This window comes from Armatimonas rosea (genome assembly GCF_014202505.1).
Classification (GTDB): Bacteria; Armatimonadota; Armatimonadia; order Armatimonadales; family Armatimonadaceae; genus Armatimonas; species Armatimonas rosea.
This window is the reverse complement of record NZ_JACHGW010000001.1, coordinates 1524207-1579540: the sequence shown is the minus strand read 5'-3', so window position 1 is coordinate 1579540 and position 55334 is coordinate 1524207. Positions and strand designations below refer to the sequence as shown.

Annotated in this window: 56 protein-coding genes and 2 tRNA genes (2 of these 58 cut by a window edge); 33 read left to right on the top strand and 25 right to left on the bottom strand. The window is 62.6% G+C overall.

Annotated features, from left to right (window positions below):
* Window positions 1-1283, top strand: partial view of a GxGYxYP domain-containing protein gene (locus HNQ39_RS07345; RefSeq protein WP_184193292.1) — the 3' portion only. It extends 1045 nt beyond the left edge of the window; the window shows 1283 of its 2328 coding nt (coding positions 1046-2328); its start codon lies beyond the left edge, outside the window; it ends in the stop codon at window positions 1281-1283.
* A 145-nt stretch (window positions 1284-1428) separates the two neighbouring features.
* On the opposite strand, the gene HNQ39_RS07340 is transcribed toward HNQ39_RS07345, so the two are convergent.
* Window positions 1429-2166, bottom strand: coding sequence for a hypothetical protein (locus HNQ39_RS07340; RefSeq protein WP_184193291.1), 738 nt, complete (start codon window positions 2164-2166; stop codon window positions 1429-1431).
* A gap of 24 nt (window positions 2167-2190) precedes the next feature.
* On the opposite strand from HNQ39_RS07340, the gene HNQ39_RS07335 reads away from it, so the two are divergent.
* Genes HNQ39_RS07335 through HNQ39_RS07310 form a run of 6 tightly spaced genes read left to right on the top strand, consistent with a single transcriptional unit; the run spans window position 2191 to window position 5218 of the window.
* Window positions 2191-2601 (top strand): hypothetical protein, encoded by a 411-nt coding sequence (locus tag HNQ39_RS07335; protein WP_184193290.1) that lies wholly within the window; start codon window positions 2191-2193, stop codon window positions 2599-2601.
* 37 nt (window positions 2602-2638) lie between these two features.
* Entirely contained in the window at window positions 2639-3085 is a 447-nt protein-coding gene (locus HNQ39_RS07330) for a DUF6932 family protein (RefSeq protein ID WP_184193289.1), read from the top strand.
* Window positions 3082-3294, top strand: coding sequence for a hypothetical protein (locus HNQ39_RS07325; RefSeq protein WP_184193288.1), 213 nt, complete (start codon window positions 3082-3084; stop codon window positions 3292-3294). The genes HNQ39_RS07330 and HNQ39_RS07325 overlap by 4 nt, the downstream gene beginning before the upstream one ends.
* 3 nt (window positions 3295-3297) lie before the next feature.
* Entirely contained in the window at window positions 3298-4029 is a 732-nt protein-coding gene (locus HNQ39_RS07320; protein ID WP_184193287.1) for an SDR family NAD(P)-dependent oxidoreductase, read from the top strand.
* Window positions 4030-4038: 9 nt separating this feature from the next.
* Window positions 4039-4851: a sugar isomerase domain-containing protein gene (locus tag HNQ39_RS07315; RefSeq protein ID WP_221289864.1), complete on the top strand. Its 813-nt coding sequence runs from the start codon at window positions 4039-4041 to the stop codon at window positions 4849-4851.
* A complete protein-coding gene (locus HNQ39_RS07310) occupies window positions 4826-5218 on the top strand; it encodes a hypothetical protein (RefSeq protein ID WP_184193286.1) in 393 nt (130 codons plus the stop codon). Before HNQ39_RS07315 ends, HNQ39_RS07310 begins: the two co-directional genes overlap by 26 nt.
* A 112-nt stretch (window positions 5219-5330) precedes the next feature.
* Here the strand turns inward: HNQ39_RS07310 and HNQ39_RS07305 are convergent, their stop codons facing one another.
* Both HNQ39_RS07305 and HNQ39_RS07300 read right to left on the bottom strand, forming a co-directional pair.
* Window positions 5331-6689, bottom strand: coding sequence for a sulfatase family protein (locus tag HNQ39_RS07305; protein WP_184193285.1), 1359 nt, complete (start codon window positions 6687-6689; stop codon window positions 5331-5333).
* Window positions 6689-7063: a methylglyoxal synthase gene (locus tag HNQ39_RS07300; RefSeq protein WP_184193284.1), complete on the bottom strand. Its 375-nt coding sequence runs from the start codon at window positions 7061-7063 to the stop codon at window positions 6689-6691. The genes HNQ39_RS07305 and HNQ39_RS07300 overlap by 1 nt, the downstream gene beginning before the upstream one ends.
* 41 nt (window positions 7064-7104) lie before the next feature.
* On the opposite strand from HNQ39_RS07300, the gene HNQ39_RS07295 reads away from it, so the two are divergent.
* Entirely contained in the window at window positions 7105-7704 is a 600-nt protein-coding gene (locus tag HNQ39_RS07295) for a hypothetical protein (protein ID WP_184193283.1), read from the top strand.
* On the opposite strand, the gene HNQ39_RS07290 is transcribed toward HNQ39_RS07295, so the two are convergent.
* A complete protein-coding gene (locus tag HNQ39_RS07290; RefSeq protein ID WP_184193282.1) occupies window positions 7701-8534 on the bottom strand; it encodes a phytanoyl-CoA dioxygenase family protein in 834 nt (277 codons plus the stop codon). The two genes, HNQ39_RS07295 and HNQ39_RS07290, sit on opposite strands and share 4 nt — an antisense overlap.
* Window positions 8535-8564: 30 nt before the next feature.
* On the opposite strand from HNQ39_RS07290, the gene HNQ39_RS07285 reads away from it, so the two are divergent.
* Both HNQ39_RS07285 and HNQ39_RS07280 read left to right on the top strand, forming a co-directional pair.
* Window positions 8565-9392 carry a sugar phosphate isomerase/epimerase family protein gene (locus HNQ39_RS07285; RefSeq protein WP_184193281.1) on the top strand — a complete coding sequence of 276 codons (828 nt, stop codon included), beginning with the start codon at window positions 8565-8567 and terminating at the stop codon, window positions 9390-9392.
* Between the two features lie 186 nt (window positions 9393-9578).
* Window positions 9579-12182, top strand: coding sequence for a bifunctional YncE family protein/alkaline phosphatase family protein (locus HNQ39_RS07280; protein WP_184193280.1), 2604 nt, complete (start codon window positions 9579-9581; stop codon window positions 12180-12182).
* Window positions 12183-12303: 121 nt separating this feature from the next.
* Here the strand turns inward: HNQ39_RS07280 and HNQ39_RS07275 are convergent, their stop codons facing one another.
* The gene (locus tag HNQ39_RS07275; protein ID WP_184193279.1) at window positions 12304-14757 is read right to left on the bottom strand and encodes a tetratricopeptide repeat protein; all 2454 of its coding nucleotides are present in this window, start codon (window positions 14755-14757) and stop codon (window positions 12304-12306) included.
* A gap of 59 nt (window positions 14758-14816) precedes the next feature.
* On the bottom strand, window positions 14817-16541 hold the full coding sequence (locus HNQ39_RS07270; RefSeq protein WP_184193278.1) for a tetratricopeptide repeat protein: 1725 nt from the start codon (window positions 16539-16541) through the stop codon (window positions 14817-14819).
* A 103-nt stretch (window positions 16542-16644) separates the two neighbouring features.
* On the opposite strand from HNQ39_RS07270, the gene HNQ39_RS07265 reads away from it, so the two are divergent.
* From HNQ39_RS07265 to HNQ39_RS07255, 3 genes are read left to right on the top strand one after another with little or no spacing between them, the layout of a single operon-like run.
* Window positions 16645-17550: a diacylglycerol/lipid kinase family protein gene (locus HNQ39_RS07265; protein ID WP_184193277.1), complete on the top strand. Its 906-nt coding sequence runs from the start codon at window positions 16645-16647 to the stop codon at window positions 17548-17550.
* The gene (locus HNQ39_RS07260; protein ID WP_184193276.1) at window positions 17547-18290 is read left to right on the top strand and encodes an NTP transferase domain-containing protein; all 744 of its coding nucleotides are present in this window, start codon (window positions 17547-17549) and stop codon (window positions 18288-18290) included. Before HNQ39_RS07265 ends, HNQ39_RS07260 begins: the two co-directional genes overlap by 4 nt.
* Window positions 18287-19327, top strand: coding sequence for a phosphatidate cytidylyltransferase (locus HNQ39_RS07255; protein ID WP_184193275.1), 1041 nt, complete (start codon window positions 18287-18289; stop codon window positions 19325-19327). The genes HNQ39_RS07260 and HNQ39_RS07255 overlap by 4 nt, the downstream gene beginning before the upstream one ends.
* Before the next feature lie 3 nt (window positions 19328-19330).
* On the opposite strand, the gene HNQ39_RS07250 is transcribed toward HNQ39_RS07255, so the two are convergent.
* Window positions 19331-21757 carry a sensor domain-containing diguanylate cyclase/phosphohydrolase gene (locus tag HNQ39_RS07250; protein ID WP_184193274.1) on the bottom strand — a complete coding sequence of 809 codons (2427 nt, stop codon included), beginning with the start codon at window positions 21755-21757 and terminating at the stop codon, window positions 19331-19333.
* A 93-nt stretch (window positions 21758-21850) separates the two neighbouring features.
* On the opposite strand from HNQ39_RS07250, the gene HNQ39_RS07245 reads away from it, so the two are divergent.
* Window positions 21851-23743 carry a right-handed parallel beta-helix repeat-containing protein gene (locus HNQ39_RS07245; RefSeq protein ID WP_184193273.1) on the top strand — a complete coding sequence of 631 codons (1893 nt, stop codon included), beginning with the start codon at window positions 21851-21853 and terminating at the stop codon, window positions 23741-23743.
* 132 nt (window positions 23744-23875) lie between these two features.
* On the opposite strand, the gene HNQ39_RS07240 is transcribed toward HNQ39_RS07245, so the two are convergent.
* From HNQ39_RS07240 to HNQ39_RS07225, 4 genes are all read right to left on the bottom strand, one after another.
* On the bottom strand, window positions 23876-24280 hold the full coding sequence (locus HNQ39_RS07240) for a hypothetical protein (protein WP_184193272.1): 405 nt from the start codon (window positions 24278-24280) through the stop codon (window positions 23876-23878).
* A gap of 19 nt (window positions 24281-24299) precedes the next feature.
* The gene (locus HNQ39_RS07235) at window positions 24300-24551 is read right to left on the bottom strand and encodes a hypothetical protein (protein WP_184193271.1); all 252 of its coding nucleotides are present in this window, start codon (window positions 24549-24551) and stop codon (window positions 24300-24302) included.
* 195 nt (window positions 24552-24746) lie between these two features.
* On the bottom strand, window positions 24747-24977 hold the full coding sequence (locus tag HNQ39_RS07230; protein WP_184193270.1) for a hypothetical protein: 231 nt from the start codon (window positions 24975-24977) through the stop codon (window positions 24747-24749).
* 15 nt (window positions 24978-24992) lie between these two features.
* Window positions 24993-25841 carry a 2-oxo acid dehydrogenase subunit E2 gene (locus HNQ39_RS07225; protein WP_184193269.1) on the bottom strand — a complete coding sequence of 283 codons (849 nt, stop codon included), beginning with the start codon at window positions 25839-25841 and terminating at the stop codon, window positions 24993-24995.
* A gap of 90 nt (window positions 25842-25931) precedes the next feature.
* On the opposite strand from HNQ39_RS07225, the gene HNQ39_RS07220 reads away from it, so the two are divergent.
* From HNQ39_RS07220 to HNQ39_RS07200, 5 genes are read left to right on the top strand one after another with little or no spacing between them, the layout of a single operon-like run.
* A complete protein-coding gene (locus HNQ39_RS07220) occupies window positions 25932-26756 on the top strand; it encodes a HEAT repeat domain-containing protein (RefSeq protein ID WP_184193268.1) in 825 nt (274 codons plus the stop codon).
* A 20-nt stretch (window positions 26757-26776) separates the two neighbouring features.
* Entirely contained in the window at window positions 26777-27385 is a 609-nt protein-coding gene (locus HNQ39_RS07215) for a PH domain-containing protein (RefSeq protein ID WP_184193267.1), read from the top strand.
* Window positions 27357-28046 (top strand): DUF4258 domain-containing protein, encoded by a 690-nt coding sequence (locus HNQ39_RS07210; RefSeq protein WP_184193266.1) that lies wholly within the window; start codon window positions 27357-27359, stop codon window positions 28044-28046. The genes HNQ39_RS07215 and HNQ39_RS07210 overlap by 29 nt, the downstream gene beginning before the upstream one ends.
* Before the next feature lie 6 nt (window positions 28047-28052).
* Entirely contained in the window at window positions 28053-28310 is a 258-nt protein-coding gene (locus HNQ39_RS07205) for an SIR2 family protein (protein ID WP_184193265.1), read from the top strand.
* A 1-nt stretch (window position 28311) separates the two neighbouring features.
* Window positions 28312-29466: a hypothetical protein gene (locus tag HNQ39_RS07200; RefSeq protein ID WP_184193264.1), complete on the top strand. Its 1155-nt coding sequence runs from the start codon at window positions 28312-28314 to the stop codon at window positions 29464-29466.
* Between the two features lie 156 nt (window positions 29467-29622).
* Here HNQ39_RS07200 and HNQ39_RS07195 read toward each other — a convergent pair whose 3' ends face one another.
* On the bottom strand, window positions 29623-30756 hold the full coding sequence (locus tag HNQ39_RS07195; protein WP_184193263.1) for a trans-sulfuration enzyme family protein: 1134 nt from the start codon (window positions 30754-30756) through the stop codon (window positions 29623-29625).
* A gap of 186 nt (window positions 30757-30942) precedes the next feature.
* Complete coding sequence (gene tnpA / locus HNQ39_RS07190) at window positions 30943-31374, bottom strand: IS200/IS605 family transposase (protein WP_184193262.1); 432 nt, start codon at window positions 31372-31374, stop codon at window positions 30943-30945.
* A gap of 228 nt (window positions 31375-31602) precedes the next feature.
* On the opposite strand from tnpA, the gene HNQ39_RS07185 reads away from it, so the two are divergent.
* Window positions 31603-32022, top strand: a complete 420-nt coding sequence (locus HNQ39_RS07185; protein ID WP_184193261.1) for a hypothetical protein — start codon at window positions 31603-31605, stop codon at window positions 32020-32022.
* Window positions 32023-32025: 3 nt separating this feature from the next.
* On the opposite strand, the gene HNQ39_RS07180 is transcribed toward HNQ39_RS07185, so the two are convergent.
* On the bottom strand, window positions 32026-32442 hold the full coding sequence (locus tag HNQ39_RS07180) for a hypothetical protein (RefSeq protein ID WP_184193260.1): 417 nt from the start codon (window positions 32440-32442) through the stop codon (window positions 32026-32028).
* A gap of 367 nt (window positions 32443-32809) precedes the next feature.
* Between HNQ39_RS07180 and HNQ39_RS07175 the strand changes: the two genes are divergently transcribed.
* The 5 genes from HNQ39_RS07175 to HNQ39_RS07155 all read left to right on the top strand — a co-directional run bounded on the left by HNQ39_RS07175 (window position 32810) and on the right by HNQ39_RS07155 (window position 37862).
* Complete coding sequence (locus HNQ39_RS07175) at window positions 32810-33901, top strand: SPFH domain-containing protein (protein ID WP_184193259.1); 1092 nt, start codon at window positions 32810-32812, stop codon at window positions 33899-33901.
* Between the two features lie 91 nt (window positions 33902-33992).
* A complete protein-coding gene (locus HNQ39_RS07170; protein ID WP_184193258.1) occupies window positions 33993-35096 on the top strand; it encodes a TFIIB-type zinc ribbon-containing protein in 1104 nt (367 codons plus the stop codon).
* Window positions 35097-35326: 230 nt separating this feature from the next.
* Window positions 35327-36463, top strand: a complete 1137-nt coding sequence (locus HNQ39_RS07165; RefSeq protein ID WP_184193257.1) for a phosphopentomutase — start codon at window positions 35327-35329, stop codon at window positions 36461-36463.
* Between the two features lie 17 nt (window positions 36464-36480).
* Window positions 36481-37476 (top strand): DNA/RNA non-specific endonuclease, encoded by a 996-nt coding sequence (locus HNQ39_RS07160; RefSeq protein ID WP_184193256.1) that lies wholly within the window; start codon window positions 36481-36483, stop codon window positions 37474-37476.
* Window positions 37473-37862, top strand: a complete 390-nt coding sequence (locus HNQ39_RS07155) for a nuclease A inhibitor family protein (protein WP_184193255.1) — start codon at window positions 37473-37475, stop codon at window positions 37860-37862. Before HNQ39_RS07160 ends, HNQ39_RS07155 begins: the two co-directional genes overlap by 4 nt.
* Here the strand turns inward: HNQ39_RS07155 and HNQ39_RS07150 are convergent.
* Window positions 37859-38848 (bottom strand): Gfo/Idh/MocA family protein, encoded by a 990-nt coding sequence (locus tag HNQ39_RS07150; RefSeq protein WP_184193254.1) that lies wholly within the window; start codon window positions 38846-38848, stop codon window positions 37859-37861. The two genes, HNQ39_RS07155 and HNQ39_RS07150, sit on opposite strands and share 4 nt — an antisense overlap.
* Before the next feature lie 338 nt (window positions 38849-39186).
* Here HNQ39_RS07150 and HNQ39_RS07145 point away from each other — a divergent pair, with 338 nt between their 5' ends.
* The 6 genes from HNQ39_RS07145 to HNQ39_RS07120 all read left to right on the top strand — a co-directional run bounded on the left by HNQ39_RS07145 (window position 39187) and on the right by HNQ39_RS07120 (window position 44810).
* On the top strand, window positions 39187-40473 hold the full coding sequence (locus tag HNQ39_RS07145; protein ID WP_184193253.1) for an MFS transporter: 1287 nt from the start codon (window positions 39187-39189) through the stop codon (window positions 40471-40473).
* A 63-nt stretch (window positions 40474-40536) separates the two neighbouring features.
* A complete protein-coding gene (locus HNQ39_RS07140; protein WP_184193252.1) occupies window positions 40537-40884 on the top strand; it encodes a hypothetical protein in 348 nt (115 codons plus the stop codon).
* A gap of 46 nt (window positions 40885-40930) precedes the next feature.
* Window positions 40931-41080, top strand: coding sequence for a hypothetical protein (locus tag HNQ39_RS07135; protein ID WP_184193251.1), 150 nt, complete (start codon window positions 40931-40933; stop codon window positions 41078-41080).
* Window positions 41077-42813 carry a cation:proton antiporter gene (locus HNQ39_RS07130; RefSeq protein ID WP_184193250.1) on the top strand — a complete coding sequence of 579 codons (1737 nt, stop codon included), beginning with the start codon at window positions 41077-41079 and terminating at the stop codon, window positions 42811-42813. The genes HNQ39_RS07135 and HNQ39_RS07130 overlap by 4 nt, the downstream gene beginning before the upstream one ends.
* Window positions 42814-42835: 22 nt before the next feature.
* Window positions 42836-43855, top strand: coding sequence for an FIG domain-containing protein (locus HNQ39_RS07125; RefSeq protein ID WP_184193249.1), 1020 nt, complete (start codon window positions 42836-42838; stop codon window positions 43853-43855).
* A complete protein-coding gene (locus tag HNQ39_RS07120) occupies window positions 43839-44810 on the top strand; it encodes a sugar phosphate nucleotidyltransferase (protein WP_221289854.1) in 972 nt (323 codons plus the stop codon). The genes HNQ39_RS07125 and HNQ39_RS07120 overlap by 17 nt, the downstream gene beginning before the upstream one ends.
* 126 nt (window positions 44811-44936) lie before the next feature.
* On the opposite strand, the gene clpX is transcribed toward HNQ39_RS07120, so the two are convergent.
* The 8 genes from clpX to HNQ39_RS07080 form a co-directional block, all read right to left on the bottom strand.
* Window positions 44937-46193, bottom strand: a complete 1257-nt coding sequence (gene clpX / locus HNQ39_RS07115; RefSeq protein ID WP_184193248.1) for an ATP-dependent Clp protease ATP-binding subunit ClpX — start codon at window positions 46191-46193, stop codon at window positions 44937-44939.
* Window positions 46194-46263: 70 nt separating this feature from the next.
* Window positions 46264-46854 (bottom strand): ATP-dependent Clp protease proteolytic subunit, encoded by a 591-nt coding sequence (locus HNQ39_RS07110; protein WP_184193247.1) that lies wholly within the window; start codon window positions 46852-46854, stop codon window positions 46264-46266.
* A gap of 47 nt (window positions 46855-46901) precedes the next feature.
* A complete protein-coding gene (gene tig, locus HNQ39_RS07105; RefSeq protein ID WP_184193246.1) occupies window positions 46902-48428 on the bottom strand; it encodes a trigger factor in 1527 nt (508 codons plus the stop codon).
* 110 nt (window positions 48429-48538) lie between these two features.
* A tRNA-Gly gene (locus tag HNQ39_RS07100) sits at window positions 48539-48610 on the bottom strand.
* A gap of 23 nt (window positions 48611-48633) precedes the next feature.
* Window positions 48634-48714: transfer RNA gene (locus tag HNQ39_RS07095), tRNA-Leu, on the bottom strand.
* A gap of 61 nt (window positions 48715-48775) precedes the next feature.
* Window positions 48776-49684, bottom strand: coding sequence for a tetratricopeptide repeat protein (locus HNQ39_RS07090; protein WP_184193245.1), 909 nt, complete (start codon window positions 49682-49684; stop codon window positions 48776-48778).
* Window positions 49685-49686: 2 nt separating this feature from the next.
* Window positions 49687-50469: an ABC transporter permease gene (locus HNQ39_RS07085; protein ID WP_184193244.1), complete on the bottom strand. Its 783-nt coding sequence runs from the start codon at window positions 50467-50469 to the stop codon at window positions 49687-49689.
* Window positions 50470-50496: 27 nt separating this feature from the next.
* The gene (locus HNQ39_RS07080; RefSeq protein WP_184193243.1) at window positions 50497-51570 is read right to left on the bottom strand and encodes a TolB family protein; all 1074 of its coding nucleotides are present in this window, start codon (window positions 51568-51570) and stop codon (window positions 50497-50499) included.
* Between the two features lie 418 nt (window positions 51571-51988).
* Here HNQ39_RS07080 and HNQ39_RS07075 point away from each other — a divergent pair, with 418 nt between their 5' ends.
* Window positions 51989-52651, top strand: a complete 663-nt coding sequence (locus HNQ39_RS07075) for a PEP-CTERM sorting domain-containing protein (RefSeq protein ID WP_184193242.1) — start codon at window positions 51989-51991, stop codon at window positions 52649-52651.
* A gap of 56 nt (window positions 52652-52707) precedes the next feature.
* Here HNQ39_RS07075 and HNQ39_RS07070 read toward each other — a convergent pair whose 3' ends face one another.
* A complete protein-coding gene (locus HNQ39_RS07070) occupies window positions 52708-53745 on the bottom strand; it encodes a Gfo/Idh/MocA family protein (RefSeq protein ID WP_184193241.1) in 1038 nt (345 codons plus the stop codon).
* Between the two features lie 51 nt (window positions 53746-53796).
* Between HNQ39_RS07070 and HNQ39_RS07065 the strand changes: the two genes are divergently transcribed.
* On the top strand, window positions 53797-55104 hold the full coding sequence (locus HNQ39_RS07065; protein ID WP_184193240.1) for a Gfo/Idh/MocA family protein: 1308 nt from the start codon (window positions 53797-53799) through the stop codon (window positions 55102-55104).
* Between the two features lie 75 nt (window positions 55105-55179).
* On the opposite strand, the gene HNQ39_RS07060 is transcribed toward HNQ39_RS07065, so the two are convergent.
* Window positions 55180-55334, bottom strand: the 3' portion of a protein-coding gene (locus tag HNQ39_RS07060; RefSeq protein ID WP_184193239.1) for a metallophosphoesterase. 718 nt of this gene lie beyond the right edge of the window; 155 of the gene's 873 nt are visible here — the last part of the coding sequence; its start codon lies beyond the right edge, outside the window — the gene reads right to left on this strand; its stop codon occupies window positions 55180-55182.

Genomic DNA, 55334 nt, shown 5'->3' with positions numbered 1-55334 from the left:
CCTTCAAGAACGAGTACCGCGGTGCCGTGGTCTGTGATCCCAAGGTCTACGCGTCACCGTGCGTGGCGGTGACTCTGGCCGGCCAAGAGAGCCTGCTGGTCTGCAAGACGCCCGCGCTGGCGAAGCGCCACAAGCTCGCGATCAAGACCGACCTGCGGGGGAAGTTTGCCAATAACGCCGCCGCCCTGCGCTTTATTCGCACCAAGCTCATCGCCAAGCAAGACCCGTATCTCACCTGTAGCCTCGATCCCGTGCGCTTCGACCAGGGCGGGCTGGACCATCTGATCGCGTCGAAGGCGTCGGTGTTCTGGATCACCGGCCCGAAGGCGGCGCACCTCCCGGGCGCGGACATGGCGGCGGAGCTGGAGGAGCTGCGGGCCTATCTCGCCAAGCTCCCGCTCGGGGCCGTGGTGCGCGGGTTCTGGTGGCACGGCGATGGGATGGGGCTGCAAGAAGACGATGGCGTGGCGCTGGGGAGCCGCTTTGGCAAGATCACGCTGGTGAGCGACCTCATCACCAATCTCTCGGTCCACAGCGGTGTCCCGGCGGCCACGCTCAAGCAGAAGCCACGCCCCGCGCCGCCCAAGTTCGACCCGACCAAGGTCTATGTCTGCTTCACCATGAGCGACGGCGACAACCTCTGCACCTGGCGCGGCTACTTCCGGCGCTACTTCGAGGACCCTATGCGCGGCCAGATTCCGGTCGGCTGGGGCATGGGGCCAACCCTGATCGACCTCGCCCCCACCTGGGCACGCTGGTACTACGAGCACGCCACGGAGAACGATGAGTTTATCTGCGATGTCTCGGGGGTCGCCTATATCTACCCACCGTCGTGGGGCACGGCACTGAGAGACCGCGACGCCGCCTTCCGCTACTTCTACGGCCGCACCCAGGAGTACATGGCGAAGATGGACATGAACACCGTCCGCCTGATGGATGTCGATACCGCCGATATCGCCAAAGTCGGGCCGCTTCTCCCCCAAACCACCTACCTCATGCCCGACTACGGCCACGCAGGAGTGACAAACTACCACGAGCTAACCTACACCCTCCCCACCGGCCAGAGTGTCTTCCGCGCCGCCACCAGCGGCAGCGGCCCGGAGCACTTCGCTAAGCAAATCCGGGAGCGTGCGGGTCAAAACCGCCCCGCGTTTATCAATGCCTTCATTTGGAACTGGGGCTCCAAGCTCGGGGATCTGAAGAAAACCCTAGAAATCCTCGGCGACGACTTTGTCGCGGTCACTCCCTCACAGCTCCAGGCGCTCTACAAACAATCCGGGTAGCCAAGACGGAGATCGTGAGGCTATGGGGCCTTCGGCACCATGGACGGTAAACGTCCGGCTGTAGGGCCTTCGGCCGCCTCCTCGTTCCTCGTCGGTACACGTTTTTACCGCCGAAGGCGCGGCGGAACGCCCCATTGCCCCACGTTTATCGTGCGGGAGACGAGAACAAATTCCCACGGAGTGCTTTCCCAAACACTTGCGGTGTCACCGTGAGAAGCTCATCGAGCGATAGCTCAAAGAGATCACCATTCTCCCAAGAGACCAATTCCCACGCTGGAGAGTCATCCTCCCATTGCGGCTTGATAATCTCCAGCGCATTCCCACTTGATGTGGCAATATAAGGCCATCGCGCTTCGTGCCAGCAGATCGTAAACTCGGAGCGCACCGGCCAGTCGTCAAGAGCTTCGAGACACAGCCAGAGCCTCTCTTCGACGCGGTAGAAGCCAAGAAAGTACTCATCATCGTCAAAAGCCACCAGCGCGTCGGCAGTCAGGCGTGCTTCATGGATCGTGCCCTTCTGTAGCGCAAGACGCGCATCGCTTAATGTTCGTTCGCGCGGGGGTCGCCAAGCAGTTCGCATCTCCTCCCGCTCCACTTCCCGCAGCTCCCAGGCGTGCCGCCGCTGAGGGTAGCCCCACCATAAAAACACAAGACTGAGCAGGATAACCAGGCACCAAAAGTGCAGTCGTGTGGGGTCTTGCGCCAACACGATCAAAGCAAAGAGAAGCAGTGCTGTCACACGCAGGTGAACCGTTCGCGGATGCCTCGCCCCAGGTCGGCGCTTCGGAGGTTCCGCAAGCTCCTGCTCCAGGTGAGCCACAAGGTCTTGAAGCGTATCCCGCTCATCATCGGTGAAGGGACGCTCAAAGTGCTCAATTGCCACGGCTTATTGTACACTGAACCAGCCATGCCAATTTTGGAGAAACTAACCTACTGGCCGAGCGAGAGTGCTTGGTTGGCACGTTTGGAGGCAAGCGACCTCGGGATCGCTCCTGATCCGACGCTCTGCTTTCCCCTAGAAATCGAGCTCCCTGGCACGCCCGAGGACTTTGATTCCACTCACCTCCCTTTTGTGGAGCTGGCTCTGCCACAGCTTCATGCGCTCCTTGAGACGGCCACACGCTATATCGCGGCGTTTGTACGGGAGCCACAAGAAGATTACTGTCTGGAAGGACTCTACTTTGGCGATTCCCCAGGCAAGATGGAGCTACTTCTGAGTTACAACGACGATAGATATGGGCAGTGGCGAGTTCGCTTTCAATATGTCAAGCAACGGAAGAACTTCCTGCCTTTCTATTTTTCCCGTGAGCAAATCTGAGCGAAGCGAACAGCGGCGGTGCGATATAATTTTCGCGATGGCACTCCCTGATTTTCGTGACGATGGCTGGCTCCCAGAAGGACATCATGCCATCACCTGGGACGAGTTGTGCCAAACATTTGGCGGTGAGCCCGGAACACAACGACAACAAATTCTTGAGCGCTTACTCCTCTGGCGAGACCGGGCACGCGGCCATGGTTTGAGAGGTCGCCTGTTGCTTGATGGGAGCTTTATCTCCACGAAGCTCAATCCTGGTGATTTCGATGCAATCTTCATTGGAGCAGAAGGTATCGAGGAAATCTTGGTTCAGAATCAAGAGGCCCAGCTGCTCCTCAACTACCAGGTATGCAAAGAGCTCTACAAAGCTGACCTTCTCTTTTTCTCCGAAGCCGCCCTACGCAAGTTCCCAGAGTTCTGCCGCCTAGATGGCTTCGATTTCAACAAAGATAAGAAACCGAAAGGACTAGTGGAACTAACCCTATGATTGAGACAAAAGACCAACTTGAGATCGCCCTGAACCAAATTGCGAGCTTTAAGGGTATGCAGGAGGCCATGCGCCGCCACCTCGCTGAGACCCAACCGGCTTTGATCCCCCTCGCCGCAGAGGGCTATGATAAGCAGCTTGGCCAGCTTCAAGCTGATGTCTGTGACTATCTGCTTCGTCAACGGCAGCAACACCCTAAAGCCGCGTAGCGCATGAACCTTCTCATTACGGGCGCGACGGGGATTGCGGCGGCGACGGTGCGGCTGGCAACGGCGGCGGGGCATAAAGTTTTTGTGACGAGCCTGCACGCCGACGACTGCGCGGCGCTCGGGGTGCCGTATTTTGCGGCGGACTTGACCGACTCCGCACAGGCGACGGCGGCGGTGGCGGCGGCGGTGGCGGAGCTGGGGAGCCTGGATGGCGTGTTCTGCGTGGTCGGTGGGTCGGGGCGGCGGTTTGGGGATGGGCCGCTGGACGCCTGCACCGACGAGGGCTGGCGGCAGACGTTCGCGCTGAACTTGGACACAACTTTCTTTATCGCCCGCGCCGCGCTCACGCAGTTTCTGGCGCAGGGAACGGGAGGGAGTTTGGTGCTGACGGGGTCGGTGCTGGCGACACACCCAGAGCCGGGGAAGTTTGCGACCCATGCCTACGCGGCGAGTAAGGGCGCGATCTTGAGTCTGGTGACGACACTCGCTTCCTACTACGCGCCGCAGAAGATTCGGGTGAACGCGGTCGCGCCGGGGCTGGTGCGCACGCCCATGAGCCAGCGCGCCCAGGGTGATGCCGAGATTCTAGCGCTCATGAAGACCAAGCAGCCCCTCGCCGAGGATCTGCTCGATGCCGACGAGCTCGCCAAGGCCGCACTGTTCTTGCTGAGCGAGAGCGCCGCGCAGATCACCGGGCAGACCCTCACGGTAGACGGCGGCTGGTCTGTATCGTAGAATGAGGGCGTGAGTAGTAGTCCAACCCTTTCGTATCTAGAAGCCTGTCGCCAGATGGTGGAGACAGTCGCGGCGCAGGAAGCGGCGATGCAGCAAGCGGCGGCGCTGTTTGCCGCCACGATCCTGACCGGGCGCATGGTCCATGTCTTTGGCTCCGGGCATAGCCGCATGATGGTCGAGGAGATGTGGCCACGCTACGGCTCCTACCCCGGCTGGAATCCCTTAGTCGAGCTCTCACTGAGCTTCCATAACCTCGTCGTGGGCGCCAATGGCCAGCGTCAGGCGATGTTCCTGGAGAATGTCTCGGGGCTGGCGGAACAGATCCTGCGTAACTTTGATCTCAAACCCACCGACTCCGCGCTGATTATCTCGTCGTCGGGGTGTAGCCTAGTGCCGGTGGAGCTTGCCGAGATTTTCCAGAGCCGGGGGATTCCCGTGGTGGCGATTGTCTCGAAAGTCCACGCGGAGGCATCGGCGAGCAAGCGCAGCGATGGGAAGAAGCTGATGGACTTCGCCGAGATTGTCCTCGACACGGGCGCACCGATTGGCGATGCGATAGTGCAGATTCCGGGGATGGAGATGAAGGTCGCGCCGGGCTCCACCGTGGGCGGGGCGATGCTGGTGAACTGCATGAAGGCGGAGACGGCGAAGCTGCTGACGGAAGCCGGAAAGCCGCCTTTGGCCCTAGCCGGAGCGGTGGCGGTGGGCTCCGCCCGGAGCGTGGAGATTTTTCAAGCGGCGTACGACGAGCACGCGCACCGACTGGCGCGGCTCTTTGAGTCGGTAGGAGGAAACGATGGCACAGGAGGACGACCGGCGTAAACATCTGGAGATGATCCAGGCGGTGATTGCGCGGCTGGCGAACAACGGATTTCTGATCAAAGGCTGGGCGGTGACTCTGACGATAGGGGTCGCCGTGTTTGCCCATAAGCGCGACACGCCGCTTGTCTACCTGGTTGCCCTCGTTCCGATCCTAGTGTTCTGGTGCCTCGATGCCACGTTTCTCTACCACGAGCGCCGCTACCACCGCCTCTACCACAGGGCCAGTATCCGTCGCGCCAAGCTCTTTCGCATGACCCCCCACCCCGAGCTAGACAAGGCGGGCTTCTGGATCGCGCACCTGTTTAAACCGACGATCTGGCCGGTCTATCTTGTCTTGCTGCTGGTTCTTCTTTTTGTCGGGCGGTAAAATACCCGCCTCGGATTGGGGGAGCGTCCCGGGGACGCGCAAAGCCCCTAAATTTGTGCGTCCCCGGGACGCTCCTTACTTTCTGCCGGGTATTTTAATGCCCGGCGCCCGGTCAAGGATGCCAGAGCTTGCTATCGTTGAAGAAATCCGGGGTCTTGGCGGCGAGCTCCCGCCCATCGCGGCCGGGCTGGGTGTACTTAGCAAAAAACGCGTCCAAGCGCTCCCGTAGCTCCACAATCGTGGCGGCGTTTTTAGGGTCACCGAGGACATTTTTCGTCTCCCGCGGATCGCGCTCCAAGTCGTAGAGCTCATCGCCGGTTGCTTGGGGGGCGTACCGCACGACCAGCTTCCACTTGGGCGTGCGAATCATTCGCGCGGTTCCGTACTCACAAAAGCTCGCATCGCCCCACTTGCTATCGACGGCGTTTCCCAGCAAGCCAAGATAGCTATGCCCCGGCCCATCGTAGCCCGGCGCGGGAGCGCCTGCGGCCGCCAGCACCGTCTGAAAAAGATCGCAGTGGCTGGCCGGGGCCGCACTCACCGTCCCCGCCGCGATCTGACCGGGCCAGCGCAGGACACAAGGAACCTGGATGCTCTCGTCGTAGAAGTTTGGCGGCTGGGTGGCGTTACCCTTAAAGTAGAGCCCGTGGTGCCCGTTCATGTGCCCATGGTCGCCCGTGTAGACCACCAGTGTGTTGTCCAGCTCCCCGATTCCATCCAGATAGTCTAAAACCAGCCCCACTTGCTCGTCGATCATTTCTACGGCGGCGTAGTACTGCTCCAGCCGGCGCCGGTGCTCTTTCGCATCGGGGAGCTTCCCCGGCACCCGCGCCGCGTTCCCGAGATACTTCTCCTTGGGAATGTCCGAAAAACTGTCTTTTGCATGGCTCTCGACCAGCCGCTCCGGGTGCATCGTAAACGGCGAGTGCGTATCCACATGCCCAATAAAGCAAAAGAACGGCCGGTTTTTATCGCGCTTTTCCAAGAACTCCAGCGCCTTTTTGGTCACAAACGGCGCCCGGTGACCATTGTGCTCCACGGGGACACCGTTGTGCGTAAACTTACAGACTCCCTTGTGCGGGTACTGCTCTTTATTCTCCCCGAGGTAGTCGTCGAAGCCCGGCTGCTTCTCCCAGCTCGCGCCGCAGTGCCACTTTCCAAAGTGACCTGTCTGGTAGCCCGCTGCTTTGAGCCGCTCTGCCAGATTGACCTCGCCCTGCAAGCGAATGGTCGGGCGGGTTGGCTCTTGAATCCAGTCGTGAATCCCGTGCTGCGATGGCATGCGCCCCGTCCAAAAGCTCGCACGCGCCGGCGAGCAGACCGGCCCCGGCGTGTAGGCATGGGTCATCCGTGCCCCGGTGCGGGCCAAAAAATCCATCGCGGGCGTGTGCAGCTCTTTGTTGCCCGCACAGCCCATCGCCCACGGCCCGTGGTCATCGGTGAGAAAGACAAGAATATTGGGCTGTTTCATTACTTTAAGTTGTCCAGCAGCATCTCTGCCGTGGCGATATTGGTGGCGAGCGGGACATTGTGAATATCGCAGACCTTCATCAGGGCGTTGATATCCGGCTCGTGCGGGTGCGCGGTGAGGGGGTCGCGTAGGAACACCACGGCGCGCACCTTCCCCTCCGCGATCATCGCTCCGATCTGGAGGTCCCCGCCGCGCGGCCCCGAGAGCACGCGTTTTACGTCCAGGCCCGTCTCCGCCTCGATAATCCCCCCCGTGGTCGCCGTCGCCACCAGCGGCAGGCCGTCGAGGCGCTTCTTGTGCCGTCGCACGAAGTCCGCCATCACATCTTTCCGTCCATCGTGGGCGATCAGCGCCACGTACTTTTCGTCACTCATGCGCCCATTTTACCTTGGATACAAGACGGTATACTGAGCGCATGGCCTACTCAAACTTCACCGATCTCTCCGTCTTGCGGCGGGATTTTGGCCTGACCATTTCGTTCCAGGCCCGCCTTTTCGACAGCGAGTACACCGCCACTCCTAGCGACTTTCTTCGAACCGCCCTCCGCGAGTACGAGCCTCTGGCACTAGCCATTGGAACCGAGAAAGCCCGCTCCGAGCTGCTCATCATGCCGATTCTGGCGGAGGTACGCCGTCAGTGCGACCAACAAATTAGCCTATTTTCCGGTGTGGACTTCAACGTGGATGCCGAGCGCGGTCTCAACGGTTACTGCGACTACCTGCTCTCCCGCGACAGCAACCCATACTCCATCCATGCGCCTGTCTTTGCCGTGGTCGAGGCCAAGAACGAGAAGATCAACCTCGGGCTGGCGCAGTGTGCCGCCGAGCTGGTCGCCGCCCGCATCTTCAATGCACGCGAAGACAGTACACTCCCCATTCTCTACGGCGCCGTCACCACCGGAAGCAACTGGCGCTTTCTCCGACTCACCGACGATCACCTGGAGATAGACGGAGACGAGGAGTACCTCCACCCCATCGAGCGACTACTAGGAATTCTGCTTACCATCGCGAGTTAGCGTGCCTCGTCGGGGGAGTGTTCTCGGAGCCAGACCCGCAGCGGGACATCGTCGTCGGTGGGCGAGTAGAAGCCGTTGCAGTTGGTGCCGTAGCCGAGGAGCTGCTTGCGGATCGGATCGGAGTGGGGCCAGAGGTCCTGGACCGTCATGTCGTCCTTGGTGCGAATCCAGCGGTAGCCGTAGCCGTAGAAGAGAATCTTGCGGGTGATCTCGCTCCAGTTGGGGCTGGCGGTGTGCCAGAGGCGCCGGTCGAAGAACACCGCGGTGCCGGGCTTCACCTTCACGGGAATCGCGCCCGCGGGCTGGCCTTCGCGGTTCTCCGGGAGCGTGAGGGTGTCGTCTAAATGGCTCCCGGGGATGATCCAGAAGTTGCCGCGCCCCTCCTCGCTGGTGTCGGAGAGAAAATACGCCACTTTCAGCGAGAGGCGCGGACGCGGGTGACTCTCCATTTCTTGGTTGACCCGACCGCTGTCCTGGTGCCAGCCAAAGGTCTTGTTGTCGCGCGGCTTGCCCGAGGGCGGCGTGACGATCAGATGCGCGTGGTAGAGGTAGATATTCCAGCCCAGAATGCCCCAGACCTTTGGTAGAATCTTCTCGTAGTCCACTAAGTCCGCGAACTCCGGGGCATCGGGGATGAAGTTAGGGTAGAAGAGAGCCGTGTGCGGATCGAAGCCTGCCGCGAGCTTCTTTTCGTGGACCGTGTCGGTGAGGGCGGTCAGGCGTGCGACCTGCTCGCGGTTGAGTGCGTCCTCGACAATCAGATACCCTTGCTCGTTAAAGTGCCTTCGCTCATCGTCGGTGAGGCGGAACGGTAGCGCCGTTGTTTCCATATTCTAGATTTTGCTCTAAAATGCGGGCGTATGCAACTAGGAATCGGAGCCTGGCGGTGGGGCCAGCACTACGGGCGGCGGCTCAAGCGCCTGGAAGACCACTACGATGAGGCACTCGCCAGTGTAAAAGCGGCGGGGGCGAGCTGTTTTGAGCCCTTTCTCTCGGAGGACGCGGCGGATCGGGAGCGCTTAGGGAAGGCGATGGACAGGCACGGGCTGGCGCTGCTCTCGACCTACCGAAATGTCCGCCTGCACGAGCCCGGTGCCGAGGCGAGCTTCGATGCGCTCACCGAGGCGGCACTCTGGGCCAAGGCGCGGGGCGCACAGTGCCTGACGATCAATGCGGAGCCGCTGGCGTGGGGCAAGCCGCAGGACAAGACCGACGACCAGCTGCGCCTGCAAGGCCGTGCCCTGCGTGCGCTCTGTAGCACCCTGAGTGCCGAGGGCGTCCTGGTCGCCTACCACATCCACGATGCCGAGCTGCGCCACGGGGCGCGCGAGCTCCACGCCATGCTGGCCGCAGTTCCTGCCGAGCTCATGGGCTTTTGTTTCGATCCCCAGTGGGTGCACCGTGGCTGCGGCGGTAGCCAGGTCGCGGTGGAGACCCTGCTCTCCCTCTACGGCGAGCGCCTCTGCTGTCTGCACCTGCGCCAGACCCAGGGCGGCATTTTTACCGAGAGCTTCCAGCAAGGCGGCGACATCGACTTTACCCCCATCGCGGCCTACGTAACACAGCACTGCCCCACCATCCCGGTCTATATCGAGCAAGGCTGGGAGCCCGGCACGCCCGAGTCCCTCTCCCGCACCGATACCGACCAGCGCAGCATCACCGAGGCACGCGAGCTGTTTGGTTCCTAACCCGCACGGAAATCGTGCGGCTATGGGGCGTCGTGCCTCCGCCGCCTCGCTCCGCTCGGAAATTGTACCGACGAGGAACGAGGAGGCGGCCAAAGGCCCTACAGCCGGACGTTTACCGTCCTGGCTAAAACCACGGTCACAAGACAATTTAATCAACCCTCCCCGGTAATTTGGTATCCTATCGACATGAAGACACAAGGGGCAGGATTGGCGCTGGTGCTTGGCCTGGGAGCCATGACCATGGGGCTGACACAAGGACGAGTCGAGCAGATTGGGGAGCAGGCCGGCGGCGCGGCGTTGGTATCGTCGAACCAGCGCATCACGCCTGTGGGGAAGTTGCAGACCCTGCGGGCGTCGCGGCCCAAGGATGTGGCGGTCTCGCCCGATGGTGCGCTCGTGGCGGTGCTGGCGCAGAACCAGGTTGCGCTCTACAGCGCCACGGGCGAGTCAGTCGCGAGCGTCGCCGGAATCGAGGCGGGGCCACTGGGGATTGTCTGGGAGCCGAGCGGGCAGGCACTCTACGCGACATTAGCGGGGGGAAAAGTCGCGCGCTTTGCCAAGAGCGAGAGCGGCTGGAAGAAAGACAAAGAGCTCACGATCGACTCCGTGGGTGCGCTCGGCGACCCGGATATCGCGGCGGGAACCCAAGGGCGTGGCCGGCAGACCGGCGATCCGCAGCTCACCGGGCTTGCGATCTCCCCCGATGGGGCGCGGCTCTATGTGGGGATGGGGATTCGCAACGTGATCGCAGTCGTGAACCTCACCACGGGCAAGACCGAGCGCACGGTGCTCGTCGATGCGGCTCCCTATCACCTACGCCTCTCGCCTGATGGCAAGACACTCGCGGTCTCATGCCGGGGCGGGCGCGTCGCAGGTAAAAACGAGGCCAGCGCGGACTCGGCGGGCACGGCGATTCGGATCGACACCAAGACCGACGCGGCCAAGAGCGGCAGTGTGGCACTGGTCGATACGGCGAGCCTGACGGCGCGAAAAGTGGAAGCGGGCCGGCAGCCGTCGGGGCTGGCCTTCACGAAAGACAGCAAGACGCTCTACGTCGCCAGCAGCGACGACGACACGCTACAAGTGCTGGACGTTGTTGGTGCCAAAGTCACCCGCGCCTTTGTTCTGGCCCCCGAGCAAGACCCTGGCTTTGGGCAGATTCCCACCGCGGTCGCGCTCAGTAGCAATGAAAGAGTCGCCTACGTGGCCTGTGGCGGTGCCAACGCGATCGCGCATGTCGAGCTGGCGACGGGCAAGATTCTCGGCTACACCCCCACCGGCTGGTACCCGATTGCCCTCTCAGGCTCCCCCATGCATGGGGGCGGGGGGGGCTTGGTTGTAGCAAGTAGCAAGGGCTACGGGAGCCGAACGCTGCGCGAGAAACCATCGCCGGCATCGGGGGTGCACGGGACACTGGGACTCGTCCAGTTCACGCCGCCGACCATCGCCGATCCCAAGGTCGTGGCCGAGAACAACCGCTGGGGCATGGCAGAGAGACCCGCCCGGCGTGGGGTCGCGCCCGTGCCCGTGCCCGAGCGTGTTGGGGAGCCATCGGTGTTCAAGCACGTGGTCTACATCATCAAGGAAAACCAGACCTACGACTATGTCTTTGGGGACATGAAGGAGGGCAACGGCGACCCCAAGCTGGCGCTCTTCCCCGAGGAAGTCACCCCCAACCACCACGCGCTGGCCCGGCAGTTTGTCTTGCTCGACAATACCTACACCAGCGGGACGAACTCCGCCGACGGTCACCAGTGGAGTGTTTCTGCTGTCGCCAATGACTACATGGAGCACAACTACGCCGCCCACACGCGCTCGTACCCCTACGACGGTGGCGATGCGCTCTCGGGCTCCCCGACAGGTTTTTTGTGGACCGCGGCGGTCGCCAAGAAGAAGTCCGTGCGGGTCTACGGCGAGTTTGTCAACAAGCCCGTGATCACCGACACGCAGACCGGCAAGCCCGTACGCCCCGGCTGGAAGACACTCTGGGACGACTACAAGAGCGGCGGGAAGCGCTACGCAATGAAGCCGGGCACGGACAACGCCGCGCTCCGGCCCCTGCTCCACCCCACCTACATCGGCTTCCCCTCGACCGTCTCCGACCAGTGGCGCGCCGACCAGTATCTCGCCGATATCGACCAGTTCGAAAAAGACGGCAAGATGCCAAACCTCTCGATCCTACTCCTCCCCGACGACCACACGGCGGGCACCCGCGCCGGTGGCCCGACCCCACGCGCCACGGTCGCCGACAACGACCTGGCGCTGGGCCGAATTGTGGAGCGCCTCAGCAAGTCGAAGTTCTGGAAAGAGACCCTGATCCTGGTGATCGAGGACGACTCGCAGTTTGGGGTGGACCACGTGGACGGTCACCGGACAGTCGCGCTGTGCATCTCGCCCTACACCCGGCGCGGCAGTGTCAATAGCACGCTCTTCAACCACACGAGCTTTATCCGCACGATCGGCCTGACCCTAGGCTTCCCGGCGATGAACCGCTTTGACCGCACCGCCACCCCTCTGACAAGCTGCTTTACGAGCACGCCGGACCTCACGCCGTTCGCCGCACTCCCCAACCGCATCCCCCTCGATGAGCTCAACCCCGGCAAGGTCGCTCTCTCCGGTGAGGCCCGCCGCCTCGCCGAGGCGTGCGAGAAGCTCAACTGGGACGATGTGGACAAAGCCGACGCCGAGACGGTCGCACGGGCGATCTGGAGCGCCCAGCGCCCCGGTATTCCGTTCCCCCGTGCGCTGTACCAAGCGCCCACGGGAAGTGATGGGGATGGGGACGAGTAAGGGAGATAGGGCATGCCTCAGCATCCCTCCCCCGGCCCCTCCCTTCGCTCTGTTTCCCGCTTCGCGGGGACGAAGGGAGGGGGCCGGGGGGAGGGATGCCGGGAGGGATGCCAAACTCCCCCTACCCCCCCGCCGCCTTCCGGCGCTTGGCGACCTCGCGGTTGTCGGCGGCGGCCTTCATGTCTGGCTTGAGCTCTAGGGCTTTGGTGTAGTCAGCAATCGCATCGTCGTACTTGCCGCGCTGGAAGCTGGCATTGCCGCGCTTGAAGTAGTTCAGGGCCTCCTTAGGATCGTCGGCGACCGCCTTGTCGTAGTCCGCCCAGGCCTCGTTGAAGCGCTTGAGCTCGTAGTGGATATCGCCCCGGTTACGTAGATACGTCCCGCTCTTAGGCCGGATCGAGACTGCCTTGTCGTAGTCCGCGAATGCTCTCTCAAAGTCTTTCGTGGTCTCGTAGAGCACGCCACGGAAGTTGTAGGCATCGCTGTAGTCAGCCTTCAGCGCGATGGCCTTGGTGCAGTCCACGATTGCCTGGGCGTACTTTTCCTGGCGGGCGAGCACGTGGGCATGGTCGAAGTAGTCCTCTTCGTCCAGCACATTCGACTTCAGATCGCTCTCAAACTCCTCTAGGATCTGGGCATCGGTGCGCTTGTCGCCCACCAGCAGCCGGCGGAGGCGGTCCTCGGCTTTCTTCTGGGCGCGCTCGGCCTTGATGAGGGCGGCGGAGCTCTCGCTGAGCTGCTTGCTGGACTCGGCGATCTTGCCCATCAGACGCTTGAAGTCGTGGCGGGCGGCCTCGGCCTTGTCGGCGTCGGAGAGGTTGGCCGCGACCGCGGGCAGGGTGGGGTCGAGCTCATGTGCCTTGGTGTAGTCCGCGAGTGCTCCTGGTCTATCGCCCTTGAGCCGCTTGGCCCGCGCCCGCCCCACCAGATGGTCCGCGTCCTTGGGAGCCAGTGCAATCGCTCTGTCAAAGTCCGCAATCGCCTCGGCGTACTGCTTGTTCTCGACATAGGCATCCCCGCGGCTGGCGTAGTTTCCCGGAGTCGGCTTCAGCGCGAGCACCTGGCTCCAGTCGGTGAGTGCTTTACCCCAGTCCTTCTGCTGCTGACGTAGGACCGCGCGCTTGACCAGGTAGTCCGGGTTCTTGGGCTCAGCCTGCACCACGAGATCGAGCTGCTCCCCTGCGCCCGTGAAGTCCTTTGCTCCGCTCAGGGCATCCGCGAGCTTCAGGCGTGCAGCGCTATCGGTCCGCCCTCGTGCGACGGCCTGCTTGAGCTCCTTAAGTGCCTGCGCCCGGTCTGCATCGGTCGCCGTGAAGCTACTGGTGAGGGCCACTGCGTGCTCGTAGAGCGCATCGGGGTTGTTGGGGTCGGCGGCCAGCGCACGGTCAAAGAACTCGCGCGCCTCTTTGACCACCCCGATCATCCCCAGGTTCGCGAGCTTGCCCTGGAGCACCAGTGCCGCGGCGTTCTTAGGCTCGGCGGCGAGCAGCTCCTCAAGGATTCTCTTTGCAGCGGCCCGAGGCTGGGCCGCGTTGAAGAGCCCGGCTTTCTCTGCCTCCTCGACATACTTCTTCGCACGCTCCAGCGGCGGCAGTGCCGCCGAGGGCGCGGCGGCGAGCTTCTCACGAGCTGTCTTCAGGAACTCAACCGCCCGCGTGTAGTCTGGCTTGACCTTTACCGCAAGCTCCAGGTCGTTCACCGCCTCGGCGAGACGCCCGAGCCGCGAGTAGACCAGTGACCGGTTGGTGAGGTCCAGCGCCATGCTCTCCAGCTGCTTACCGATTGAGGAGACCGTGATGGAGGTCGAGTAGTCGGCCAGGGCGGCGTCCAAGCGGTTGGCCTTAAAGTGGAGCCCGCCGCGGTTTCCCCAGGCACCAGCGGTCAAGGGACGAATCTCAATGACCTCGGTGTAGCCCGCCATGGCCTTCGTGGTATCGCCTGCCTTCTCCGCAGCCAGTGCCTCCTTAAACAAGGGCTCGATATCGACCTTCTCATCGATGGTGCGGTGGCTCTGGGCGTTCTTACGTGCTCCTTCTTCAGTGTAGGTGCGGGTGCGGCTCTTGTCCAGCGCCAGGGCTTTGTCCAGGCAGATCTTCGCCTGCTCCAGGTTCCCCAGGAGGTACTGTGCATCCCCACGCAACGACCAGGCGGCAGCAAAGCCCTCCTCGGAGACACAGGCCGCGATGGCATCGACCAGGGCACGGAGCGGCTCGTTCTTGGAGCGCCAGGCATCGCCGCGGTTGGTGTAGCCAATCGCCCGCAGGTGCGCCGTCCCCTCCCCCAGGGCAAGCGCCGTCAGCCCGCTCGTGTCGTCGGAGATCGCGCCATCGAGGTTGCTGTTCTGGGAGCGCACGAAGCCACGCATCAGCCAGGCCATGTGGTCCTTGGGATCGAGGGCGATGGCCCTGTTGTAGAGCGGCTCGGCAGCGGCCCAGTCTTTGGCGCTTGTGAGTGCTTCGGCGCGCTTCATCAGCTCCGGGCGGCTCTCTTGGGTGCGGGCAAGGGTCGGAGTGGGAGTGCTAACGGTGCCGATCAGAGCGGCGGTAAGAGGCAGAGCATACGAAAATCGATTCATGGCTTTCTTCCTAAAAAGCAGTCTATAGTTAAATCGTGACGGCAGCGTTACAAACCTACTTATTTCTTTTGCCTCAGCGCCTCCCCTAGCTCCTTGGCCTCTTTGCTCTCGGGGGCGAGCTTCAGCGCGAGCTGGCAGTCATCGCGGGCCTCTTGGGAGCGGTCTAGCGCGGCGTAGACCCGTGCACGGAGCAGGAGCATCGGGACCTGGAACTTCTCCGAGCTCTTGGTCAGGGCGATACTGACGAGGGGGATGGCATCTCCCAGTGCCTTGTCGTAGTGCTTGAGGTTGAACTGCGCCACCGTGCGCCCTTCCCAGCCGGGGAGCTGGTCGGGGCGGCGCTGGGAGACACGGACAAAGAGTGCCAGTGCGTCGTCGTCGTGTTTCTCCTCAAGCGCCTTGCTAGCCTTGGCACGCTCGTCGGTGGCCAGTGCCAGCCCCGCTGCATCGTCGTTGTGGGCAATCGGCAGGTACGCCTTGGCATGGAGTGCGGCGATTGTGGCATCGAAGCGGCGGTTTTTTGCCTGCTCGGGCACCTTGCGCTCGGCCTCACGGAGAGCCGCCTGGGCATCGTCGAGCTGCCCCAGCGCGTAGTAGGCATCGGCGCGCGCGAGCCAGGCCTCGCCACTCTCAGGATTGAGGGCGGTGGCCAAGACGGCATCGACCGAGGCCTTGAGCGGGTCGTCGTCGCGCAGAAAGAGCTTGGCCCGCATCACCAGGGTCTCCGCGAGGCGCTGGTCCCGCACGAGCAGGTTGGGGACCGCGCCTTTGAGGCGAATCAGGGTCTCGCGGTGGGTGAGCGCCTGAATCGCTCCCGCCCGGTCAAGACGCCCCAGGCAGACACGTACCCGAAGCAGCGGCACCTCGGTCCCCGTTGGATCTTTCTTCTCCAGCTGGCCACAGAGCAGTTCGGCAAAGTCCAGGTCGGTCTCCCGCTCAAAGGCACGTGCCCGCCGCAGGTAGGCATCGTAGCGGTTGAGGACCGCGCGTGTCAGTAACTCGGCATCGCCGCTCATCCCGGCCAGCGTGACCGCCGTGGAGAGGTCGGGGATGGCCTCGGTATCGTGGTTCTGTGCTTGGAGCACGAGCGCCCGGTTCGCCCAGGCAGTAACATTGAGCGGGTTTCGTGTCAGCGCCTCGGTGTAGCCCGCCTTTGCCTCGTCCAGACGCCCTTGCTGGTGCGCCGCCAGCGCCTTGGCAAGGGCCTCGTCGGTGCCCTCGGCCCCAAAGAGCGGGGTGCGCTTGGCGTTGGCCTGCGCCTCCTCCGCGGTGAAGCGGCGTGTCAGAGCGGCGTCCAACGCCGTGGCCTTCTGCAGAAACGTCTTCGCCAGCTCCAGCCCCCCCAGCTGGTAGCTAAGATCGGCACAGAGCGCCCAAGCCCGCGCGTTTTTATTGTCGAGGGTCGTCGCGGCCTGTGCATCGACAAAGGCACGGAGCGGCTCGTCCTTCTTGCGCCAGCACTCCGCGCGACGGAGATAGACCAGGGCGCGGGCTTGGACGGGAGCTCCCTGCATCGCCAGCCGCACCAGCGCGACCGAGCTATCGTCGATGGCACCAGTCCAGTTTCCCTGCGCCTCGCGGCTGGCCGCCCGCTGGGACCAAGGCAGGGGGTCTTTCCAGTCGATTGCGATCGCTTTCTGGTAGAGCGCCTCCGCCTCCGTCCAGCTTTTCTTCTGAGTCAGGGCATCGGCTTGCTGAAGAAGCGCATCACGGGTCTGCGCGAAGACGGGCGCATGGGCAACGCAGGCAGTGGCAAGAAAGACGAGGCCAAAAGCTCGGTTCATGGTGTTGTTCCTTGGCTCTATTTTACGCAAGAATCGTTACAGAGGCGTAACAAGGACCTTTAGCCCATTGCCCCAAAGCATGTTCCTACGTTACAATCGCCTCATGGAACATCTAGTCAGCGAGGGCGGTTTGGTGATCTTCAACCCGGTCGCCGGGCGAGGACAGGGCGCAAAGCGCAAAGAAGAAGCACAGGCGCACCTGGGTCCCGCATTTGAGTGGGTTCCGACCCAGCGCCCCGGCCATGCGATCGAGCTGGCCCGTGCCGGTGCGAAGAAGCACGAGGTAGTGGTTGCCTTTGGGGGCGATGGGACGGTAGGCGATGTGATGCGGGGGATTCTGCAGGCCAAGGCCGATGGCGACTCCCCGCACGAGGCCACTCTGGGGATTATCCCCGTGGGCACCGGCAACGACATGGCGCGCAACCTCAAGCTGGTCCTGGAGACCCGTGAGGCCTGCGCGACGATCCTTGGGGGGGTGACTAAGCGGATCGATGTGGGGATGATCAATGGCACTCCGTTCATCAACAACGCGGGGACGGGCTTCGATGCGGCGGTGATGCACACGATGAACACCAGCATCAAGTTTGTCAGTGGGCAGCTGGCGTTCCGCCTTGCGATCTTCAAGACCCTGGCCAAGTACAAGCCCTTTGCGCTGACAATCACCGCCGACGATGGCGAGAAGCGGCAGCTGCGGGCGTTTATGGTCTCGGTGCTCAATGGGAAGGTCTACGCCGCGGGGATGGAGGCCGCTCCCCACGCCGAGGTCGATGATGGGCGCCTCGATGTGATGATCATCAAGGAGATGTCGAAATTAAAGCTCATCCCCGTCATCCAGCTCGTGGCATCGGGGCAGCACCTGAACCACCCCGCGGTGGAGATGCTTCAGGTGCGCAAGCTAGAAGTGGGGACCATCCCGCCGCAGCCGCTCAATATCGACGGGGAGGTGCGCGGGCTGACCCCCATGACGATCGAGGTGCGCCCCCGTGAGCTGAAAGTGCTGGTTCGGTGATCCCGGCGGTCGTGACAGCGGGGGGACGGCTGGAGGGGGCGCTGGCGGAGGCGACGGGGCACTCGGTGAAGGCACTGATCCCTTTTGAGGGAACTCCGCTCCTGCGACGCGTGCTCGGAGCGCTGGAAGGCTCGGGGGTGGTGCGGGAGACGGTCGTCGTAGGGCCGGCTGTCCTGCGAGAACACACGGGCTCCGCGCGCCTGCTCGACGAGGGCGAGAGCGGGATCGAGAACCTGAGCCGTGGCCTGAGCGCGGTCGATGCGGGCGAGGGGTTTGCCCTCTTCGCGGCCTCCGATCTCCCCTTTCTCTGTGCGGAGTCGGTGCGCTGGCTGGTGGAGAACGCCCCCAGCGACGCCGACCTCATCTTCCCGATCACCGACCGCCAGCGCTACGAGGCACGCTTTCCCGGCACGCCGGGTGCCTGGACCAAGCTGCGCGACGGCGAGCTCACAGGCGGCTCGGTGTTTCTGATGCGCCCCGCGGCGATCGCCCGAAACCGCGCCCTGCTCGAGCGCGCCTTCAACGCCCGTAAGAGCCAGTGGGAAATGGCACGCCTGCTCGGCCTAGGCTTTGCCCTGAAGTTTGCCACGGGCCAGCTCACGGTCGCGGCGGCGGAGGCACGGGCGACCGCGCTCACCGGCTGCCGCTGCCGCGTGGTCCCCGATGCCCATCCGCACCTCGCCTGCGACCTCGACACCCACGAGGAGTGGCTCTACTTGAAGAGGCTCGCCGCCTCATGAGCGACCCAATCCGCGATGCCCAAGACCGCTTCCGGCTGGCGCAGGAGCAGATGCGTGAGGCCCAGGAGCGCGCCGCCAAGCTCGCCCGCGAGGTCGCCCAAGAGGCGGAGGAGCGCACCAAGGCCGTCCGCGATGCCATGCCGCCGGGCCTGCCCCTGCGCCTGCTCTCGGCCTTCATTGGGATTCCCCTGATCCTGGCCCTGATCTTTGTCGAGGTCTGGCCGGAGCGCTTTCCGGGGATTGTCTTCACGCTCGGGGTGGCGCTGATCGCCCTGATCTGTGCCGGGGAGTACTTCCGTGCGCTCAAGCACCGCTTCCGCCCCAACGAGCGCCTGGCCTATATCGGGGTCGTGGTGCTACAGTTCGCCGCCTGGAATGTCAGCCGGGGCCGCCTGGTCGACTTTCTGCCCGTGATGCTGGTCGTGCTGACCATCATGACCCTGATCAACCAGGTGCTACGCCGGGAGTCGGAGCCGGTGGCCAACCTGGGGGTGACGCTTTTTGGGGTCGCCTATGTCGGCTGGCTCCTCTCGTACCTCATCTTCCTGCGCTCTCTCCTGCCCGGCAAGAGCATCGAGATTCCCCTGCCCTGGGGCCACGGGCCACGGGTCGGCTACGGTGCCTGGCTCACGCTCTATGTCCTGGCGGTCACCTGGATGACCGACACGGGAGCCTATGCCTTTGGGGTGCGCTTTGGCAAGAACAGCCGCAAGCTCGCCCCCTCGCTCTCGCCCAACAAGACAGTCGTGGGGGCCATCGGGGGTCTTATCACCGCGACCGTCACCTCCCTGCTCTGGGGGGCGTGGGCGCACCTGCCGTGGTACCACTGCCTGATCCTCGGGCCAATTCTCGGAGCCTTGGGGCAAGTCGGTGATCTCTGTGAGTCGGCGATCAAGCGCGATCTAGGAATCAAGGACTTCGGGGGGATCATGCCCGGCCACGGGGGGCTCCTGGACCGGTTCGACTCGCTTCTGTTTACCGCCCCCATCGCCTACTACTACCTGGCGCTCTTGGTGGTCCGCTACATCGGAGAGTGAGCCTCAGGCCGCCTCGGCGAGGACCCGCCCCGGCTCGGTCTCGATCAGCCGCCCCAGCTTGCGCTCGGCCTTGTCTTGGTACATCTGCTGGTCGGCCACGGAGAGCAGTGACGGCCAGTCGCTGCCGTCGTCGGGGAAGGTAGCCACCCCCACACTCGCCCCGAGCCGTAGCTGGCCGAGCTTGGGGTGCAACAGACAGGTCTGGTAGCCCTGGACGGTCTCACGAATCTTCTGTGCCAGCCGCTCCACCTGGCGTGAGGGTGCCCCTTGGCAGACAATCAAGAACTCATCGCCACCGTAGCGTGCGACGATATCCGACTCCGCAACTGCCTCCCTCAAGAGCTCGGCGAGGTCACGCAGGACCCGGTCGCCTTCTTGGTGACCATAGAGGTCGTTGATGGGCTTAAAGCTATCTAGATCCACACAGATCAAGCTAAAGCGCTCCTGGGAGCTAGCTCGCTCACAGAGCTCCTCGACGGTTTGCGTGACATAGCGAATGTTATAAAGCCCCGTGAGCGGGTCGGTGTGGGCGTGGTTGCGCGTGCGCTCAAAGAGCAGCCCGTTGTAGAGCGCCAGCGCTGCACGCGCGGCGATCGTCTCTAGGAGGTGCTGGTCGTGGGTGCTGAAGGCATGGGCATCAGGGTGGTAGAGATTGATGGTGCCCAGGGTCTGTGCCTGGTGGATTATCGGCACCACCATCATCGAGCCCAGCTCGATCCACTGCGCCCCAGGAGAGCTCTGCACGAGGATATCGTCGCGCTCGTACTCCCCACAGTAGGTCTTGCCGGTCAGCGCTACCTGCTGTGAGAGGCTTGTCTCCGAGCTGGTGCGCGCCTTCAGGAAGAACTCCCGGTTGATCCCCACCGCCGCCCGTACCTCGAAGAGGCTCCCCTCCGACTCACGCATCAAGAACACACAGCCCACATTGGGAATAATCGCCTCAAGCTTGCGCGCCAGGATATCGAGGGTCTCCTCCAGGCCAATACTCGACGAGAGCGTCTGCGCCACTTCGTAGAGTGCCCAGAGCTCCGATGATGCCCGCTGGATGTCGCGCACGGCGCGCTGGGTGTGGCTTGTCTCGACAGCCACCTGCTTGGTCTTTGGTGCCAGGGGCCCCTCCCCACGGCTCGCCATCTCCTCGACCACGCCATCGATCACGGCCAGAAACGCCTCGACCACGACCGGGTCAAAGTGGATCCCCGAGTCCTCGCGGATGGTCTTGACCGCGCGGCTATGCTCCCAGGCCCCGCGGTAGGAGCGGTTCGAGGTCAGGGCATCGTAGACATCCGCCACCGCGAGGATGCGCGCCTGGAAGGGAATCTCCTCGCCCTTGAGGCCCTCGGGGTAGCCCATGCCGTTCCACTTCTCATGGTGGTACTTTACGCCGGGCAGCACGGGCCAGGGAAAGGGAATATCGGCCAGGATATCCGCGCCAATGCGGGGGTGCTGCTTGATCTTATCGAACTCCTCGGGGGTGAGCTTGCCAGGCTTGAGCAGGACATACTCGGGGACCCCCAGCTTGCCGATATCGTGGAGGAGCGCCCCGGTATTGACCCCCTCCAGCTCCGCGCCCGTCAGCCCCAGCTGCCGCGCGATCGCCATGGCGTAGTGCTGGACCCGCAGAATGTGCTGGTGGGTGTAGGCATCCTTGGCATCGATCGCCAGCGCGAGGCTCTTGATGGTCGCCAGGTAGAGATCGGCCAGCTCCTCCTTGCCACGGAGCATCTGCTCGGCCTGGTCGGAGTAGATCTTGTAGGAGCGGAAGGTGAGGTAGCCCACGGGAATGCCGCAGGAGATCACGATCAGCAAGTACCGCTGCTGCAGGACCGCCGCCAGTGTCGCCGTGAGCGCTCCGACAAAGTAGCTGGGGGCGGTCCAGAGAAACTTCTCCTGCCAGACCTTGGTGGTTTGCTGCCCGAGAACCGCGCCCAGAATCAGGGAGACAAAGCCCGTGTTGACCAGATAAAAAGCCAGGCACGCCGCCGTGATCGCCGGGGCCGCCTCGATCCCGGTGACCGCCTGTCCTCCGTTGATCCAGAGATAGAGCTGGCCACTACACCCGGTAGAGATGGTATTGACAAAGACATTGAAGAGGAGCTGGTGAAACGGGTGGCGCTTGGGATAGAGGCAGCCCGAGAGCACCGAGAGCCCCCCGATAAAGATCGCCAGCTGCGGCCCAAAGCGTAGCATCGCCGCAAAGGTCAGGACAAAGGCCAGCGACATCGAGCCCACATCCGCGAGGGTCTTGTGGCGCATCAGGCTGACCTTACGGCTCCCCGCGAGCACCGCAAAGACCGCGTAGACAATGAGCTCTACGTCGATTTTAGGAGGTGTGACGGCATTGTAGACAACTGCACGAAGGGCAATTGCAGCACCCAGAATATAGTTTATCCACAGAATCTTCTGTGCAGATCGCGGCAGGTTACGCATTTGATTGCTAAGAGCTCACTCTGATGATCGGCACGCTTTCTTCAGAAGCTTACCTGTGGAGGAGAGCAGGTCTGCAGGAGAGAACTCTAGGGCATGGAAAGCGCCACTCTCTATGTCTCGCCCAAGGGCGACGATGCCAACCCGGGAACCAAGGCGAGGCCGCTCGCGAGTCTCCACGCGGCGCTGGCGAAGCGCCCCCGCTGGATCATCCTACGCGGCGGGTTCTATCCGCTGACCGAGCCGCTGGTGCTAGGCAAGGCGCACAGCGGCCTGGAGCTAGTCGCGGAGAAGGGTGAGGTGCCGGTGCTCTCCGGGGGAGTCCAAGTTTCGGGCTGGAAGGAAGTGGCTCCGGGCCGCTGGCAGGTGCGCTGGGAGAGCCCCGTCGAGCAGCTCTATCTGGGGGAGGAGCGTCGCTACCGCCCGACCCTGCCCAAGGCGGGCTACTACACGGTCGCAGCCGATACCGCGCCGGGCGAGCGCGGCTACCAGAGCCTGGTCTACACGCCCGGCGATATCATCCCTGCCTGGCGCAACCTCACCGATATCGAGGTGGAGTGCTACCAGATCTGGACCATGGCACGGATGCGGGTTAAGTCGGTGGATGCGGCGGGGCACACGCTGCACTTCATGGGGCAGACGATTGGAAAAGAGCCCTACCAGGCCATCGGTAAGGGCAAGCGCTACCGGCTGGTCAATGTGAAAGAGGCGCTCGACACGCCCGGGGAGTGGTACTGGGACCGCGACGACAAAACCCTCACCTACCTCAGCAAGCCAGGCGAGAACCCCAACAAGCGCGGGGTGTTCGTGCCGCGCCTGACAAGCCTGCTCACTATCGACGGCGCGACCGACATCACGCTCTCGGGGCTCACCTTTGCCCACAGCGCTTGGCTCTGCCCGCCCGAGGGAAACTCGTTCTACCAGGCGGAGGTGAATATCCCCGATGCGATCCGCGTGACCAATAGCCAGCGCATTGCCTTCGTGGACTGCACGATCCGAAACACGGGCAACTGGGCGATTAGCTTTGGCCCCGGCGCGAAAGACAGCACGGTCAGCCGCTGCACCCTGATCGACCTTGGGGCCGGCGGCGTACGAATCGGGGAGCAAGGGGTGCAGAAGAACCCCACCCTCCTCACCGAGCGCATCACGGTCTCGGACTGCTTGCTGGCGCACGGCGGGCGGCTCCATCCCGCTGCCGTGGGGGTCTGGATCGGGCACTCGCCGGGCAATAAGATTCTTCATAACGAGATCGTGGACTTCTACTACACCGGCATCTCCCCCGGCTGGTCGTGGGGCTACGGCGAGAGCGGGGCGCACCACAACGAGCTGGCCTACAACCATATCCACCAGATCGGGCAAGGGGTCTTGTCGGACATGGGCGGGATCTACACACTAGGGGTCTCGCCAGGGACGACCGTGCATCACAACAAGATCCACCATGTCCATAGCTTCGACTACGGCGGCTGGGGCATCTACTTCGACGAGGGCTCGACGGGAATAATCGCGGAGAATAACCTGGTCTACCGCACCAAGAGCGCCCCGTTCCACCAACACTACGGCAAGGAGAATGTCGTCCGCAACAATATCCTGGCCTTTGGCACCGAGGCGCAGCTCATGCGCACCCGCCCGGAAGACCACCTCTCGTTTACCGTGGAGCGCACTATCGTGGTCTGGCGCGACGGTCCCCTGCTGGGCAGTAACTGGTCGGGGACGCCGGGGAAGAACTTTCTCCTGCGTAACAACCTCTACTGGAACACCGCGGGCAAGCAGCCGACTCTAGGCGACAAGGACACAACCAGTACGCTCGCCGATCCGGGCTTTGTCAATGCGGAGAAAGACGACTTCCGCCTCAAGCCGGGCTCGCCTGCCTTGGCGCTGGGCTTTGTGCCCTTCGATCTCAACGCCGCAGGGCCACGTGGGCGCAAGCCCTACACCGGCACGGTGCCCCCAGCGTTTCCACCGGTAATGCCTCCCCCCGCCGACAAATAACCTCCCCCCGCGCTTTAGCGCGCGACCCCCTCCAGCTTCGTGAAGGGGGGGGTAGGCTTGCCCCTCCCCCTTCGCGGAGCCGGAGGGGGAAAGCCGTCTAAGCGGCAGGGGGAGGCAATACGCAGGGGTTGGTTAGTTATCCGCGTAGCGCCGCTCCACTGCAGCGGCTTCTTCGGCGGCGCGTGCGGCACGGATCGCCACATCGCGCTGGCCCTCGCCTTCGTAGGGCATGAGGGCAGCCAGGCGCTCCAGCTCGGCGCGGAGGGTGTTGTAGATCGCCTCAGCCTCGGGCAGGGTCTCCCGACGCACGGTCAGAAAGAGCCAGCCGCCGTAGAGCTGCGCTGTCACAAAGAAGTGCCGGGGCTCGTCGGCGACACACTCCAGGGTCAGGCGCGCCTCGGCGTCCTCGGGCTCCTGCGGGTTGCCCAGCTCCTCATCGCGCTGGATGTAGCCGCCCTCCATGCCGGGCTTGCCCAGGTTGCGCCCGCCCTCGGTGGAGTACCAGATGCTCTCGATAATCTCGTCGTCGTCACTCATCACGCGCTAGTCTACCACCCTATTTTTTCCGGCGACGTCCTTCGTTCTCAAACCAGTCCTTGAGATTGAAGAGCCACTGGGTCAGGCGATTGGCATCGTAGCTGAAGAACCACCGCCAGCGGGACCGCCCGCCATCCGTATCGAGCAGGGGGCCTTCGTCTTCGAGGGCACTGTTTTCGCCGTCTTCCCAGCTCACGGGGCGACGCCACCAATAGAGCAGGCCCAGCACCACGATGGTTGCCAACCCGATTGCAATCCAGAAAGTAGCCATGGCGCATTATACTTGACAAGATAAGGGAGAAACCCGGACAACGAGAAGCCCCGGACAACGAGTGTCCGGGCTTAAGAAGGCGATCCACCCGCAAGCGGGTACCCGACCTTCGTGCCCACTAGATTCGGTGGCTGCGAAGGCAGCCGTCGCCCTCTTAAGCCCGAGGACTCGTTCCTCGGGCCACTCGGGCAACTTCTACCAGCGCCAGAAGCGTAGCGTGAGGCGGTCGGTGAACCAGCGGAGCCAGGAGAACTCGGTCGCCATCCGCTCGCCTTCGTCGATTAGTGGGCCTTCGCCGTCGCGCCAGTGCGGCGGGGTGAGGAGCCAGCGCAAGAAGACAATCCCCAGCCAGGCGAGCACGCAGACGCGCACGCCGCCCCAGAACAAGAATCCCCAGTCGTCCATTGCTTGGAGAGAGAAACGCACGGGGCAGCGGTTTGGTTACGGCTGGGCGAGAACATCCTCAAAGAGATGGCTGTAGCGACTGGGATTGCGGAAGATCTTCGTAAAGAGCCGCATCAGCTGTGCGCCGTGGGCACCATCGGCGTAGCGGTGGTCGAACGTAAAGCTAATCGTGATGCACTCCGCCACCACCACCTGATCGCCCTCGACAATTGGCTTCTTGACCGGCTTGCCCATCCCAATCATCAGCGGGCAACGGCAGTACGGCGAGAGCGGCACCAGCCCATTCTCCAGCCCCAGCGGCCCGAAGTTGGAGATCACCACCGAGCCAAAGCGGTCGTCGGGGATTCCCAGTGCCCGCAGCGACGTGTTAAACGTGTACTGAAAGAGGCTCTGGAAGCGCATCACCAGCCGCAAGACCCAGGCCGGAATCGCCCCCACCACCCGGTCCGTGTTGGCAGTCACCGGATCGTTGCCGGCCCGGAGTGCATCCACCGCCTCGGCGGAGAGGCGTGCCAGCTCCCCCAGGCTCACGTTGGCGGCGTTGGGCAACGTAAACCCCGAGAGATCGAGCGAGCCCTCGCCCTTGAGCAGGGTGGTGACATAGACATCGGTGCGCTCCCGGCGGTAGAGATTGCCCTGGCGCAGCAAGTGATTGAGCTCCGGGTGCTTCTCCAGGCAGTGCGCGATAATCTTGGCGACAAAGTGTGTCAGGGTCGGCTTGTGCCCCGTTGAGGAGACATAGCTCTTGAGAAACGCCTCCGCCTCCGCCACGGGCAGCTCGACCCAGGCATAGGTGCTCGGGTCGCGTGGCTGGTTCCACGCGGCAATCGCAATCTTCCGGTAGGTTGTCAGGCGCTGCCGTGCGCCCAGCTTGAGATGTTGCATGGGTATATAGTAACCCAAAAGAGTGCTCCCCGGTGCGGGGCTTTTGGCTCAATTTACCGGGCCGATAGTCCTAGGCGATAGAATCCTGAGATGGGCAAGAAAACCGAGCGGCTCTTTCGGGAGCTCCAAGGCGACAACAAAAAACGAGCGGAGGCGGCCGCGGTGGAGCTACGCCTGCTCGCGCCCCGGCACTACCCACGCCTCCTTGCCCTGGCAGACCATCCCCGTGCAACCGTTCGGGCGCGGCTCTGCTCCGCACTGGGGCAGCTCGGTGGCTACGATGACTCCGGCCCCCGGCTCACGCGGCTTGGGGTTCCGACACTCCTGCGCCTCCTCGCCCACGATCCCCGCGCACGGGTCCGGGCGGCGGCGGCCCATGCCCTCGCCCGAGGCTACCACGTGCGCCCTGGCATGCTCCCCGCGCTCTTTGCCGCCGCGCACGATCCTTCAAAGCGTGTCCGGCGCGGGGTCTGCCAGGCCCTGGGAGGGATGTGCTGGGACGAGGGCGTGACAGCTCCCCAGTGCCAGCAACTCCACGATATCTTCCTGGAAAATCTCAGCTCCCCCGACCCGTACCTGCGAAACTGGACCGCGTTTTTTATCCACTGCAAGAAACTCGACTCCCCCGCGCTCCGCGCAGCCCTCTGGCGGCTCGTGGACGATCCCAAAGACGCGGTCCGGGCGGAGGCATGCGCGACGCTGGGGCTCTTGGGAGACCGTGCGATTGTCCCGTATCTCGCCCGGCAGTTTGAGAGTGGCACGGTCTGGAGCTGGAACCTGGATGCCGCCGTCAAGCTGGGCGATCCCGCGTTTCTGCCCGCGCTCCGTCGCCTCCGCAAGGGCTACCGGAAGACCCACTGGTTCTATAAGTCCGTTACCACAGCGCTTCAAGCTATCCAGAGCCGGGTATTATAGGGGCTGAAAGGGACACATCCATGTTTAAGAAGTTCGCCGCAGAGGCACTGGGTATCAGCGATATCGGGGTTATCATCTCCCCAAAAGACTACGATAAAGTAGACTCCGACGACTATCTCTTCCACGAAGATGGGGAGAAGATCTACTTTCTGATCAAGTCCAAAAAAGACGAGTACTGCTTCACCAACCTGAGCCTGATCCATGTCGATGGCGACTCCGCGGTCTCATCGAAGCGCCGGGTCAAGCGCTACGAGTACTATGCCAACCACTTCTCCCATGTCTCCATCGAGACAGCCGGGACGATCGACCTCGATATCGAGCTGAAGTTCAGCATCAACGACCAACCCTTTAGTATCGATATCAACAAGAACTACATCGAGGCGCTCAAGGATATCTACAAGGCGCTCTACACGATCGGGAAGTACCAGCAAAAAGACGCGCAAGGCCGCGACAATGCTCTGCGCTGCCTAGACGCGGTCTCCTCCATGTACAAGCTGACCTCGGTTGAGAGCGACGCGGCCCTGATCGGACGCTACACTGCCCTCCTCGACAACCTCAACACCACCATGCAGCAGCGCTTTACCAAGCGAGACTTCAGCGATGTCTTTGAGAAATACATCCGCTCTTAGGGCCGTCTGCCTGGCCGCACTAGCACTCGCCCTGCTAGTGTGGCCTAGCCTCGCCCAGCAGCCGCCTCTAAAGCTCACTCCCACCTTAAACAAGCCGCTCAGTGCGCTGGAGAAGCTCTTGGGGCCGCCGCGCCATGTGGGGCTGGAGCAGGAGCGCTACTACAAAGTGCCTGGCTTCGTCCGTGTCGTGGTGCGTCCCACGCCGGAGAAGGCTCCGGCTGTGGTCACGTTTCAGTTCGCCCCCGGCACTGTCAAGAGCGAGCTGGAGGCCCTCGCCCGTATCGGTGCCCCCGATGCCGTGCTCCCCCCACACTGGCACTCACACTGGAGTGCCCCCGGGGAGTCCAAGAACGACGAGCTGACTCTCTCACGTCTGGAAGAGTCCCCAGCCACCCAAGCTCCTGCGGCAACACCGCTCACCGCACCGAAAAACCCCACACAGAAGTTCACGCTCACCCGCCACTTCTTAGAGCGCATGCAAGAGCGTGGTGTCTCTGAGGCAGAGGCAACCGAAGTGATGGAGAAGGGACGGCGCTTCTATGACCCAAAAAACGATAGCTACATTCGCTACAAAGACGGTCTCTACGTGGCGCTGACCAAAGACGGGGTTCTCAAAACCGTGGTTCGCGGGCCGATTGCCTCGCGCTGGAAACCGCTCTAGACCGTCATGCCCACACAACCGCTTGATCCTCTCACCGCACGAGAGCACACCAGCCGCCACCGCGACGCGCTGGAGGCAAGTGCTCTCTGCGGCTGTTTCTACTGCCTCACGACATTCCCCCCCACGGAAATCCAAGAGTGGTGGGACGACGAGACAACCGCAGTCTGCCCGCACTGTGGGGTCGATGCCATTATCGGCGACTCTGTCGTCGCCCTTACCCCGGAGTTCCTGAAGGCGATGCAAGCCTACTGGTTCCAAGACTGAGATGCTACTAGCTCCCCTCTTCCTTCTCTCCGTGGCGGCACAAGCCCCGACCGGCCCTCCCCGCTGGTTCCCCGAATCGACGGGCGGCCAGGCGATCCCGGCCGCAGGGGCTCCCCTCGCGACGACACTACGCGACTTTGTGAGCACGGTCAAGGCGCTCCCCTTGCTGAGCCCGCCGCCAGGTGTCTACCCCCGCGCCACGCTCAGTGTCGAGCTTCAGCCGGTGCCGCAGCCACACAAAGGCACGGTGATGCTGGGCTTCTGGCCGCCGAGCAGTGTCGCGGTCAAGGGCGGCACCCTGATCCCCACCAGCGCCATTGTCAACCTGCTGGTCTATGTGAATATTATCCGGGAAGAGGCACTCGCCCAAGACAAGTGGGCCGATGGTCAGGGTGCGCTCTTTCCGGAGCCCAAGCGCCTCGGGGAGGTCCAGGGATTTCCGGTCTACCAGGGCTTTGGCGGCAGCGAGGTCTCAGGGATTCTGGTGGTCCAGCCGCAAGGCCGCGCGCTCTTTGCACCGGTCGCTCAGGAGCGTTTTCACAAGTTCGCCATTGCCCAGCTCGAAAAGCAGCTCAAAGACGCACAGCCGGCGCTGGTGCGGGCGCAGCAAGCCTACGCCGAGGCAGTGTCGCCCGCGGACAAGGCACGCCGTGCCGCGCAGCTCGCCAAGTCGCTTGAGGACTACAAGAACAAACGCCCTCGGACACCCGACCAGCTGGCCTACCGCGAGAAAGAGCTCGCCAAGCTGGACGCGGAGGAAGAGGAGCGCCTGCGGGTCGATGCCACTCCCGAGGGAAACCGGCTCACCGGCTACCTCAGCAAAGACCTCGCCGATGCCAAGCGTGCCTTCGCGGCCCTCTCTCCCACCGAGCGCACGCTGCCCGCCTGGCACCTGCCGGACTCGCGGCGCACCGGCCCCCACCCGGTCGCTCCGCAGACTCCAGGTGCTGTCCCCATTGTCCGCCTCGCCGCCTGGGCAAACCCCACGCTTCCCCGCACCGCCGCCCAGCTTATCACGGTCGAGCGGTACTGGATGAGCGCCGAGGCCGTCCGCAAGGGCCTCAGCCGCACCGAGCGAAACCTGCCCGAGCACCTCAACAAAGACGTGATCGAGGCGCTCGACTGGAAGGCCATCGCGCAGAGGCTGCTCCGCTAGCGCCGGGGGTTGAAATCCCCGACCTGCCGGGCAATAAATTGCCCGGCACAAAAAAAGAGCGCCCCGTGGGCGCGGAGAACCAAACACTCTCCGCGCCCACGGGGCGCTCCCCACTATCTGCCGGGGATTTCAATCCCCGGCAATCTCCGGCAACAACTACTTTATTGCTTCTTCCAGATCGGCGATCAGGTCATCGACATGCTCGATGCCCACCGAGATGCGGATCAGGTCCTCGGTCAGGGTCAGCTTGCGGCGGACATCCTCGGGCATGGAGAGGTGGGTCATGGTCCAGGGCTGCTCGATCAGGCTCTCGACCCCGCCCAGCGACTCGGCGAGGACGAAGATCTTCAGGTGGGTCAGCAGGTGCTTGGCGACCTCGCCATCGGTGACACGGAAGCTAAAGGTTCCGCCGTAGCCCGACATCTGGCGCTTGGCCAGCTCGTGCTGCGGGTGCGACTCCAGGCCGGGATGGAGCACCTGGGTCACCTTCGGGTGCGCCTCCAGCCAGTGAGCGATCGCCAGCGCGTTGGAGTTGTGGCGCTCCATGCGCACTGGGAGGGTCTTGACACCACGCATGGTCAGGAAGCAGTCAAACGGTGCCTGCGCCGTGCCCATCGCGTTCTGGAGCATCTTGATCTTGTCGGAGAGCTCCGGGTCGTTGGTGATGGCGGCTCCCGCGACCACATCGGAGTGCCCGTTGATGTACTTCGTGGTCGAGTGCATCACGATATCGATCCCCAGGTCGAGCGGCCGCTGGTAGAAAGGCGAGAGGAACGTGTTGTCGCAGAACGTGACAATTCCCTTGGGCTTGGCGATCTCGGCGATTGCGGAGAGGTCCAGCAGGTTCATCAGAGGGTTGGTCGGGGTCTCCGTCCAGATTCCCTTGGTGTTGGGCTTGATCGCCGCACGCAGTGCATCCAGGTCGCGAAGATTGACAAACTCAACCTCCATCCCCTTGGGCGCCAGCACAGAGACAAGCAGGCGGTAGGTCCCGCCGTAGAGATCATCGTGGATGATGAGGTGATCGCCCGCGTTGAACATGGACAGAAGAGTCGCCGATGCCGCCATTCCGGTGGCAAAGACATAGCCAAACTTCCCCCCCTCCAGGGCGGCGAGGCAATCTTCGAGCTGCTTGCGGGTGGGGTTGCCACTGCGCGTGTAGTCGAAGGGGCCAGGCTGGTTGTAGTCCTGGAAGGCAAAGGTCGAGGTCTGGTAGATCGGAGACATCACGGCCCCGTACGCCGGGTCCGGTCCCTGCCCGGCGTGGATGGCAAGGGTTTCAAATTTCATAACGGAGTAGTATATCAGAGGATTGCCGGGGTGTTGCCGGGGGCTGCCGGGGATTGAAAGCCCCGGCAGAAGGTGGGGAGCGCCCCGTGGGCGCACAAACACCAGCTCTCTGCGCGTCCTCGGGACGCTCCCTCTGCCGCAGGCGGGGCTTTCAATCCCCGCCCTCCCCCCGGTAACGTGCTTCTTTCAGTTCCCCACCTCCACGTCGGTCTCTTCCCACTCCGCCCAGATTGTTTGGTCAGCGTGATGTTCTTTCTGCCGCTCGACATAGGCAATAACCCGAGCGACATGCGAGCGGCTCAGGCTGAAGCAGGCATAGCCGTCCTGCCAGCGAAAGAGAGTGTCGCCCAAGAGCTGCGCATCATTTATACAGGTCGAGGAGACTCCCTTGACTTGCTTTGCCAGAATCGCAGGGCTTACGCACGAGCGCGTACGCACCACTAGGTGGACATGGTCTGGCATTCCATTGAGTGCCAAGACCACACAGCCCACCTCTTCTGCTTCCCGCCGAATCACGGAATACGCAAGCCGCTCACAGGAGCCGTCTAACCAACACTGGCGATGTTTTGTCGCCCACACCAAGTGGTAGTGCACATCGATCTTACTCTGTCGTCTCATGTCCCATAAACGGTTGAGAGTAGCCAAATCTGATAAAATCGACCCATTTATTTTTTGGGGCCGTCAGCGAGCATTGAAATACCCGCCTGCGGTTTCAGGGAGCGTCTCGAGGACGCGCAGAGCGCAACACTTTCCGCGCCCACGGGGCGCTCCCCACCTTCTGCCGGGGCTTTCAATCCCCGGCATCCCCCGGCACCCCCCGGCAATCCCCGATACAATATCCCGCACATGAACGACGCTGTAGAAGACATAGTGACAATCGAGCCGGTGGGCGAGCCGGAGCTGACCGAGGGCGAGCAAGAGCCCACTCCCACAACGCCCGCGGAGCTCGTGGTACTAGGGCTAGCGAGCCTCCTGGATGCCTTTGAGAAAGAGCTGGAGCCCGACGAGCTCACCAAGGCGCTCTTTGTGCTCCCGAGCGGCGAGATCCTGGATGTCGAAGGCTTTGGCTCCGCGCTCCCGGACTTTGTCTACTTCGACGGTCGCGACGACGAAGGCCGCAAGACACGCACGATGGTTCCCAGTAGCGCCGCCGCACTGACCCTCAAAGCGATCCATGCCCCCCAAGAGCGCGAGAGCGGGCTCCGTGAGCGTGTCGGCTTCCGTATCCGCACCGCCCTCCCCGAGAACGCCCCCCCCGATCTCTAACGGCTATGCCGTCCGAATGCGCGAGCCTCGTCGTAGCAGGCTTGGGACATCCAGTTGCCAATCGGTTTTCGCCGCGACAAACTCCGCTAGCTGTGCGACACTGCGCGGCACCTCGTGATCGTTGCCGAGAAGGGAGCTCCCGTAGGCGGGGCGTGTGAGCAGAACCACCTCCCCTCCCTTGCCCCGAACTCGGACACGGTAGGTGGAATAGGCCGTAGACCCAGAGCTCTCCACCTCCTCAACGTATACCCAGCCGTCGGTGATCCGCACGACCCGGCACCAGCGCCCAAAGACCAGCCGGCGCTCCAGGTAGTTCTCCCGAAGCCGCACTTCCTCACGACACGCGAGGGTCGCGCCGCCAAGCTGAGCCGTACGAAGCACTCCCCCACCCCACTGGTTACACGCGAGAGCTGTCACCATGAGCAAGAAAAAGATGCCCAGTACAAGCTGTGGTATCCAGGAGGGAAAGGGGAACCCCCCAGGATGCTGTATTTGGGAGAGCTGGTGGCTCTGCCAGAGAAACAGTCCTAGGATTACGACCAAAAACACCACCCCAGTCCAAAACCGGAAAATGTTCAGACCGTCTATCGTCTGTAAGCGCCGCTGCAGACGGATCGTGCCATCGGGGCGCGCTGTCTGTGTCCAATCCTCTAACGTCGTTGCGTCTGTCACTGCCGTTGTCCTCCGCTTAGAGAGAAAACGTCGCGGCGACGCTGACGGTTACGGCTTGCAACCAATGCGAGGAAAAAATTGTCTCAGGGAAGGATCAACTCGCAAGGAGACAACTATGGGACTTTTTGATGCACTTCGCGGCCAGTTTATCGATGTCATTGAGTGGCTCGACGATACCCAAGACACGCTGGCCTATCGCTTCGAGCGACAGGGCAATGAGATTAAAAATGGTGCCAAGCTGATCGTGCGCCCCGGCCAGACCGCGGTCTTTGTCAACGAGGGCCAGGTCGCGGATGAGTTTGGGGAGGGCACCTACACGCTCTCGACCCAGAACCTGCCGATCTTGACGACCCTCAAGTCCTGGCCACATGGCTTTAACTCCCCCTTCAAGGCCGAGGTCTACTTCTTCAACACCCGCCAGTTCACGGGCCTGAAGTGGGGGACGCCGCACCCGATCACCCTCCGCGACCCCGAGCTTGGCCCGGTGCGCCTGCGCGCCTTTGGCACCTACTCAATGCGTATCGGCCACGCGGCGACCCTCCTGCGCCAGCTGATCTCCACCAACCCCAGCTTCGAGACCGACGATGCCGCCGACCAGCTCCGCGCCTTCATGACGACCCACTTTGCGGAGTGGATCGGCAAGGGGACGGTTGGGGTCTACGACCTTGCGGCGCACTACTCCCAGATCGGCGATGCGATGCGGGTGGCGCTCCAGCCCGACTTTGCGCAGTACGGCCTGGAGGTGATGCACATTCTGATCGAGAGCGTCAGCCTCCCCCCCGAGGTCGAAGCGGCAATCGACAAGCGCACCCAGATGGGTATTCTCGGCGACATGAACCGCTACACGCAGTTCCAGGCCGCCAATGCGATCGAGGCGAGCGCCAAGAACCCCGGTGGCGGCAACCCCGCGCTGGATCTGGCCATGGGAATCGCCATGGGCAACCAGCTCCAGAACTCCTTTGCCCCCCCCGCCCCCAATAATGGGGGAGCCAGTGGGGGCACGCCACCGCCACTGCCACAAGCGGCGTGGTTTATCGGGGTCAATGGGAAACAAGAAGGTCCCTTCGACCTCGCGGCCCTCGCGCAGAAGCAGCTCGCCCCCGAGACCCTGGTCTGGAAGCAGGGAATGGCGGGCTGGGAAGCCGCAGGTAGTGTCACAGAGCTAGCGAGCGTGCTTGCCCCTGTCCCCCCACCCCTGCCGAAATGAGAGTTTCCCCCCTAACCCCCGCCCGGCGGGGGGAATATAAGGAAAAGACCTTCTCTCCCCCCCGCCCGGCGGGGGCAGGGGGGGTGGGCTAATGCGCTACCCTTGCCCTGGCTGTGCGGCCAATCTGGAGTTCGATCCCAAAGTGGGACAGCTCAAGTGCCCTTACTGCGGCACAGAGGTGTCTGTCCCACGGGAGAATACGGCACGTGCCCTTCGTGAGAATGCACTGGATGACTACCTGACCCCGGATGCGTCGCAGCTGGCACGGCTGGCGGACAATGCGGTGGAGGTCGCGTGCGAGAGCTGTGGGGCGGTCACGGAGTTCACCCCCCCTGAGGTGGCGGGCTCCTGCCCGTTCTGCGCCGCCAAGATTGTCGCACAGCCGATCGCGGCCAACCCACTGATCGCCCCTGAGGCCGTGCTGCCCTTCGCCATTCCCAAGAAAGACGCCCAAGCGGCCATCAAAAAGTGGCTGGGGACACGCTGGTTTGCCCCAAGCGCCCTCAAGAACATGGCGCGCCAAGACGGAATCGCGGGGGTCTACCTGCCACACTGGACCTACGACTCCCAGACCGTCAGCCGCTACTCCGGCGAGCGCGGCGAGCACTACTGGGAGACCGAGCGCTACAGCGAGACCGACCAAAACGGCCGGATTGTCTGGAAGGAGCGCCAAGTACAAAAGACCCGCTGGTACCCGACCTCAGGGACCGTGGAGCGCTTCTTCGACGATGTGCTCGTCCCGGCGTCGCGCGCCGTGAGCCCCAAGCGTGTCGAGAGCCTCACCCCCTGGGATCTCAACGCCCTCGTCCCCTACGAGCCCGCCTACCTTGCCGGGTTCCGGGCGCAGCGCTACCAGGTCGATCTGGGGACGGGCTTTGAGAGCGCCAAGCAGATCATGTCCGGGGTGATTCACTCGGATGTGGTTCGTGCCATCGGCGGCGATGAGCAGCGTGTCCACAGTGTCCGCACCGCCTACTCCGACGAGACCTTCAAGCACATCCTGCTCCCGATCTGGATCGCGGCCTACCGGTTTGAGGGCAAGGTCTTTCAGGTGCTCATCAACGCCCGCACCGGCGAGGTGCAGGGCGAGCGTCCCTACAGCTTCTGGAAGATCGCCGGCGTGGTGCTCCTGGTGATCGCCGCAATCGCGCTCTACTACTGGTGGCAAAACGGTCAGCAGAAACCGGCGCTGTAGTTTTCCTCGGGATCGCCCCCATATTAGATCGCCCCGATGAAACGGGGCGTCTTGCAGTCCTCGTGCCTCGGACACAAAGGGCTGCGCCCATCCCGAGTAAACTCGGGATATGGCCGGAGGCCTTCGTGTCGGAGCTTGCGACGATAGTAAGACGCCCCCGTTCATGGGGGCGATCTAATATGGGGGCGATCCAAACGGGGGCGATCCAAACCGGGGTGGTACCCTAGAGCATGCGTCGTTTCTTCTTAATCGTCCTCGATGGCTGCGGCTGCGGCGAGCTCCCCGATGCGCTCGACTACGGCGCGGGCGACCTCGGCTCGCACACGCTGGCGAACACGGCACGCGCCGTTGGCAGCGTGCGACTCCCCACCCTAGAGCGCCTCGGGCTGGGAAACCTTGCGGAGATTGCGGGAGTCGCGGCAAACCCCACCGCGCAGAGCCACTGGGGGCGACTGGCCGAGAAGAGCAAGGGCAAGGACACGGTCACGGGCCACTGGGAGATGATGGGCGTTGTCACCGATCCCGCCTTCCCGATCTACCCCGATGGCTTCCCCGCGGAGCTGATCGCGGCCTACGAGGCGGCCATTGGCACCAAGACAATGGGCCACTACCCGGCGTCGGGGACGGAGATCTTAAAGCAGCTGGGAGAGGAGCACCTTCGCACCGGCTACCCGATTGTCTACACGTCGGCGGACTCCGTCTTTCAGGTCGCGGCGCACGAGACGCACTTTGGGCTGGAGCGGCTCTATGAAATCTGCGAGATAGCACGGGCGACCCTGCCCCTCTGCCGGGTGATCGCGCGGCCGTTTGTGGGCGAGAGCGCCGCGAGCTTCAAGCGCACCGAGAACCGCAAGGACTGGCCGCTTCCCCCGCCCTATCCCACGACACTGGACAGGCTCTCGGAGGCGGGCAAGCGGGTTCACTTTATCGGCAAGACCTGCGAGCTCTTCCCCGAAGCCCCCGGCCAGCGCCGCGAGCTTACCACCAACAACCCCGCCCACTGCGCCGCCCTCACCGAGGCTGTCCGGCACTCCGACGCGGACTTTATCTTTGCCAACCTAGAGGACTTCGACATGCTCTACGGCCACCGCAACGATCCCGTGGGCTTTGCTCGCCTGCTGGAAGAGTTCGACACCTGGCTCGGGGCGGAGTTCCTGCCGCACCTCAGACCCGATGATCTGGTCGGAATCACGGCCGATCACGGCAACGACCCCACCACCCCGTCCACCGACCACAGCCGCGAGTATGCCCCGCTCCTACTCTTTGGCCCAAGGATCACCACCCCCAAAAACCTCGGGGAGCGTCCCGGCTTTGACTGGTGGAGCGGTGCCGTCCTGGGGTATCTTGTAGAGGGAGAGATGCCTTGAGACACTACAAACTATTTTTGCCCTTGCTCGGAGTCTTAGGAGGCCTGCTTGCCGGCTGCCCCAAGCCCGCGGCACCGCCCACGCAGCCGATGCGCCCCCCGGTAACCATCACCGATAGCCGCCCCGCCAACTCACAGCCGGGCGGGTTTCTGAAGACGCCACCGCGCTCCGGTGGCACGTCCGCTGGAAAGACAAGCGCCACCGGCGATCCCCTCGCGCTCTTTGGGAACCCCGACGATGCCACGGAGTCGCCGCGCAACCAGGACCACTTCCTGATGGCACGGCCCCAGATGACCCTCTCCTACAACAACACGCTCCGCTTCCCCAACTGGGTCGCCTGGCACCTCAAGGCAAGCGATATCGGCGACACCGAGCGCAGTAACTTCATCCCCGACCCCGATCTGCCCAGTGGCTTTGAGGCGATCACGACCCGTGACTACAGCGGCTCGGGCTTCGACCGCGGCCACAACTGCCCCAGCAAAGATCGCACTGCTACCGCCGAGGACAACCAGGTTGTCTTCTACATGACCAATATCACGCCCCAGTACCACGAGATGAACGCAGGGCCGTGGGAGGGGCTGGAGACCTACTGCCGCAAGCTCGCCCAAGACGGCAACGAGCTCTACATTCTCTGTGGCCATGGGTTTGACAAGGGCAACGAGCACAGCCAGACAATCGGCAAAGACGGTATCGCGGTCCCTGACTTTGGCTGGAAGATCGTCCTGGTTCTCCCCGAGAAGGGCAGCCTGGATGCCAATACACGGGTGATCGCGGTGAAGATGGAGAACAGCAAGACGATCTCGGGCTCCTGGGATCGCTTTATCACCACGGTTGAGGAGCTGGAGCAGGCAACGGGGCTGCGGTTCTTCAAGGGCCTCCCCGACGATATAGCGCAGGCACTCAAGCAGAAGCGCGACCAGGGAGCCAGCAGCTTCAACAGCGACGAGAGTGGCTTCCGTAAGAGCAAGCGGCGTAGCAGCGGCGGGAGCTTCGGGGCGGGAGGGCGACGATGAGCCTTCTGTCTGAGCTGCAAGACCTCGCCAAGGGACTGGTGTTTCTCAGTGAGTCCGATGCCCCGGTGAAGCCGTTTCACTGGCGCGGGATCGTCGTCAACTCCGAGGCAACGCTGCGCGAGGCGCTCCGCCTAGAGCCAGAGATCCCTATTAAGATCGTCCGTGTGGAGGCGTTCTTCTCCCCGATGACCACGCCACAGGCCGGCGACGACGACGAGGCGCGGGCGGATCAGGCGCGTTTTGCGGCGCTGGTCGCCAAGCTCCTCACCCTGAAAGATGTGCAAGTCTACCGCGTGGGCGGCGGACCGGAGCTGCGGGCGTTTGTTGTGGGGACGTCCCCCGACGGCGATGCCGCCGGGGTACGCACCCGTCTCACCGAGACCTAGTTCATCGTCACGGGAGCGCCACCGAGCTTGGCGCTCTCCCAGGCGGCTTCGGTCATCTCGATCGTGCGGAGGCCACAGAGCGGCGGTGCCCCCACCGCGTTCTCGCCCCGGATCGCCCCGACAAAGTTCTCGTCGATGTTCTGCGTCCCCGGCAAGTTGTTGCCGTCCATGATCGTCCGCACGTTCTTGTCGTCGATAATGGTCAGCTGCCCGTTGCGGTAGAAGAACGCGCCTTTCTCGCACCAGATCGAGATATCCTCGTGCCAGCCGACCACGGTATCCCCGATCACCGTCACGTTGCCCAGAGCGCCGTTGGTGAAGCGAATCGAGAGCACGGAGTCGATATCCACCGGCGTCCCACGGAAGTCCTGAAATGCCGCCACCTGCGCGACCGTCAGCCCCGTCGTGTAGAGCAAGATATCGACCAGGTGCGAGCCGGAGTCGTTGATCTGGCCGCCGCCCGAGAGCGCGGGGTCCTGGCGCCACGAGCCTGCGGTGCCCTTCTTCCAGCTCTGGGACTGGAGCGCGTTGAGGGAGGTCACCTGCCCCATCTCCCCGCTGGCGATCTTGTCGCGGATGAGCTTGAACTGCCCCATCGAGTGCCGCTGGTAGGCCAGCGCGAAGACCTTCTCGTAGCCCTCCAGCGCCTTGAGGAGCGTGTGCGCCTCCTGGACATTGCTCACCATCGGCTTCTCAAGAAGAACGTGCTTCTTCGCCGCGATGGCATCGAGCGCCTGCGGCCCGTGCTGCGTGTGGGGCGTGCAGATCTCCACCGCGTCTACGTCGTCGAGCGCCAGCAGCTCTTTCCAGTCCGCAGTGTTGAACACCTTTGCGTCGGCGAGCTGTGGGAACTGGGTCTGGCAGCGCTTAATCTGCTCAGCATCGGGGTCCTGGAGTGCCACCACTTTGACACCCTCAATACGCGCCAGCTGCCCTAGGTGGTGCCGCGCGATCCCGCCGCACCCAATCATTCCAATACGGATCATTCCGTTGTCCTCCGCCCTACCACTTCGGCGGCACGGCCTCTATCTCCTGCCTCGTCACCTGACTTATTCGAAGGAAAAATACGGCGTACGCACGAGAGCAGAATATGAATTAGCTCACTCTTATTGTACTTAAATCCACAAGTATCTCAAGTCGAATAATAGTGCAATCTCAATAAAGTAATGTTATATTGCAGCTCAATATCACAAACCTAAGGACGCTCTGTTATCTCAGAAAATTACGCCTATCCAAGACGAAAAAGACGACACTCTAAAAAACATCTCAAGTTCTACCAACCGACTCACTATCTTCCTAGCATTTATCAAAAAGGGTCTTAGTAATGAAAAAACTAACAGAAATGTTCAGCTCGCTCAAAAAAGAGATGCTCCATGTCATCTTATTAATTTTTGGGTATATTTTGTTAAATACGCTTCAGGGCATTTTCACGGGCGAAAAGATTACCTTTCTTCTGAAGGATGAGCTTCATCTCTCTGCAAGTACCGTAACCTCGATTAATTTATTGATCTATCTTCCGACCTATGTCCAGCCCTTTATGGGAGCCTGTACCGAACTGTATCCCCTCTTTGGCTCTCGGCGTCGCTCTTACTTCATCTTGGCCTCCCTCACCATCTCTGCGGCTTGGCTCCTCCTGGCATTTCAGACACACTACCACCTAGTCTCCGCTATCTGCTGCCTACTGATCGCCATCACAGGATTTACCTTGCGAGGCGTCTTGATCAATGCAATCACGGTCGCGATGGGCAATAACCTAGGAAACTATAAAGGCGTTCAGACGGTCTTGCAGCTCCTGCCCTTGGTGCTCATGGCCACGTTTGCCGGGCGCTTGGGAGGGATCGTGACGGAGCACTGGAGCTACCGTGCCGCCTTCAGTGCCGCCGCGGGGGTCTCCCTGTGCTACTTGTTCTTGCTTCCTCTGCTCAAGGAGCCCGACGCCGTGGGCGCGCCCCCCGCTGCCTCAGGAGAGGAGCTCCCCAATCCCCGGCTCGCGCTACGTCAAGCGCTCAAAGACCGACGGCTCTGGGCCGTGACCGCCTTTGTGGCCTACTTTGGCCTCGTCCCCTCCCCCGACACCGCCCGACCTTACTACTTGACCGATGCCCTCCACCTCAGTAAGCTCTTTATTGGAGAGCTCTCGGGCTGGGGAGCACTGGGGGCGATCTTGGGTGTCTTGCTAGTTCAGGTCGCCCCCCGTCGCCTGGGAGTACGCGCTCTCGCCACCCTTGCTGCCTCGGCGACGATCCTCGCGATGGTGCCCTTGATGCTCATCCACGATGCGCTCTCCGCCAAGGTCGGTATACTCGCCTTTAATATCCTTGCGTCGCTGGGAGCGTTTGCCTACTCCTGGATGTGGGCGCGCGCCTGCCCCAAGGGGTTAGAAGCGGTCATCTTTGGGACGCTGGCCTCGACACAGGCACTGTTCTACTTTATCTGCGACTGGCTCGGCACCCACATGTACGACTGGTTCGGCCCCGCCACCGGCCACAGCGCCGCCTACGGCTGGCACTGGACCCTGATCACCTGCATGGCCTTAGGAGCTCCCCTCTTCGTCTTGATCCTCCTCCTGCCCAAGACCGACCCCGCCGATGATCACCTCGCAGCCCCTTAGGCCTTGAAAGCACACGGGGACAGTGAGGGAACCCTGTCCCCCGTTTCGGGATATAGTTTAGTGGTGAGAGTGCTTCGTACGATCTGGATGGCCCTCGCTCTGCTCCTCTTTTTAGGGAGCGGAGCCCTCGCCGCACAGCCGGTATCTTCCCACCAAATCAAGCGCCCTAAACAGCGCCTTGTCGAGAAGTACCTCCCCCCTGTCCAAGCCAGCGCGATCCGTTGTAAACCGCCCCTCCCTCTAGATGCGGTACCTGTGACGAGCCCTCTCGTGGGGGTCTTCTTTGACAACGACCTGATTGCTCTCCCTTCCGCGGCTACGCCCCGTAGCTCCCTGCATGCCCTGGCTCCCACGCACGTACGCTCCCCCCGTGCGCCGCCCGCGCTCTGTCTCCTGCGTCTCTTCCTGTAGGGGGGCCGATGCTCCTCTGCAGTCTTTCCTCGCATTAGGAGCCTTCATGCAGCGCCCCAAATCTCTCTTTCCCCTTACTCCGGCGGATATCCAGCTCGGCGGTTGCCTCAGCCGTGGCATCGTCGGGCTGATTATCCTCACCCTTGTCTTCACCCTTGCCCTCGTGATCTGGCCGTCCCAAGGAGGTACCCCATGACCGGCTCTCCGGGAGTCGCCTTCCTGGGCGATGTGGGTATCGCGCTCACCGCAGCACTTGCGGGAGGGCTGATCGCCCGCTCCCTCAAGCTTCCCGCCCTCATCGGCTATCTGGTTGCAGGCACTCTCATCGGCCCCCACACGCCTGGCTTTATCGCCGACAAAGACACGGTAGCGCTGGTAGCAGACCTAGGAGTGGCCCTCTTGATGTTTGCGGTCGGAGTCCAGTTCTCACTCGATGAGCTACGGCATGTCCGGCGCACTGCCCTAATCGGCGGAGCCAGCCAGCTTCTCGGGACAATCTTATTAGGTATCGGACTGGGTTCCCTCTTGGGCTGGGGACTCTACGGAGGACTCTTCGCTGGCTGTGCCCTCGCGCTCTCCTCGACAGCCGTGCTCCTGCGCCTCTTGGATGAGCGCGGCGAGCTGGGAACGTCCCACGGACAGCTCATGCTGGGTCTCCTGGTGATGCAAGACCTCTCGCTCGTGCTGATGGTCACCCTCCTACCCGCGCTTGCCGCGACCGCCAGCCTCCTCCCTACCCTGGGACTGGCTCTCCTCAAAGCGCTTGCCTTTCTCGGCGTGATCGTCCTGCTGGCACTACGCGTTGTCCCAACACTACTCGACCGAATCGCCCGCACGGGCTCGCGTGAGCTGCTCTTGCTCGCCTCGGTCTGTCTCTGCCTGGGGATCGGCTTCCTCGCCGATAAAGCGGGTCTGGGACTCCCTCTAGGGACATTCCTAGCAGGGATTGTCCTCTCCAAGTCCCCCTATGCCCATGAAGTCTTCTCCCAGATACGCCCCCTCCGCGATGTCTTTTCGTCGCTCTTTTTTGTCTCGATCGGCATGCTCTTAGACCCAGGCTTTGTGGTAACGAACCTCGGGCCGGTCCTCGCGACAGTCGCGACGATTCTACTGGGAAAGACGCTGGTAACCGCACTGTCCTTGCGCTGGCTGGGCTGGAGTGGCCCAACCGCGCTCCGTGTAGCCCTCGGGCTGGCGCAGATCGGCGAGTTCTCGTTTGTCCTCGCGACCCTGGGCACGTCCCGTGGTTTGATCCCCCCACAGGTCTCCGGGGTCCTGCTCGCCGCTGCCTTGCTCACGCTCCTGCTCGCCCCGGCCACCTACGCCAGTGCCGCCCCCCTCTGCCGGGTGGGGAGACACTGGCCGCTCTTTGGGCGCTGGCTCCGCGCGCCCCAGCACGCCCCCGAGCACCTCGCCCCGCCCGCCATCAGCACACCTCGAGTTGTCGTTCTGGGTGGGGGTCGGGTGGGGCGCTATGTGGCAGAGGCGCTTCGGGCCCATGAGATCGCCCACCTCGTGATCGACTTCGATGCCAGTGCCGCCGCACGCCTCCGGGAGGGAGGGAGCGCGGTGCTCTACGGGGATGCCACCGAGGAGGCGCTCCTGCGCCATGCACAGCTTCCCCACGCAGAGCAGGTGATCTTTACCCTGCCCGAGGCGGCCTCGACGGAGCTCGCCCTACGCCACGTGCGACAGCTCGCCCCCCAGGCCACTCTCATTGTCCGCGTCCACCGAGGCGAGGACATTCCCCGAATGCGAAGCGCGGGCGCGACCCAAGTGATCCACGGGGAGTTTGAGGCGGGTGCGGAGGTTATCCACCAGACACTCGATAGACTCCAGGTAGAGAGCGCACAGGTCAAGAGCTATCTTCAGCACATCCGCGAGCAGCGCTACCGACAAGAGACAGATTCACCTAGACAAAATCACTAAAAAAGGCCATAATACGTAAAGTATGTTAAAGAAATCACCCGAGCACTATCTGGCGCAGCTACGGACGCTGCAAGATGCCATGCAGGCGCGGCTCCTAGCCGATGTCAAGGCCCAGGAGGAAGCGGCCACGGAGGCGCTGGCCGGGGTCGCCGATGTCCGTGGAGGCGATACGATCTACCAGATCGATGCCCACGCCGACGAAGTCCTGCACCACTTCTGCACCGAGTGGGCCACCGAGGGGCCGCTCGTCCTGATCTCCGAGGGGATCGAGGGCGCGGGCTGGCAGGTCTTCCCCGAGGGCGCACGCGAGGAGGACGCGGAGTTTTTGTTGATCGTGGACCCGATTGATGGAACACGAAATATAATGTACAACAAGCGCTCCGCCTGGGCCCTGGCAGGAATCGCTCCCAACAAAGGCCGCGCCACCACGCTTGCCGATATCGAGATCGCCGTGATGACCGAGCTCCCCACCACCCGCGCCCTACTCGCCGACCAGCTCTGGGCGATCCAGGGCCGAGGGGCGCACCGGGAGACCAAGAACCTCGTGACCGGTGAGCGCAAAGCCGCTCCCCTACGGCCCTCGCGCTCCGAGTCTCTTGCCCATGGGTTTGCTAGCCTCGCCAAGTTCTTCCCGCCTGCCAAGGGCGCGACGGCCACGCTGGAGGAGAAGCTCATGCTGGCCGTGGCCCCAGAAGACGGCGAGAACCCGGTGGTCTTCGATGACCAGTACATGACCACGGGCGGCCAGCTCTACGAGCTCCTAGTGGGCCACGACCGCTTTATCGCCGACCTACGCCCCGTGTTCTTTGGGGTCCTCGGCCTGCCACCCAAGCTGGTCTGCCACCCCTACGACATCTGCACCGAGCTCATCGCACGGGAAGCAGGGGTCGCCGTCACCGATGAGTTTGGGGCGCCGCTCGCCGCGCCTCTGGATATCCGCGCCGCGGTGAGCTGGTGTGGGTACGCCAATTCGACGCTGAAAAATCAAATCGAGCCCAAGTTGCAGGGGCTCTTGGAGGAACTTCGTGGGAATCGTGCGTAAGGCCGTGATCACGGCAGCGGGGCGTGGGACGCGGCAGTTTCCCGCCACCCGCTCTATTCAGAAAGAGATGCTCCCCTTGGTGGACCGCGACGGTGTCACCAAGCCGACCATCCAGATCATTATCGAAGAGTGCCTGGCATCGGGGATCGAGGATATCTGTATCGTCGTCTCGCCGGGTGGGGCCAAGCCGTTTAAAGAGCACTTCTCCCGGCTCAAGGACGACGAGCGCAAGATCTTTAAGGGCAAGGAGTGGGCGCTGGCCCAGGCCGACTCGCTACGCCGGATCGAGGAGCGCATCACGTATGTCGAGCAGCCCACTCCGGAGGGCTACGGCCACGCGGTCTACCAGGCCAAGGACTTTGTGGGCGATGAGCCCTTTCTCTTGCTCTTGGGCGACCATGTCTATATCTCCAACACCAAGAAGCGCTGCGCCCAGCAAGTGATGGACACCTACGCGGTCACCCAGTGCGCGGTCTCCGCGGTCCAGCAGACCCCCGACGACCACCTGCACCTCTTTGGGACGGTCAAAGGGACGCGCCTTGGCCAGAGCGATCCCCCCATCTACGAGGTAGAGCAGATCGTCGAGAAGCCCTCGATCGACTTCGCCGCCGAGCACCTCCAGACCCCTGGTGTCAAGCGCGGCTACTACCTCTGCTTCTTTGGGATGCATGTCTTCCCGCCCACCCTCTTCGACTGCCTGGCGCACCATATCGACAACAATATCCGCGAGAAGGGCGAGATCCAGCTCACCAGCAGCCAAGAGATGCTCCGCTCCCAGGAGCGCTATGTCGCGGTCGAGACCAGCGGCGAGCGCCTCGACATGGGCGTCCCCCTCGGCTACATCGAGACCCAGACCGCCCTCGCCCTCTCCGGCGTCGACCGCACCGAGGTGCTTGCCACCCTCCTGCGCCAGGTCGCCAAGTCCGCCGCCAAAGAGCCCTTCGGTCAGGTCTGAGCTGCCGGGGGTTAAAATCCCCGGCACAAAAAAGAGCGCCCCGTGGGCGCGGAGAACGAAATGCTCTCCGCGCCCACAGGGCGCTCCCTACTATCTGCCGGGTAATTTATTGCCCGGCCACCCCAATTAAGCCGCGCGGTCGAAGTAACGAATATCGGGGGCTTGCTTGTCGCGGATCGACTCCTCGGTGATCACGACCTCCTCGATATCCCGCTGCGACGGCACCTCGTACATGATATCCATGGTCGCCTCTTCGATAATCGTGCGGAGTGCTCGGGCTCCGGTGCCACGCAGAATCGCCTGGCGGGCGATCTCGGTGAGGGCACCATCGGTGAAGTGGAGCCCCACCCCATCCAGCTCAAAGAAGCGGCGGTACTGGCGGGTGAGAGCATTGCGCGGCTCGGTGAGGATGCGCACCAGCGCGGCCTCGTCGAGCGGGGCCAGCGCGGCCATCACGGGGAGACGCCCAATAAACTCAGGGATCAGACCGTAGTGCTGCAGGTCCTCGGGCTGGACATGCGAGAACGGGTCCTCGTCGATGGGCTCGGCCTGCGCCGCGACACTGGCTCGGAAGCCTAGGCTCTTGCGGTTGCGCCGGCGCTCGACAATCTCGCTGAGGCCATCGAAGGCACCACCACAGATAAAGAGGATATTGCTGGTGTCGATCTGGACGTACTCCTGCTGCGGGTGCTTGCGCCCCCCCTGCGGCGGGACATTGGCGACTGTCCCCTCCAGGATCTTGAGGAGCGCTTGCTGGACCCCCTCCCCGGAGACATCACGGGTAATCGAGGGGGAGTCGGCCTTGCGGGCGATCTTATCGATCTCGTCGATATAGATAATGCCCCGCTCGGCGCGCTTGATGATATTGGGGAGCGTGTCGCCGTTGTCGGAGGCTTGGATCAGCTTGAGGAGAATATTCTCGACATCCTCCCCCACATAGCCCGCCTCGGTGATCGAGGTCGCATCGGCGATGGCGAAGGGGACATTGAGCACACGGGCGAGGGTCTGGGCTAGGAGGGTCTTGCCGCTCCCTGTGGGGCCCAGCAACAAGATATTGGACTTCTGCAGCTCGACATCGCTGGCGGGTGCCTGGATGCGCTTGTAGTGGTTGTAGACCGCGACAGAGAGGGCACGCTTGGCCCGGTCCTGGCCCACGACATACTGGCTTAGCTGGCGATGGATATCGCGTGGCTTGGGGAGGTGCCCCGTGGGAAGGACCTCTTCCTGGACACTCTCAGTTCGGATGATGTCGTTGCAGAGGCCCACACAGTCGAGGCAGACGCCCCCGTGCACCCCTAGAATCAGCTTCCGAACTTGCTCTCGGCTCTTACCACACAACACACAGCGGTTGTCGTGGCGATCATACCCTCCAATACGCGGCATCCGCGCCCCCTTCACCCAACCACAGGCAAGTGCTCAGGGCTTTTTAAGCAGAGAAACCCTTGTGCCTGGATCAGCGTTTGTCACGGACGAGAACTTCATCAATCAGCCCATACGCCACGGATTCCTCTGCAGAGAGGAAGTAGTCGCGCTGGATATCGTGCTTGATGCGATCCAGGTCCTGTCCTGTATGCTTCTGCAAGATTCGCGCCAGCTGATCATTTGTTTTTAAGATTTCGCGTGCCTGGACATCGATATCGCCCGCGGTCCCACGGAAGCCCGCGCTGACCTGGTGGATCATCACGCGTGCATTGGGAAGAGCGAAGCGCTTGCCCTTGGCACCACCGGCCAGGAGGACCGCTCCCATCGACGCCGCCATGCCCATACAGATAGTGGCGACATCACAGCGCAGGAGCTGCATCGTGTCGTAGATCGCCAGGCCTGCGGTCACGGAGCCGCCAGGGGAGTTGACATAGAACTCGATATCGCGGTCCGGGTCCTGCTTCTCCAGGAAGAGCAGTGCTCCAACCACGATACTGGCCTGCTGATCGTCGACTTCCTCTCCCAGGATAATGATGCGATCTTTCAGCAGTCGGGAGAAGAGGTCCTGCTCGCGGCTACCGCGAGCGTCTTGCTCAATTACACCAGGAATCGTCAGTGGCATAGGTTTTATACTCAAAGTGGCCCTGCAGGGCAGGGCCACTTATTCTATTATGACTCGGCGGGGGTCTCCGCCTCAGTCTTTTTTGTGCGACGCTTCGGCTTGGCCTCTTCGGCAGGAGCCTCCGCGGCAGCGGGTGCGGCCTCGACAGCAGGCTCTTCGACCTTTTTCTTGGTCGCGACCTTCTTCTTGGGCTTCTCCTCAGCGGGGGCAGCCTCGACAGCAGGGGCCTCGCCTCCGGCCTTGGCGGCTTCCTCAGCCTCAAGCTCCGCCGTGGTGAGGGTGCGCTCGGTGATCTTGCTCACTCCCTTGAGGTAGGTGAGGATCTTCTCGGTAAGCGCCTGGTCGCGGTAGCGATCCAGCCCGTTCTGAGACTCGACATAGGCACGCACCGCGGCGACACTCACGCCCGCCTGCTCCGCGCTCTCGGCGAGCTTCGCATCCACATCGGCGTCCTCGACCGTGATCTCTTCGGTGCGAGCCACCTCAGAGAGCACAAGCGAGTTCTTGATGCGCTGGGTCGCTCCCACAGACATCTCGGCCTGGAGCTGCTCGACGGTCTTACCCACCGATGCCAGGTACTGCTCCGCGGTGACCTTGTTCTGCTCCAGGGTCTGCGAGAGCTGCTGGAGCTCGGCATTGACCTCGGCGCGCAGGAGCACCTCGGGGAAGTGGATCTGGCTGGTCTCGACAATCTTGCTGACCAGGTTGAACTCCACCTCGTTCTCGCTGGCCTCGACCGCGTCCTTTTCCAGACGGGTACGGATATCGGCCGTGAGCGCCTCGACACTCTCCACACGGGGGTTGACCCGCTTGGCGAGCTCGTCGGTTAGCTCAGGGAGGACACGGGAGCGGATCTCCTTGAGGGTGACGGTAAAGACGCCGCGCTTGCCGCGGAGCCCCTCGTTCTCAAAGGTCTCGGGGTAGGTCGCCTCGATGGTCTTGGTCTCGCCCTTGGTCAGGCCCACAAGCCCCGCGTCCAGATCGGGGATGTTCTTCCCAATCTCGATCATGGTCGCCTTCGGCTCGGCGAGCTCGGGCAGGTCCTGGCCCTCGACAATGGCGGTGAGATCCACCATCAGGAAGTCGCCGGCCTCGGTGACACGATCCTCAACCTCGGGGTACTCCGCGAAGCGCCCACGGACATTCTCCAGCTCTTTCTCGACATCCGAGTCCGTGATGGTGATGTTGCGGCGCTCTAGAGCGAGCCCCTTGTAGAGCCCCAGGGTAACCTGAGGGCGAAGCGGAACCAGTGCCTTGAAGACAAAGGCCTCGCCATCCTCCATGGAGACAAACTCCATGTCCGGCTCGGCAAACGCCTCCACACTGGCCTCAGTGAGCGCCTCACGGTAGGCATCGGGGACAAGCGACTCCGCCGCGCGCTGTTTCACGCGACCGTCATCGACATAGTTCTTCGCAATATGGGGCGGAACCTTCCCACGGCGGAAGCCGGGGAGCTGCAGGCTACTAATGGCCTGCTGGAAAGCCTTCTTGCGCGCGGCTTCAACTTTCTCTGGCTCAACAGAGATGGTCAGCGCGATCTTGCAGGGGTCAAGCTGCTCAGTCGTCACCTGCATCGGTGGAATTTTCACTCCTAAAAAATGTAGATTTGGTTTAGCCAACAAAAAAGGTACCGGAGATGCTACTGCTCCAGTACCCTGCCTCGGTCTTTTGGATTAGATCGAAGAGCGGGAGAAGGGGTTCGAACCCTCGACTTTCACCTTGGCAAGGTGACACTCTACCACTGAGTTACTCCCGCACACTCTACACTCCGCTCGGCGATGGGCGAGAGGGGATTTGAACCCCTACGCCTTGCGGCACTGGTTCCTAAGACCAGCGTGTCTGCCATTTCACCACTCGCCCTTACACTAGGAAACGGGCCGACACGGGATATTCTAGCCTAAGGTCGCCCTCTTGTCAAGAGTTATTTCCCAGGATGCGCACGCAAAAATATAATCGCCGTGGGATCGTCGGGAAAGTGCCGCAGGCACTCGGTCGCAATCGTCCGCCCCGCCCCGTAGAGTACCTCGGCTTTGGCGGTATCGCCGGCTTTCTTCTGGGCATCGCCAAGATCGCGGTAGATCCCCACGAGCCACCGAAACGCCGCATTGGCATCCTCTTTTTCATCTTCGCTCAGGACCTGGGGGTCTTTGTGGGCGTAGAGCTCCAGAGCGCGACGGCCATAGGGCTCGGCGACCTCGGGCTTGGCAAAGTGCCGGAAGTAGATCTCACAGAGGGTTGCCTCAATCGAGATGCTATCCGGGTTGTTGCGCTCCCCCTCCAGCAGGAAGGCAAGGGCCTCGTCTTTTTTGTCGGGCAGGTGCACCATCTGAATCGCGCCATTGACATACCCCTGCACAAAGTGCGGGTTGCTCCAGGTCGCCATGCGTAGCAGAGGGAGGACCTCCTTGGGGCTCTTCTCCGTGTGGTGGGACATGTCCATGTAGGGCTGGGTCTGGCGCTCGATATGCCCTAGGAGCCCACGCCAGTCCGATGCAGCCGAGGGCACGACCGTCGTCTCTTCGTGGTGGGTATCGTGGCTGGAGGTCCCTGTCACCTCCCCGACCGTCTTGTCCTTTTTCTCCGACTCCAGCCGCCCACGGGTCTCGACTCCCGAGTGCAGGTAGCGCTCGGACTCTAACCAGAGAAAATCCGCCATCGACGAGCGAAACTCCCCAAAGACCGAGGCGACTGCGGACTCCTCCAGGGCCTCTTTCTGGTGCTGGGTCATGCCCACGGGCGCACGGAGCTGGGGCTCGACCGCGGTGGTGATCATCCCTCCGAACACCAGTGCCACAAAGCAACCGGCTCCGACCAAAAGCTCACGGTCCATCGCTAGAGTGCCACCTTCTTGAAGCGCAGTGCCCCCACCGTCAGGCTTACCAGCGTGTGGAGCAAGGCGTAGCCCAGCAGAGCCAGGAGCACCCAGCTCGGGATCGGCTGCCAGCCATGGCTCACCTTCCCCGAGAGGTCAAAGAGGTTGAGCGCGGGCACGACAAAGTAGATGCCACGTAGGAGCACCTGCCCAAAGCCATCGCTGGTCTTATCGAGCAGCAGAGTGGACTGGGAAAACGCCTGTGAACCCACCGCCAGCAGGAGCGTGATGGTCACGGTGGCCTGGGGGGTCATGAAGATCGAGGCGCTCACGGTCACGGCGCACAAGAGCATCAATACAAAGAGGCGCAGGAGCAGGTACTGCCAGAAGATCACGCCGGGGTGGAGCCCATAGATACTCAGGGTCCCCCAGCCGATCAGCCCAAAGACCAGCAGGCCCATCCCTGAGAGGCAAAAGACGCCCAAGAACTTCCCCACGATCAGGTCTGTCCGTGAGATGGGCCGCGCCAGCAGCGGGTAGATCGTCCGGCGCGAGATCTCCTCAGGCATCTGGCGGGCCGCAAAGACCACAGCCAGGATCACCGAGAGGAGATTGATCACGGTCAGGGTAGCGCTCTTGAGAAAGATATCGATCCCATGGACCCCAAAGCGCCCCACCAGTGCCGCCATACCGATCATCAGCAGCGAGAGAATCATCGCCACATAAAGGTCTTTGCGACGCACTGACTCCAGCACAGTAGCTTGCGCCAGTGCGCCCCAGACCACTAATTTTCGTCCCAACATACTGCCATTATTGGCAGAATTACGGGGTTACTTCACCCAGTCCGCGATAAAGATATTGGTCTCGTGGCCCTTGCCATGCCGGTTGCTCGCCCACAGGAGCTGCTTGCCGTTGGGAGAGAACATGGGAAACGAGTCAAACTGCCCTCCGTAGGTAACGCGCTCCATGCCGGTCCCGTCCAGGTTGATGAGATAGAGCTCAAAGATGCGCCGCTTCGGATCCCCGATATTGGAGGCAAAGATAATCTTCTTACCATCGGGCGTGAAGAACGGCGCGAAGTTCGCCGCGCCGTTGTGGGTTACCTGCTTAGCGTTCTTGCCATCGGCATTGGCGACCCAGAGCTCCATGGAGGTGGGGCGGACGAGGTTCTGCTTGAGTAGGCGCTTGTAGTCCTCGACTGCCTTCTCATCGGGGAGGGCGCTGGCACGCCAGACAATCTTCTTGTTATCGGGTGAGTAGTAGGCCCCACCGTCGTAGCCGACCCGATTGGTCAGGCGCTTCAGGTCGGTGCCGTCTGTCTTCATCGAGTACAGCTCTAGGTCACCGTCACGGGTGGACGTAAAGATAATGCGCTTGCCGTCGGGAGAGACTGTCGCCTCGGCGTTGTAGCCACACTCTTTGCCGGGCTCGACTTTTGCAGGGAACAGGGGCCGCAGGTTCTTCCCGTCGGTGTTGGCCTTGTAGATCGCGTAGTAGGGATAGATCGGCCAGACATAGCCCTGTGAGCGATCGGGCTCGGGCGGGGTGGCGGGGCTGTAGGCATGGGTCGAGGCGAAGATCACTTCCTTCCCATTCTTGAGGAAGTAGGAGCAGGTACAGCGCCCTTTCCCTGTGGAGACCAGGGTCTTCTTGCTTCCATCGGGGCGCATGGTGTAGATCTGATCGGGCTCACCTCCCCCTTTGGTGTACTGGAAGACGATCTGCTTGCCATCGAAGCTCCAGTAGGCCTCCGCATTATCCCCCCCGGCCGTCAGCTGCCGGACGTTTTTCAGGTGCCCCTCACGAGAGTCTAAGAGCTCCGGGAGCGGACCTTCCCCCGCCGGAGGCTGCGCCAGTGCCCATGTTGCCAGACATGCTACGAAGACAGTGCCAAAAGTTCGCATGCTCTGGTTGTACCCCATCCCAGGCAGTCAGACGCAAGAGGGGGAAATTTCTATGTTCTTTTTTGCCCGACTTTGCTTTGTGGAGCGGTTTTCAGGGTAGAATGAGCAAGACACAATAAGGTATCCGAAAGAGATACCCCATGGAGCTCGTATTTAGGTATTTATGTGACCAAATGCATCTAGCTGTCGGTGCTAAATGGTGCAAAAGTCAAGGAACCTACGTCCGAGTTCGAAGCTCTAAGTTGCAATAGGTAACACCCTGTAGTACTCGGTATCAAGACACCTGGTTGCGACGGTTGCTTCCTACAGATGTTGAGTGGGCAGAAGGGACTAGCTCGCGGGGCTAAGAACGGCTCATGAGGTAGTCTCGGGCCCTGACTCGACAACAGCTCTACATTTACTTTTGGGAGGTTTGTTTATGCGGTTTACACAAAAATTGCTGGTCGCGGGCGCTACACTGAGCCTGTCGGTCCCAGCGTTTGCACAGAATATTACGTCGGTTGTCCTTCACAACACGAGCCTGGGTCGTTCCTGGAATACCCGTGGACTGGACTCCTCCGGTTTCAACCTGTATCTCTCGACCAACGATGGAGTGAGCTTCATCAACTCGGGGAACGGGGCGGGCGCGTCGGTCAATATCCCCCTTGTGCTGGGTGACAACACGTTCTTCTTCTTTGGTAGCGCCAATGTCGATGCCACGCTCGCCCTTGAGGTCATGCTCAATGGCACCGATGCAAGCAACCCGACCCTCAGCGCCCTCAACAGCGATGGCGCGGCGGGGACAGCACGGACTGCCTACTCGGGAGCAGCGCTGACCAACAACCTGACCCCCACTGTGGGCTCGGGCACGCTGACCTCTGGCCTGTTCGGCCTGAACGTGGTGAGCCTAAAGTCGTTTAGCTACAAGACCAGTGGCCCCACCCGTAACCTGGTCAGCCTCTACGACCTGGGTGCGGATGGCTTCAACGACACCTACGGCTCCTTCACCCTGACCCTGGGACCGGCCGCTCCCGAGCCCGGCACCCTAGGCCTGCTCGGTCTGGGCATGGTTGCAGGTCTGGCAATCCGCCGCCGCAAGTAGTCTCAGAACCCTAAAAAAAGCCCGCTGGTGCACCCGCACCGGCGGGCTTTTTTTCACTAGCCCCGAATACGCTCCAGTAACCGAATACGCTTGCGGACGCTCTCTGGAGTCACGCTCAGCGGGGCGGCCTCGCGGATCGAGTGCCAGAGGTCGGTGTAGAAGCTGCCCTGGAGCCGCTCGAAGCTCTCCGTACAGTCGTAGCTCGCGGTCTGCCACTGGAGGTCTTCGCGGTTGTAGCTCCGGTCGGGGGTCGAGGCGCACTGCACCGGGCGCTCTGGGTGCGCGCTCCAGTCGACCCACTTCCACTCAAGCTTGTTGCTCGTCCCCTTAAGCCCCCCCGCAGTCGCCATGATCAGCCACTTATCCTGGGGGTACGGGCAGGTCGCCGCAAACTCGATATCGAGCGTGAAGGCATCGGGGTGGCGCAGGGTCGCCCGGACATGGTCGGCGGTATCCCCCGACGAGAGAGTCGCACGCATATCGCTCCAGACCTCCAGGCTCTCCACATCGTCCACGCCATAGGCTTCGTAGAGCCCCAGCGCTTGGTCGAGAATGTGCGGCCCGTTGTTGTGGAGCTGCCCGCCGCCGAACTCCGAGAGGGTCTGCCAGTCCCAGCGACGCCCAAAGCCGTGCTGCGCGATCCGGACATGGACCACCTTCCCCAGCACGCCGCTGGCGAGAATCTCCTTGACTTTCACGTAGCTGTCTTCGTAGCGCCGGTTCTGGAACGGCACGACAAACTTGCCCGCCGCCTTCGCCGCCGCAAGCATGGCGTCTACCTCAGCGACGCTCAGCCCGAACGGCTTCTCACAGACCACGTGCTTGCCCGCCTCCAGCGCGGTGACTGCATTCTTGGCGTGGTCCCGGTTGTAGCTCGACACGACAATCAGCTCAAGCTCCGGAATCGCCACCAGCTCCTCCACCGAGGTGACGGCCTGCACGCCCAGCTCAGCGCCCGTCTCCGCCGCACGCACCCCGTTGATATCCGCCACCGCGACCAGCTCGTAGGAATCGCTCAGCTTCTCAAATGCCTTGCAGTGGATGCCATAGCCACTGCGCCCCAGCCCCAAAACTCCAACACGAATCTTTTCCATGGCGCTATTATGCGGCAGGAAATCCCTCGACACAAAAGGAACTAGGACTGTATGAAGCGACGTGATCTTTTAAAGAGTGCCGCCACGGTGGGTGTGGCGACAGCAATCGGGGTGGGTGCAGAGGCGACGGCAGCTCCGGCAACGACGGCGGCGACGATGATGGGCGTGCCGTTTGAGAAGCGCGACGTAGTGCGGATTGGGTTTATCGGCTGCGGCGGGCGCGGCGGTGGCCTCTTCAACGACCTGCTCAATATCAAGGGCGTGGAGATCAAGGCAACCTGCGATGTGGTCGCGGCTCGGGCGGAGAGCTTTGCCAGCCGCGCCGAGAAAGCGGGACAGAAGCGCCCTCAGGTCTATGGCGCGGGCGACCACGACTACGAGAAGCTCTGTGCGCGCGACGACATCGACCTAGTCTACATTGCCACGCCCTGGGACTGGCACGTGCCGATGGCGATCTGTGCGATGGAGCACGGCAAGCACGCCGCGGTCGAGGTTCCCGCCGCCACGACGCTGGCCGACTGCTGGAAGCTGGTGGACACCAGCGAGCGCACCCGCAAGCACTGCATCCAGCTAGAGAACTGCTGCTACGGCTATACCGAGCGCATGGTGCTCAATATGTGCAAGAAGGGCCTCTTTGGCGAGCTCCTGCACGGGGAGGCGGCCTACAACCACGACCTGCGGAGCCTGCTACTCGCCGACTCGGGCGAGGGGCTCTGGCGGCGCGTCCCGCACATCAAGCGCAATGGCAACCTCTACCCCACCCACGGCCTCGGGCCGGTGGCGCAGTACATGGGGGTTCATAAAGGCGACCGCTTCACCCGCCTCGTCTCCATGAGCAGTAAGTCCGTCAGCCTCGCCGAGTACCGCGACGCCCATGTCCCCGCCGATAGCCCCAAGCGCAAGGAGGTCTACAAGTGCGGCGACATGAACACCAGCCTGATCCAGACCGCCCAGGGCCGCACGATCATCCTCCAGCACACGGTCACCCTGCCGCGCCCCTACTCCCGTTTGAACGTGATTGAGGGCACCAAGGGAATCTTCATGGACTACCCGCCGCGTTTCTTTATCGAGGGGCAAAAAGGCGGCGAGGCCTTTGTCGAGACCGAGGTCTACAAGCAGTACGAGGACCCGCTCTGGCAGAAAGAGGGCGACATGGCGCGCAAGCTCGGCGGGCACGGGGGGATGGACTACATCATGAACTACCGGGTGATTGAGTGCTACCACCAGGGCCTCACCCCGGATATCAATGTCTACGACGCCGCCGCGTGGAGCGCGCCTGGTCCGCTCTCGGAGGAGTCGATCAAGAGCGGCAGCTCCGGAGTCACCTTCCCCGACTTCACCCGCGGCAACTGGAAGTAAGCTGGCCCCGCCCCCCGGCCCCCAGAATGGGGGAGATAAAAGGAATTTTCCTTGTATTTCCCCCATTCATGGGGGTCAGGGGGCTTTTTGTCGCCGTAGCGTGAGCACGGTCACCTCGGGGGGGCAGTTGAGGCGCACTCGGGGTGGGAGCACGCCGACCCCACGGGTGGTGTAGAGCGGCATGCCCTCGACATAGGTCAGCCCCGCCGGGTAGCGCTTGCCTTCGTCGG

Coding starts and splice junctions, on each gene's coding strand:
- HNQ39_RS07175 (WP_184193259.1), top strand. CDS start 32,810: ATGGGACTTTTTGATGCACTTCGCGGCCAGTTTATCGATGTCATTGAG.
- HNQ39_RS07170 (WP_184193258.1), top strand. CDS start 33,993: ATGCGCTACCCTTGCCCTGGCTGTGCGGCCAATCTGGAGTTCGATCCC.
- HNQ39_RS07075 (WP_184193242.1), top strand. CDS start 51,989: ATGCGGTTTACACAAAAATTGCTGGTCGCGGGCGCTACACTGAGCCTG.
- HNQ39_RS07130 (WP_184193250.1), top strand. CDS start 41,077: ATGACCGGCTCTCCGGGAGTCGCCTTCCTGGGCGATGTGGGTATCGCG.
- HNQ39_RS07215 (WP_184193267.1), top strand. CDS start 26,777: ATGTTTAAGAAGTTCGCCGCAGAGGCACTGGGTATCAGCGATATCGGG.
- HNQ39_RS07155 (WP_184193255.1), top strand. CDS start 37,473: ATGAGCCTTCTGTCTGAGCTGCAAGACCTCGCCAAGGGACTGGTGTTT.
- HNQ39_RS07325 (WP_184193288.1), top strand. CDS start 3,082: ATGATTGAGACAAAAGACCAACTTGAGATCGCCCTGAACCAAATTGCG.
- HNQ39_RS07330 (WP_184193289.1), top strand. CDS start 2,639: ATGGCACTCCCTGATTTTCGTGACGATGGCTGGCTCCCAGAAGGACAT.
- HNQ39_RS07285 (WP_184193281.1), top strand. CDS start 8,565: ATGCAACTAGGAATCGGAGCCTGGCGGTGGGGCCAGCACTACGGGCGG.
- HNQ39_RS07085 (WP_184193244.1), bottom strand. CDS start 50,469: ATGTTGGGACGAAAATTAGTGGTCTGGGGCGCACTGGCGCAAGCTACT.
- HNQ39_RS07145 (WP_184193253.1), top strand. CDS start 39,187: ATGAAAAAACTAACAGAAATGTTCAGCTCGCTCAAAAAAGAGATGCTC.
- HNQ39_RS07070 (WP_184193241.1), bottom strand. CDS start 53,745: ATGGAAAAGATTCGTGTTGGAGTTTTGGGGCTGGGGCGCAGTGGCTAT.
- HNQ39_RS07305 (WP_184193285.1), bottom strand. CDS start 6,689: ATGAAACAGCCCAATATTCTTGTCTTTCTCACCGATGACCACGGGCCG.
- HNQ39_RS07290 (WP_184193282.1), bottom strand. CDS start 8,534: ATGGAAACAACGGCGCTACCGTTCCGCCTCACCGACGATGAGCGAAGG.
- HNQ39_RS07185 (WP_184193261.1), top strand. CDS start 31,603: ATGAACGACGCTGTAGAAGACATAGTGACAATCGAGCCGGTGGGCGAG.
- HNQ39_RS07080 (WP_184193243.1), bottom strand. CDS start 51,570: ATGCGAACTTTTGGCACTGTCTTCGTAGCATGTCTGGCAACATGGGCA.
- HNQ39_RS07250 (WP_184193274.1), bottom strand. CDS start 21,757: ATGCGTAACCTGCCGCGATCTGCACAGAAGATTCTGTGGATAAACTAT.
- HNQ39_RS07150 (WP_184193254.1), bottom strand. CDS start 38,848: ATGATCCGTATTGGAATGATTGGGTGCGGCGGGATCGCGCGGCACCAC.
- HNQ39_RS07240 (WP_184193272.1), bottom strand. CDS start 24,280: ATGAGTGACGACGACGAGATTATCGAGAGCATCTGGTACTCCACCGAG.
- HNQ39_RS07135 (WP_184193251.1), top strand. CDS start 40,931: ATGCAGCGCCCCAAATCTCTCTTTCCCCTTACTCCGGCGGATATCCAG.
- HNQ39_RS07235 (WP_184193271.1), bottom strand. CDS start 24,551: ATGGCTACTTTCTGGATTGCAATCGGGTTGGCAACCATCGTGGTGCTG.
- HNQ39_RS07270 (WP_184193278.1), bottom strand. CDS start 16,541: ATGAACCGAGCTTTTGGCCTCGTCTTTCTTGCCACTGCCTGCGTTGCC.
- HNQ39_RS07255 (WP_184193275.1), top strand. CDS start 18,287: ATGAGCGACCCAATCCGCGATGCCCAAGACCGCTTCCGGCTGGCGCAG.
- HNQ39_RS07210 (WP_184193266.1), top strand. CDS start 27,357: ATGTCTTTGAGAAATACATCCGCTCTTAGGGCCGTCTGCCTGGCCGCA.
- HNQ39_RS07205 (WP_184193265.1), top strand. CDS start 28,053: ATGCCCACACAACCGCTTGATCCTCTCACCGCACGAGAGCACACCAGC.
- HNQ39_RS07265 (WP_184193277.1), top strand. CDS start 16,645: ATGGAACATCTAGTCAGCGAGGGCGGTTTGGTGATCTTCAACCCGGTC.
- HNQ39_RS07125 (WP_184193249.1), top strand. CDS start 42,836: ATGTTAAAGAAATCACCCGAGCACTATCTGGCGCAGCTACGGACGCTG.
- tig (WP_184193246.1), bottom strand. CDS start 48,428: ATGCAGGTGACGACTGAGCAGCTTGACCCCTGCAAGATCGCGCTGACC.
- HNQ39_RS07180 (WP_184193260.1), bottom strand. CDS start 32,442: ATGGTGACAGCTCTCGCGTGTAACCAGTGGGGTGGGGGAGTGCTTCGT.
- tnpA (WP_184193262.1), bottom strand. CDS start 31,374: ATGAGACGACAGAGTAAGATCGATGTGCACTACCACTTGGTGTGGGCG.
- HNQ39_RS07195 (WP_184193263.1), bottom strand. CDS start 30,756: ATGAAATTTGAAACCCTTGCCATCCACGCCGGGCAGGGACCGGACCCG.
- HNQ39_RS07090 (WP_184193245.1), bottom strand. CDS start 49,684: ATGGACCGTGAGCTTTTGGTCGGAGCCGGTTGCTTTGTGGCACTGGTG.
- HNQ39_RS07165 (WP_184193257.1), top strand. CDS start 35,327: ATGCGTCGTTTCTTCTTAATCGTCCTCGATGGCTGCGGCTGCGGCGAG.
- clpX (WP_184193248.1), bottom strand. CDS start 46,193: ATGCCGCGTATTGGAGGGTATGATCGCCACGACAACCGCTGTGTGTTG.
- HNQ39_RS07200 (WP_184193264.1), top strand. CDS start 28,312: ATGCTACTAGCTCCCCTCTTCCTTCTCTCCGTGGCGGCACAAGCCCCG.
- HNQ39_RS07335 (WP_184193290.1), top strand. CDS start 2,191: ATGCCAATTTTGGAGAAACTAACCTACTGGCCGAGCGAGAGTGCTTGG.
- HNQ39_RS07295 (WP_184193283.1), top strand. CDS start 7,105: ATGGCCTACTCAAACTTCACCGATCTCTCCGTCTTGCGGCGGGATTTT.
- HNQ39_RS07245 (WP_184193273.1), top strand. CDS start 21,851: ATGGAAAGCGCCACTCTCTATGTCTCGCCCAAGGGCGACGATGCCAAC.
- HNQ39_RS07225 (WP_184193269.1), bottom strand. CDS start 25,841: ATGCAACATCTCAAGCTGGGCGCACGGCAGCGCCTGACAACCTACCGG.
- HNQ39_RS07110 (WP_184193247.1), bottom strand. CDS start 46,854: ATGCCACTGACGATTCCTGGTGTAATTGAGCAAGACGCTCGCGGTAGC.
- HNQ39_RS07300 (WP_184193284.1), bottom strand. CDS start 7,063: ATGAGTGACGAAAAGTACGTGGCGCTGATCGCCCACGATGGACGGAAA.
- HNQ39_RS07310 (WP_184193286.1), top strand. CDS start 4,826: ATGGCACAGGAGGACGACCGGCGTAAACATCTGGAGATGATCCAGGCG.
- HNQ39_RS07065 (WP_184193240.1), top strand. CDS start 53,797: ATGAAGCGACGTGATCTTTTAAAGAGTGCCGCCACGGTGGGTGTGGCG.
- HNQ39_RS07275 (WP_184193279.1), bottom strand. CDS start 14,757: ATGAATCGATTTTCGTATGCTCTGCCTCTTACCGCCGCTCTGATCGGC.
- HNQ39_RS07320 (WP_184193287.1), top strand. CDS start 3,298: ATGAACCTTCTCATTACGGGCGCGACGGGGATTGCGGCGGCGACGGTG.
- HNQ39_RS07220 (WP_184193268.1), top strand. CDS start 25,932: ATGGGCAAGAAAACCGAGCGGCTCTTTCGGGAGCTCCAAGGCGACAAC.
- HNQ39_RS07280 (WP_184193280.1), top strand. CDS start 9,579: ATGAAGACACAAGGGGCAGGATTGGCGCTGGTGCTTGGCCTGGGAGCC.